A 57,671-nucleotide genomic window follows, 5' to 3' on the forward strand; every position below is an offset into this window, starting at 1 on the left:
CATCTTTTCAGGACGGTTCATTCGGTGTGCTTTGCGGCGTTTTTCTCGATTACTCACAGTATCGTGACGAGATTTGCGGCGTTGTTCACGACTAATACCTTCATTGATTACGATATAGCGCATTTTGTTTCCTCTTTATGATTCTCTTGAGCTAATAAAAAGGCCGCCTAAGCGACCTCAAATGTCAGTTAACTGGTAGTCGCAAATCATGTCGCAACAACTCTTATCTTCTTCATTTCTTAGTCTTAAATCTGTTTGCTGTGTTTCCTGTTTAATCTCACCCCAGCAAACCTGATTCACCTCATCAGGCCATCCATCCACGGCATCGCCACGGTAGTAGTCAATTGCTTCTTCAGCAGCAGATTTTGCTTCTTCAGCTGTTTTGTAAGTCTCGAATCCGTTGTCAGGATTGAACATAAAGAATTTGTATGTTTCCATTGCCTCACCTCTAAATAAGTGGAGTAGATTTACCGCGCTGTAATCTGCCCGGATTTACGATGACCTGCGGCGTACAAAGCCACATCTGGCAAGCACGCAGATCCGCTTGTATTGCTGTCACGCAGGCTACCGAGCGAAGTGGCGCGGTCTACTCGTGACATATCCTGCTTTCTTTCCTGTAACGCGTTCTGAGCAGCCTCAGCGCGTCGTTTAGCCATCAGCTCACCACGTTTCAGATAACGCCGTGTAACGCTGTTGCTTGCGATAAATTTGGTCATATGTCCTCCAGTGGTTGCTTTGGTGATTGAATGGCCGGTGCTGATAAAGCCTTATCAATGTTGAGGCCATCATGCGCGTATTGGTTTTCCTGCTGATCACACTTTTTCCCGGCTTAAGTCATGCGGCCGGGTCCGCACTGCTGCGCTGGCAGGACACCCGGAAGGCAGTCTCGGCGACGCAGACGGACCTTACTGCAAGCAAAGTCTGGAAACTGTGCGCGTTATATCCCAGCCTGAAGGATTCCTACTGGCTTTCCGTGAATTACGGCATGCTTGAGGCGGCAAAAAAATATGGAGTAAGCCTGAAGGTGTTCGAGGCGGGAGGGTACCGCCAGTTCGACACACAAAAAACACAAATCGCCCAGTGCCAGCAATGGGGCGCGGATGCCATTTTATTGGGCAGCAGCACAACGACTTTTCCGGATTTGCAGGTGCAGGTTGGTATGCTGCCGGTTATTGAGGTAGTGAATGCTCTCCATGATGCGGCGGTAAAAGCCCGGGTGGGGGTTCCATGGTTCCAGATGGGTTACCAGCCAGGCCGCTATCTGGTTAAGTGGAGCGCGGGCAAACCGTTAAAGGTCTTATTATTGCCTGGGCCTGATGATGCCGGAGGCAGTCGTGAGATGGTGGATGGATTCCGCCAGGCGATTGCTGGCAGTCAGGTGCAGATTGTGGATGTGGCGTTGGGAGACAATGATATTGAAGTTCAGCGCAACCTGTTGCAGGAGATGCTGGAGCGTCACCCGGATGTCGACGTGGTTGCGGGTACGGCTATTGCTGCGGAAGCGGCGATGGGGGAGAGGCGCAATCAGGGCGCGCCGTTAACCGTTGTCTCATTTTATCTTTCGCATCAGGTGTATCGCGGGCTTAAACGCGCAAGAATCATTATGGCTGCCAGCGATCAAATGGTCTGGCAAGGTGAACTGGCGATTCAACAGGCCATCAGGGTGTTACAAGGGCAGCCGGTGCCGGAAAATATCAGCCCACCGATCCTGATACTCACCCCGAAAAATGCCGACAGCCAGCATATTAAGCACTCGCTGTCACCCGGCGGATTCCGTCCTGTGTATCAGTACACGTCAGCTGCTAAAAAGTAGCCTTCCCCGTGCTGCGTTACCAGTAAATCAGCCCGCAGCTTGTGGCGTAAACGGCGGATCAGTACGTCCACGGTGCGTAAGTCAGGATTGTCTACCCGTCGTGCTGACAGCATGCGCAGTAAACGTTCGCGACTGAGAATTTCCCCTGGATTGGTAACAAAAGCGACCAGCATTTCATACTCGGCGCGGGTGAGTTTGATTGCCTCATCGCCCAGTTCCAGGGTATGGCGGGAAACGTTCAGACAATATCCGGCAAACTGATAGCAGTTGTCTTTGGTCTCCGGTTGCGCCTGGCGGGCAAGGTCGATACGCCAAAGCAAATTTTTCACCCGTACCACCAGTTCACGTAGCTCCAGCGGCTTAGTGACATAATCATCGGCCCCCATTTCCAGGCCAACGATACGGTCAATTTGGTCACAGCGACCCGTCACCAGAATGATCCCCACCGTCGAGCGTTCACGCAGAGCGCGGGTTAGCATTAAGCCATTTTCATCCGGGAGGTTGATATCTAACAGAATGAGATCGACTGCGTGCTGCGACATGATTTCACGTAGGCCAGCACCGCTGGCTGCGACCGAGACCTGATAACCTTCCTGTTCAAAATAGGCCTGTAACCGTGCCTGTGTAACGGGCTCATCCTCAACAATGACAATGTGATGCGACATCCTGTTTGCTGTCTCTTTCTGTTCATATCTGTTCACATTGTGCCGTAAGCCATTCATCATGACCAGTGTTGCCGTTCATATTTGCGAAATAAGATCCTCTGTAACTAAACCATAAAAATACAGGGGCTATTATGCGGAAACTATGGAGGGCGCTGCTCAGACCGAGCGCACGTTGGTCAGTGTTAGCGCTGGTGGTCATCGGGATTGTGGTCGGTATCGCGCTGATCGTCTTGCCGCACGTGGGTATTAAATTAACCAGTACAACCGAATTTTGCGTGAGTTGCCACAGCATGCAGCCGGTTTACGAAGAATATAAACAGTCAGCGCATTTTCAGAATGCCTCCGGGGTGCGCGCAGAGTGTCATGATTGCCACATTCCATCAGATATCCCAGGCATGGTGAAACGTAAGCTGGAAGCGAGTAACGATATTTACCAGACCTTTGTTGCCCACTCTATTGATACTCCTGAAAAATTCGAGGCCAAGCGCGCCGAGCTGGCGGAGCGTGAATGGGCGCGAATGAAGGAGAACAACTCCGCAACTTGTCGTTCCTGTCATAACTATGACGCGATGGATCATGCGAAACAGCATCCTGAAGCCGCGCGCCAGATGAAGATTGCGGCTAAGGATAATCAATCTTGTATCGACTGCCATAAAGGTATTGCGCATCAGCTTCCCGATATGAGCAGCGGTTTCCGCAAGCAGTTTGACCAGTTACGCGCCAACGCAAACGACGACGGCGATACGCTCTACTCTCTGGACATCAAACCTATCTATGCCGCCAAGGGTGATAAAGAACCTGCAGGTTCACTGCTGCCCGCTTCGGAAGTGAAAGTGTTAAAGCGTGACGGCGACTGGCTGCAAATTGAAATTGTGGGCTGGACTGAGAGTGACGGACGTCAGCGCGTGCTGGCGCAATTGCCGGGCAAGCGCATTTTTGTGGCCTCTATTCGCGGCGACATCCAACAGCACGTGAAAACGCTGGAGCAAACCACCGTTGCAGAAACGAACGCGCAATGGAGCAAGCTGCAGGCCACCGCCTGGATGCAGAAGGGCGATATGGTCAACGACATTAAGCCTATCTGGGCTTATGCCGATTCGCTCTATAACGGAACCTGTAATCAGTGCCACGGCGCGCCTGAGAAAGAGCACTTTGACGCCAACGGCTGGATTGGCACGTTGAACGGCATGATTGGCTTTACCAGTCTGGACAAACGTGAAGAACGTACCTTGCTGAAATACTTGCAGATGAATGCCTCTGACACCACGGAAAAGCCGCATGGCGATAAAGGAGAAAGCAATGAAAAATAACGATCTCTTTCAGGCTTCTCGCCGACGTTTTCTGCTGCAGTTGGGCGGTTTGACTGTAGCCGGTATGTTAGGACCTTCTCTGCTCACACCGCGTAGCGCCAACGCCGCAGAGGTGCAGGGCGCTGGCGTAAAAGAGGGGATCCTGACCGGATCTCACTGGGGGGCAATCCGCGCCACCGTAGTTGATGGTCGGTTTATTGAGGCCAAACCGTTTGAACGCGATAAGTATCCGTCAAAAATGATCGCTGGACTGCCGGATCACGTGCATGGTAACGCGCGTATTCGCTATCCAATGGTCCGCGTTGATTGGTTGCGTAAACGTCATCAGAGCGATACCACGCAGCGTGGAGATAATCGCTTTGTGCGCGTTTCGTGGGATGAAGCGCTGGATTTCTTCTACCAGGAGCTGGAACGCATTCAGAAGACCTATGGCCCAAGCGCGCTGCTGACAGCCAGCGGCTGGCAATCTACCGGCATGTTCCACAATGCTTCCGGGATGCTGGCACGTGCCATTGCGCTGCATGGTAACAGCGTGAGCACTGGGGGCGACTATTCTACCGGTGCGGCTCAGGTCATTCTGCCGCGCGTGGTAGGGTCAATGGAGGTATATGAGCAGCAGACTTCCTGGCCGCTGGTGCTGCAAAACAGCAAAACGATTGTGCTGTGGGGCTCCGATCTGATTAAAAACCAGCAGGCGAACTGGTGGTGTCCGGATCATGATGTCTATGAATACTACGAGCAACTGAAGGATAAGGTAGCGCGTGGTGAGATTTCGGTCATCAGCGTTGACCCGGTCGTCACCTCAACGCATGACTATCTGGGCCGCGACAAGGTTAAGCACATTGCCGTGAACCCGCAGGCCGATGTGCCGCTACAGCTGGCGCTCGCACACACGCTCTATACCGAGAAGCTCTACGACCAACATTTCCTTGATACCTACTGTGTTGGGTTTGAGCAGTTTCTGCCTTATCTGCTGGGTGACAGTGACGGACAGCCTAAAGATGCCCAGTGGGCGGAAAAACTATGTGGTATCGATGCCGACACAATCCGTGAACTGGCGCGGCAGATGGCGAGCGGAAGAACGCAGATTATCGCCGGCTGGTGCGTCCAGCGTATGCAGCATGGGGAACAGTGGGCGTGGATGATCGTGGTGCTGGCCTCGATGCTCGGACAAATCGGTTTACCCGGCGGCGGCTTTGGCTTTGGCTGGCACTATAACGGTGCGGGAACGCCGGGGCGTAAAGGGATTATCCTGAGCGGTTTTTCTGGCTCCACCACCGTGCCTCCTGTCCATGACAGCACCGATTATAAGGGCTATAGCATCACCATCCCGATCGCGCGTTTTATCGATGCGATTCTGGAGCCGGGCAAAAACATTAACTGGAACGGCAAAACCGTCAAGTTGCCGCCGTTGAAGATGTGCGTTTTTGCCGGGACCAACCCTTTCCATCGTCACCAGCAGATCAATCGTATTATTGAGGGCTGGCGTAAGCTGGAAACGGTTATCGCCATTGATAATCAATGGACCTCGACTTGTCGATTCGCTGACATCGTATTGCCCGCGACGACCCAGTTTGAGCGTAACGATCTCGACCAGTATGGCAACCACTCCAACCGTGGCATTATCGCCATGAAACAGCTGGTGCAGCCACAATTTGAAGCGCGTAATGATTTCGATATTTTCCGCGATCTCTGCCGCCGTTTTAATCGTGAAGAAGCGTTCACCGAAGGGCTGGATGAGATGGGCTGGTTGAAACGGATCTGGCAGGAAGGAAGCCAGCAGGGGAAAGGGCGTGGTGTTCATCTTCCGGCTTTTGATGTTTTCTGGAATCAGCAAGAGTACGTTGAATTCGAACATCCGCAGATGTTTGTACGTCATCAGGCCTTCCGCGAAGATCCCGACCTTGAGCCGCTCGGCACGCCGAGCGGTTTAATCGAGATTTTCTCCAAAACCATTGCCGATATGCAGTATGACGACTGCCAGGGGCATCCGATGTGGTTCGAGAAAATCGAACGCTCACACGGTGGACCCGGTTCGCAGCGTTGGCCGCTGCATTTGCAATCCGTGCACCCGGATTTCCGTCTGCACTCGCAGCTTTGTGAGTCTGAAGCGCTGCGTAAGCATTATGCGGTAAGTGGTAAAGAGCCGGTGTTTATCAACCCGCAGGATGCCAGCGTCAGAGGAATTCACAATGGCGATATTGTCCGTGTGTTTAACGCACGTGGACAAGTACTGGCCGGGGCGGTTGTCTCCGACCTCTACTCGCCGGGTGTGGCGCGTATTCATGAAGGTGCGTGGTACGATCCTGATAACGGCGGGGAAACCGGAGCGCTGTGTAAATACGGCAATCCGAACGTGTTAACGATCGATATTGGCACGTCTCAGCTGGCGCAGGCGACCAGCGCCCATACTACGCTGGTGGAAATTGAGAAATACACCGGCAAAGTGGATAACGTGACGGCGTTCAGCGGCCCGATCAAAATGGTGGCGCAGTGCGAATATGTTCCGGCAGAGAAGGTGACGTCATGACGAAACACTCTTCCCTGACAACAGAACAAATGGCCTGCGTGTACGCCTGGCTGGCGCAGCTGTTTTCCCGGGAGCGTGACGATGAAAGCCTGGCGCTTTTACAGTCCAGCGAAATGGCGGATTGGTTCGCGGTGTTAAAAGTTGAACCGTTGCTTGAGGCGCAGGTCCTTTTACTGGAGGAAAAAATTGCTGCGCTGAAGGCGCGTGAAGACGCCACTCTGGAACTGGCTGCTGATTTTTGCAGCCTGTTCCTGATGTCGGATAAACACGCGGTGCTACCCTATGCGTCGGCTCATCTTAAAGGCGGGCCGAACTACGGAGTCATTAAACAACTGTTATCCGATGCGGGCATGCAGGTAAGCGATGCGTTTAGTGAGTCAGCCGATCATGTGGCTATTTTTATTGAATTGCTGAGCCATTTGCACTTTTCTCTGGGAGAGTCGGAGCTAAACCCTCAGCGTGTTGATGCGTTGCGCAGAGAGACGCTGACGGGGTTGTTACGCTGGTTACCGGACTTCACCGCCAAATGCTGTCGGTATGATGCCTTTGGTTTTTACGGCGCGCTAAGTCAGCTGTTGCTGGCTTTGGTCAGGCTGGATAATCAGAGCTGAGAGCAGCATATCCGGAGGTAATGAATTTGTTGCCTCCGTCGTATTGCTACGTTCACCTTATGTTTTTCACTTCTCTGAAACGATACTGCCTGTGAACGTGTTAAGGGCACTATCGCCGTACCCTTAACAATCCCGGCCTTACGGAAACACGTCGGCAATTTTCAGCCGGACCAGTCCACACCTGACCTCCTACGCTTTTATTTGAAAATCGCTGAACAGCAAAACAAATTTAACTGGAAATCAGGGCGTTGAAGCGATGACCTCGTTACGGCTGTTCCACTCTCAGTTATTTCCAGGGGCATTCATCTTCGTGAACTGAATGGCATTAGCACATTCGCTCCCATTTTACTCATCTCACCGCACAACCAGCACCGGACATTTCGCATGGCGTACCACGGCTGCTGCCGTTGAACCCAGCAGATAAGTGCTAAAACCGGGTTTATGTGAGGCGATGATAATAAGCTCGGCGTCTACTGATTCCGCCAGTTTGAGGATCTGATCCTTTGGCGGGCCGTAAACGACATGAGTTTGACTCCTGCCTGCAGGAATATTGAACTGCTTAACAATCTCTTCAAGTTTTTCGCTGGCCTTGGCCTGCAGACCACTTCTATCCGGGAATTCAGTTGAATAGGCCAGCCCCAGCGAGGCATAAAACGGAACGGTAGGAATAACGGCTAAAAAGTGGACCTTCGCGGTTTTGGCATGCGCCTGGACCTGTGGAACAACATGGCGGGTTAAATCGGTTTCAGAGATATCAATGGGCACCAGAATTGAGCGATACATATTCACTACCTCCTGTTTGTTTACCTCTCCCCTGAGTGTAGCGAAAGTTGTTTCTGTATAATAAGTGACCAGATCAAGGTTAGGTGCATAAATGTGTTTCAATGAAAGATATGTGCCGCAAATCCTGGCGCGATGTATGTCTGATCAAAACCGCAAGAGGAATATTTTCTTTAACACTCACGATTGCTAAATAGTAAAGGGGGGCGTTTTTTACTTCCCTTCACTATATATTTAATTATATAACGAGTGTTGTTAAGGGGAGAATTTTATCGACGCTACACAGCCATCCATCTTTTATTCTGATTTTTTAATTATCAATAGATTAATAAACCTTAAGTGTAGATTAAAATTCTGATTTTAAACTAAATTTGGTATTTGCATTTCGTTCTCATTAAATATGCGAGTCCCTTCAAACTTAACCGCATGCTAATTCTCATTTCTCTCTTCAGTTGATGAATATCAATAAGCAGCTGCTTTTGGATAATTATTGTCTACCTATAAAAGGGTATTCGTCTTGTGGGAATAAAAGATGAGAAAAATAAATAAAACAATCCTCTGGACGATGCTGCTGTGCGTTGTTCTGGGGGGCATTATTGTATTGGCTGGGCAATGGACATTACACAAAACTTCGAGCACGGAATTCTGTTTGTCTTGCCATACGATGCAGGCCCCCTATGAGGAATATACCGGCTCGGTTCACTTCCAGAATCAGAAAGGCATTCGCGCAGAGTGCGCGGATTGTCATATCCCGCAAGGGGGACTGGACTACCTGGTGGCTAAGCTGCGGGCCTCAAAAGATGTTTACCATCAGTTCATAACCAAAAAGATCGATACTCCGGAAAAATATGAAGAACACCGTCTGGAGATGGCGCAAACCGTCTGGGCCCAGCTTAAGGCAAGTGATTCTGCGACCTGCCGGAGCTGTCACAGCATGGACGCGATGGACCTTGCCGCACAGAGTGCGGATGCCCAGAAAATGCACAAAATGGGCATCACAGAAAAGCAAACCTGTATTGATTGCCACAAAGGGGTCGCCCACTTCCCACCCGAAGTCAAAATGGATGACAGCGCGCTCAAAGGGCTTGAAGCGCAGTCAGCCTCCACTCCAGCTTCGGCAACTGAGCTTTATGCCGTAAGCAATACCGCGCTGGGCGATCTGGGAACCGTTTACCCGGCAACACAAATGCAGGTTCTGAAAACAACGGACAATACGCGACTGGTTAAGATTCGTGGTAGCCAGATGCAGGGAAGTGAACAGGTCATTTACTACGCGGCAGGACAGCGTTTGATTCTTGCCAGCCTGAGTGAAAAAGGTCAGCAGTCGCTGAAGATTCTCTCCGACTGGAAAAAAGATGATTACGGTAATGCCTGGCGAGATGTCGTGCTGCAGGGCGAATGGAGCGGTTCGGCCCTCGCCAGCCGCGAGCCTATGTGGGATTACGCACGCAAACTCGACAATGTGTACTGCGCGGGCTGTCATGCGCCAATTCCGGCGAATCATTTCACGCTCAACGCCTGGCCTTCAGTGGCAAAAGGGATGGGTGCTCGTACCAATATCAGTGAAAACGAACTGGATATCCTGAGCCGTTACTTCCAGTACAACGCTAAAGACATGAATAAATAAGCGATAAATCAGGAGAAATCATGAAACTCACAAGACGTGACTTTATCAAGACGGCTGGCGCGGCAACCGGAACCATGGCGATTTCTTCGGTGATCCCAATGCCAGCCTGGGCCGAAGGTCAAAATGGCGGAGCGATCCTGACGGCAGCCCGTTGGGGCGCGGTATACGTAGAAGTAAAAGACGGCAAAGTGGTTTCCTCAAAAGGTGCATTGCCTAAGACGGTGCCGAACTCGCTACAGCAAACCGCACCGGATCAGGTCCATACCAATATCCGCGTAAAATATCCGATGGTGCGCAAAAGCTATCTGGAAAACCCGGGTAAAGCGGATGGTAAACGTGGAAACGATCCCTTCGTGCGGGTTAGCTGGGAGCAGGCGCTGAAGCTCATTCATGAGCAGCATAGCCGGATCCGTAGCAGCTATGGCCCGTCCTCAATATTTGCCGGTTCTTATGGCTGGCGCTCCAGCGGGGTTCTGCATAAAGCGCAAACCTTACTGCAACGCTATATGAGCATGGCGGGTGGCTACGCCGGTCATACCGGAGATTATTCAACCGGGGCCGCGCAGGTGATCATGCCTTACGTTGTGGGATCGGTTGAAGTTTATGAACAGCAAACCACCTGGCCGATGGTGCTAGAGCACAGTCAGGTCGTGGTGCTGTGGGGGATGAACCCGCTAAACACCCTCAAGATTGCCTGGAGCAGCACGGATGAACAGGGGATTGAATACTTTAATCTGCTGAAGAAATCAGGCAAAAGTGTCATTGCCATCGACCCGATGCGTTCTGAAACCATCGAATTCTTTGGTGATAATGCCACCTGGATTGCGCCACATATGGGGACCGATGTGGCGATGATGCTGGGGATCGCCCATACACTGGTGAAGAAAAATCTCCACGACAAAGCCTTCCTGGAAAAATACACCACCGGATACCCGCAGTTTGAAGAGTATTTACTCGGCAAGAGCGACAAAATAGAGAAAACCGCCGAGTGGGCTTCCGGCGTGTGCGGCGTACCCGCTGAGCAACTGGAGAAGCTGGCGGAAATTTTCTCCAGCAATAAAACGATGCTCATGGCGGGTTGGGGGATTCAGCGCCAGCAATATGGTGAGCAAAAACACTGGATGCTGGTAACGCTGGCGGCGATGCTGGGGCAAATTGGTACCGAAGGCGGCGGCTTCGGGTTCTCGTATCACTATTCCAACGGCGGTAACCCAACACGCACCGGTGGGGTATTGCCAGCCATCTCCGCCAAAATTGAAGGCGGGTCATCAGCGGGCAACGACTGGGCGGTTTCCGATGCGGTGACCAGCCTGCCGGTAGCGCGAATTGTTGAAGCGCTGGAAAACCCTGGCGGCAAATATCAGCATAACGGTAAAGAGCAAACTTTCCCGGATATCAAAATGATCTGGTGGGCGGGCGGCGCTAACTTTACCCATCATCAAGATACCAACCGCTTAATCAAAGCCTGGCAGAAGCCTGAGCTGGTTGTCATCTCTGAGTGCTACTGGACCGCAGCGGCCAAACACGCCGATATTGTTCTGCCGATCACCACGTCGTTCGAGCGCAACGATCTGACCATGACCGGTGACTATAGTAACCAGCATCTGGTACCGATGAAGCAGGTCATCGCGCCGCAGTTTGAAGCACGTAGCGACTTTGACGTATTTGCCGATCTGTCTGAGATGCTCAAGCCGGGAGGAAAAGCAGTTTATACCGAGGGCAAAGACGAAATGGCGTGGCTGAAGCAGTTCTATGATGTCGCGCAAAAAGCCGCCCGTGCCCAGCGCGTCGCCATGCCTCAGTTCAATGCGTTCTGGGAGCAGAACAAACTGATTGAAATGCGTGAGAATGAAAAGAACAACAAATATGTGCGCTACGCAGAATTCCGCAGCGATCCGGTGATGAATGCACTCGGAACGCCGAGTGGTAAGATAGAAATCTACTCGAAAACGATTGAAGGCTATCAGTACAAAGACTGCCCGCCGCATGCGTCATGGATTGAACCGGATGAGTGGAAAGGAACGGCGGATAAGGATCAGCTGCAGCTACTGACGGCGCATCCGGCACATCGTCTGCACAGTCAGTTGAACTACGCGTCGTTGCGTAAAGAGTACGCGATTGCTGACCGGGAGCCGGTAACAATTCACCCGGATGATGCGAAAGCCAGGGGCATTGTTGAGGGCGATCTGGTACGCGTATGGAATGCGCGTGGCCAGGTGCTGGTTGGCGCCCACGTCAGTGATGGCATCAAACCGGGAATCATCTGTATCCATGAAGGCGCCTGGCCGGATATCGAAAACGGCATCTGCAAAAACGGCGGCGCGAACGTGCTGACGGCGGATATCCCGACGTCAAGGCTGGCGAATGGCTGTGCGGGGAATACCAGTCTGGTATACGCAGAAAAATTCACCGGTGAAGCACCAAAACTCACTGTTTTTGATGAACCCGCAATCGTCACTATGTAATGGTGGTTGATAAACGGGAACCGAAAGGTTCCCGTTTTTTATTGCTGCTTTGGCAATGTTTACTGTCGTTACTCTGCCAGCACAATGACATCTCCCGTTGCCGGGGCGTCAGATCCCGGTAGCCACAAGCGTCCCCACGAACCGGTGCAATGACAGCCGAGCAGCTTTTCCGGTTGCTGTTGCTTAATAAACTTTCGCGTCCGCCATAGTTTAGCGGGGGAGGCTGCGCGTAAATGGAATCCGCCGATGACGGCGTAAATTTTGTTAACGCCGGTGATGTTTTGGCAATGGCGTACGATATTCTCAATTCCCCGATGCCCGCAGCCGGTAATGATGACTAATCCGCGTTCAGATTTATAAATCAATACGCCTTCATCGCTGATGTAATCCGGTTGAGGCGTTTTCTTACTAATAACGCCATAGGCCTGCGGAGTGGGAACGCTAATTTCCCCGGACCATAAAAATCGATCGCTAATAGCCAATGGTTTGCGGGTGTATTCCATCACAAGTCGAGAGTAGTCGTTATCGCGGGAGAGTTTTTTTATTTTTCGCGGCGTTCCCGCAAGAGTGATTGAGGCGTAACGCTCACAGGCGATTTGAGGATGACAAATAACACGACTGTTATCCGCAAGCCACGGCACGCCGCCACAATGATCGTAATGGCCGTGCGAAAGCACCACGGCGTCAAGCTGCGATAAATCAACCCCCATTTGCGCGGCGTTAAGTATGAAGCTGTCGTCCGGCCCGGTATCAAACAGTATGGTGGTGGTTTTATCCTGAACCAACAGACTGAGTCCAGGCTTTGCCCGTAATGATTTATCTGCGCCAGTCGCGCGCCGGTTTTCAAGCAATACCGTGAGGGTTAAAGCCACATCTGACTCCAGTATTAAAATGGCATACTTTAGCTCAGGGTTATTGTGAGCGCTGTGATCGCAGCGCTCTTTAGCGTTATCTGTTACTGCACACAGTTTGCCTGTGCGCGGTGTTTTTCCGCCTGCTGCTCATGGGCATAGGAATGACCATTATTCATCGACTGATGTACTACCATCGCTTTTTCATGTTCATTCATTTGTGAGAATGATTGTGCGTGGGGTGACGTTTCTGCTGCATTAACGCCAGCAGAGATAAAAAACGCGATAGCGAAAAAAGAGGATATCTTGTTCATCATATTTCTCCTGTATGGGTTTACGGAAGAAATTATAAAGAGCGAGGACAGTCAGTGACGTGACAGGATTATGACGGTTGTGTCAGAGAATAAGGATGACGCCGAAACGTCATCACCAGGAATTATACTGCGTGCTTGGGTAGCGTCAGAATAAAGCGGGTGGAGCGGGCATCGGAGGTGACCGCCACTTTTCCTTGATGGGCGATGACAATTGATTTCACAATCGCCAGCCCAATACCGCTGCCTTCACCTTTACGCTGGCGTGAAGGGTCTACCCGGTAAAATCGGTCAAAGAGTCGGGGGAGATGCTGAGGGGGGATTGGGGGGCCGGGATTTTCCACGACTATCTGGACCTGGTCATCCGCGTCTTTCACTCGCACGGTGACCGACTCGCCTTTTGGCGTGTAGCGCAGGGCGTTTGAAAGTAGATTACTCACCGCCCGGCGTAGCATTAACGGGTCGCCTGAAACCCAGCATGCGCGTCCTTCAAAACGTAAGCCGACCTCGCGCTCTTCTGCCCAGGCTTCGAAAAAGTCGAACACTTTCCCCACCTCATCAGCCAGATTCAGCGCTGTCTTCTCCGGGATTAGCTGATTATTGTCCGCCTGCGCCAGAAACAGCATGTCACTGACCATTTTCGACATACGACCAAATTCTTCGAGATTGGAATACAGCACGTCTTCCAGCTCTTTTTGGCTGCGGGTCTGGCTGAGCGCAATTTCCGTTTGTGTGACCAGATTGGTGATGGGGGTGCGGATCTCATGGGCAATATCCGCCGAGAAATTCGACTGACGTTTAAATACGTCCTCGATACGCTCGATCATGTGATTAAACGAACTGACCAGTTGTTCCAGTTCAATAGGCACAGCCTGCGGATCGAGACGCACATCGAGATCTTTCGAGGTGATATTTTGGATGCGGCGACTGACGTTACGGATCGGTTCATGACCTTTGTACACGGCGAACAGCACGATAAAAACAATCATCATGCTAATTAGCGATGCCGTCATAATCAGTTTGTTTTTCAGGTCGTTAATATAGTGCAAATGAAAGTCTATCGATAACGCCAGATACAGCGTATACGCCGCTTTTCCATCAGCAAGCTGTCCTACCGGCAGGCGAATCATTCGCCAGTTCGACGACGTTTTCTGTCCATGAAGATGTTGGGACGTTTGTAGCGTTGGGCCAGAGATAATAAAAACATCACTGACATGGGCATTTTTATCCGGCTTTGCGCTGGCGATAAATTGCCGGAGATCCGGGGCATTGGGCGAATGAAAAATAGCCTTCTGATTGCTATCTTCCAGCGAAATAATGACGTTCGAGTAACCTGCTACCACGTTTTTTAGCGTTTCCAGACGACGTGATTCTGGCTCATTGGGTTGGTTAATAATTCGCTCCAGCGTGGCGCTGATCTGTTGTAAATCATTAATGTCCTGTTCGGCGAAATGGACCTTAACAGAGTGGATCATTATCCATGCAAAGGCGAAAAATGAAGCGATGGTCGCCAGGCTGATAAAAAAGGTCAGTCGTGTTGCCAGCGAAAAAGGGCGTCGCCATCGTTTACCGCGCATCGGGAACCTCAAGCATATAGCCCACACCGCGCACGGTCTGAATCAGTTTTGGCTCAAAGTCGTTATCAATTTTGGCGCGCAGACGCTTCACGGCGACGTCGATGGCATTGGTATCACTGTCAAAATTCATGTCCCAGACCTGGGAGGCGATCAGCGAGCGGGGTAACACTTCCCCCTGATGGCGCAGAAAAAACTCAAGCAGGGTAAACTCTTTGCTGGTCAGGGTGATGCGTGTACCGCTACGGATGACTTTTCTGCTCACCAGATCAACTATTAAATCTGCGACCTGAAACTGGCTTTCGACGATCACCGCCGCGCCCCGGCGCAGCAGCGTTCTGACCCGCGCCAGCAGCTCAGCGAAGGCGAACGGTTTAACCAGGTAATCATCCGCGCCGAGCTCCAGACCTTTAACCCGATGTTCAATGGTGCCCAGCGCGGTGAGAAGAAGAATGGGCATCCCTTTGTTGGCGGAACGCAGCATCCGCACGATATCCCAGCCGTTTACGTCCGGCAGCATGATGTCGAGTATGAGCAGGTCGTAATCGCCGGTCATCGCAAGATGGTACCCGTTCAGGCCGTTATCCGCTAAATCCACGACAAAACCCGCCTCCGTCAGGCCTTTCGTCAGGTATTCACCGGTTTTTTTCTCATCTTCGACTATCAAAACCTTCATCGTATTCTCCTTCACGCACAGGGTGTGCGGACTTTCAATTCTAGGGATGCGGGATCGGATAGCAAACGGTTATTGGGAAAATGACAGTTTTGTCATTTTCCTGTCACCGCTTAAACAGAGTCGTTTCGTTAAAGTACAACACTATAAATTCCCACTTATTTCAGGGTCATCAGTCCGGTCAGGACGAGAAGAACTATGAGCAAATTTAAGCTTCTTACCCTCAGCGCGATATTCATTCTCGCCGGTTGTTCATTGGCTCCAGAATATCAGCGCCCGGCGTTGCCGGTACCGCAACAATTCTCCTCGAGTCAGAATGCCCTGATTTCTGCACCGATGGGATATCAGGACACGGGGTGGCGGACTTTCTTCGTTGACTCACAGGTAAAGGCGCTGATTGGCGAGGCGCTGGTCAACAACCGCGATCTACGTATGGCTGTGCTGAAAGTTCAGGAGGCGAGAGCGCAATATGGGGTCACGGACGCCGATCGCTACCCGCAAATAACGGCAGGTTCCAGCAGTACTTACAGCGGTAAATTAAAAGGCGATACCAGCACAAAGAAAGAATTCGAGGCCGGGCTGAATCTCAGTTTCGATCTGGACTTCTTTGGTCGGCTGAAGAATATGAGTGAAGCCGAGCGACAGAACTTCTTTGCCAGCGAAGAGGCGCGTCGGGCAGTACACATCTCATTAATCTCCAATGTATCGCAAAGTTATTTCAATCAGCGTCTGGCGTATGCGCAGCTTAAAATTGCCGAGGAAACGCTGCAAAACTATCAGCGTTCTTACGCTTTTGTGGAGAAACAACTGCTAACCGGCAGCACCAACGTATTGGCGCTGGAACAGGCGCGGGGCGTGATTGAAAGCACACGCAGCGAAATCGCGAAGCGTAAAGGCGAACTGGCGCAGGCGAACAACGCGCTGCAACTGTTGCTGGGCACATACGGGAAATTACCCAACGACCAGATGCGCAGCCACGGGGATATTAAACCCGTAACGCTGCCACCATCGCTCTCGTCACAAATACTGTTGCAGCGCCCGGATATTTTGGAAGCAGAGCACGGATTAATGGCGGCGAATGCCAATATCGGCGCTGCACGGGCAGCGTTTTTCCCGTCAATAACCTTGACCAGTTCTGTGTCCAGTAGCAGCAGCGATCTCTCCAGCCTATTTAATGCCGCCAGCGGCATGTGGAATTTTGTCCCCAAAATAGATATTCCCATTTTTAACGCCGGACGTAATCAGTCCAATCTCGACCTCGCTGAAATTCGCCAACAGCAATCGGTGGTGAATTATGAACAAAAAATACAGAACGCATTTAAAGAGGTGGCGGATGCGCTGGCGTTGCGCCAAAGCATTGCCGATCAAATTAGCGGCCAGCAGCGTTATCTGCAGTCATTGCAAATCACGCTGCAACGCGCCAGAGCGCTTTATCAACATGGTGCGGTTAGTTATATCGAAGTCCTGGACGCCGAACGTTCTTTATTCGCCACGCAGCAATCGCTGCTCGATCTTAATTACGCCCAGCAGGTTAATGAAATTAAGCTGTTTGCTGCCTTAGGCGGCGGTTGGGTGGAGTAATCCTTAATATTAATTTTTCAGGAGCATTAATAATGAATACTACTGCCAAAGCCGTGTTGTTTAGCCTTTTCTCTGCGGTCATGTTTAACGCTCAGGCCAATGAGCATCAACATGGAGAGATGATGAGTATGCAGCCAGCAGCTCAACAGGAACAGGTCATTAGCGCCACTGGGGTGGTTGAATCTGTTGATATGGAAAGTAAAAAAATCACGATTAAACATGACCCTATTCCGGCAGTGAACTGGCCGGCCATGACCATGCGTTTCACGCTGGTTGCTGACACTAAAGCTGACGATATTCAGTCCGGCGATAAGGTGGCGTTTACGTTTATTCAGCAGGGTAATCTCTCTGTGCTACGCGATATTCATATCAGTAAATAACGTTCCCGTAGGTCTCTTTTATTCTTGCCCGGATTCTTCGTAATGCGGGTGAGACTATCGCGCAATGGAAATCACTATGGCGTCTTTAACGATTAAAAATACCGCGCTTATTCTCGCCAGCATGATTGCCGGTGGGGTTATTTCTGTCGGTATTTATACTTATTATTCATCAGCAAAAATAACGGCTGAAACTGGGCTGACTTCGCAAAAAGAAGACAGAAAAGTGTTGTTCTGGTACGACCCCATGTATCCGAATACGCGCTTTGATAAGCCGGGTAAATCGCCGTTTATGGATATGGACTTGATCCCGAAATATGCCGATGAAGAGACCGCGAGCGTGTCAGCGACTGGTGTGCGCATCGACCCCACTCAGACCCAGAATTTAGGGCTAAAAACTGAACCGGTGCGTCGTGGGCCATTGCACTATGCGCAAACTTTCCCGGCTAACGTAAGCTACAACGAATACCAGTTCGTTATTGTTCAGGCTCGCTCTGCAGGTTTTATCGAGAAGGTATACCCGCTAACCGTGGGTGACAAAGTTAAGCAAGGTGCGCCGCTTATCGACCTGACGATCCCTGACTGGGTTGAGGCACAGAGCGAATATTTATTGCTGCGAGAGACCGGCGGCAGTGCGACGCAGGTGGAAGGGATTCTGGAGAGATTACGTCTGGCCGGTATGCCTGAGGCGGATATCCAGCGCTTAATATCGACACGTAAAATTCAGACTCGCTTTACCCTGAAAGCCCCCATTGATGGGGTGATCACCGCATTCGATTTACGTACCGGAATGAACATTTCCAAAGACAATGTGGTTGCGAAAATTCAGGGGATGGATCCGGTTTGGGTCAGCGCGTCGGTTCCGGAATCCATCGCGTGGCTGATTAAAGACGCCTCGCAATTTACCATCACTGTGCCCGCCTGGCCGGATAAGCCTTTCACCATCAGCAAGTGGAGTATCTTACCCAGCGTTGATGCTACCACGCGTACGCTCCAGATCCGTTTACAGGTCGATAATCCTGACGAGGCGCTCAAACCGGGGATGAATGCTTACCTGCAACTGAAAACGCAAAGCGAACCGATGTTGCTAATTCCCTCTAAGGCATTGATAGATACTGGCACCGAGCAGCGGGTGATCACCGTCGATAACGACGGTCGATTTGTGCCGAAACAGGTTACAGTATTCCATGATTCTCAAGGACTTACTGCTATTCGATCAGGTCTGACTGAAGGTGAAAAAGTGGTCTCCAGCGGTCTGTTTCTGATTGATTCCGAGGCGAATATCTCCGGCGCACTGGACCGCATGCGTGCGCAGAACAGTGGTGCGCAAGACGCAGCCGCAATGCCAGCCCAGGCGACCCATTCACACTGAGGATATGATAAATGATTGAATGGATTATCCGCCGCTCGGTGGCAAACCGTTTTCTGGTGATGATGGGGGCGCTGTTTCTCAGTATTTGGGGAACCTGGACCATCATCAATACCCCGGTTGATGCGCTGCCCGATCTCTCTGATGTGCAGGTGATCGTCAAAACCAGCTATCCGGGACAGGCGCCGCAAATTGTCGAGAATCAAGTTACTTATCCGCTGACTACCACCATGCTGTCGGTACCGGGCGCGAAGACGGTGCGTGGGTTCTCGCAGTTTGGCGATTCCTACGTATATGTCATTTTCGAGGATGGCACCGATCCTTACTGGGCACGCTCGCGCGTCCTCGAGTACCTCAACCAGGTGCAGGGAAAATTACCGACAGGCGTTAGCGCGGAAATGGGACCGGATGCCACGGGTGTCGGTTGGATTTTTGAGTACGCGCTGGTGGATCGCAGCGGGAAACATGACCTGGCAGAATTACGTTCTCTGCAGGACTGGTTTTTAAAATATGAGTTAAAAACGATTCCTAACGTGGCTGAGGTGGCCTCGGTAGGCGGCGTGGTTAAACAGTACCAGGTCGTTATCGATCCCATGAAGTTGACGCAATATGGTATTAGCCTGGCGGAGGTGAAGTCTGCGCTGGACACGTCGAATCAGGAAGCGGGCGGCTCGTCTGTCGAGATGGCTGAGGCGGAATATATGGTCCGCGCGAGTGGATATCTACAAACGCTTGATGATTTCAATAATATCGTCCTGAAAACCGGGGCCGATGGTGTGCCTGTTTACCTGCGTGATGTGGCGCGTGTGCAGATTGGGCCGGAAATGCGCCGTGGGATTGCCGAACTGAACGGCGAAGGCGAAGTGGCGGGCGGGGTGGTTATTCTGCGGTCCGGTAAAAATGCGCGTGAGGTTATTTCCGCGGTTAAAGCCAAACTCGACACGTTGAAAAGCAGTCTGCCGGAAGGCGTAGAAATAGTTACAACATACGATCGCAGCCAGCTCATCGATCGCGCCATTGATAACCTGAGCTACAAGCTGCTGGAAGAGTTTATCGTTGTTGCGTTGGTGTGCGCGCTGTTCTTGTGGCATCTGCGTTCGGCATTAGTGGCGATTATTTCCCTGCCGCTGGGGCTGTGTATCGCGTTTATCGTGATGCATTTCCAGGGATTGAACGCCAATATCATGTCGCTGGGGGGCATTGCCATTGCCGTCGGGGCGATGGTTGATGCCGCCATCGTGATGATTGAAAACGCCCATAAGCGGTTGGAAGAATGGGGGCATCAGCATCCGGATGAAAAACTGGATAATGCAACGCGCTGGAAGGTGATTACCGACGCTTCAGTAGAGGTTGGTCCGGCACTGTTCATCAGCCTGTTGATTATTACCCTGTCATTTATCCCCATCTTTACGCTGGAGGGGCAGGAAGGGCGACTGTTCGGCCCGCTGGCGTTCACCAAAACGTATGCCATGGCAGGTGCGGCGTTTCTGGCCATCGTGGTTATTCCGATCCTGATGGGATTCTGGATCCGCGGAAAAATACCTGCAGAAAGCAGCAACCCGCTTAACCGTTTCCTGATCCGTATTTACCACCCGCTATTGCTGAAGGTATTGCACTGGCCCAAGACCACCATTCTGGTGGCGGTGCTTTCAATACTTACGGTTATCTACCCGCTGAATAAAGTCGGCGGTGAATTCCTGCCGCAAATTAATGAAGGCGATCTGCTGTATATGCCTTCAACCCTCCCGGGGATCTCGGCAGCGCAGGCGGCGGATATGCTGCAAAAAACCGATAAGCTGATCATGACCGTGCCGGAAGTGGCGCGCGTGTTTGGTAAAACCGGTAAGGCAGAAACCGCAACAGACTCCGCACCGCTGGAAATGGTTGAAACGACGATCCAACTGAAGCCGCAGGAGCAGTGGCGTCCGGGTATGACGATGGACAAAATTATCGCCGAACTCGACAAAACCGTGCGCTTGCCGGGGCTGGCGAATCTGTGGGTTCCGCCTATTCGTAATCGTATCGACATGCTTTCTACCGGCATCAAAAGCCCCATTGGGATAAAGGTGTCAGGTAACGTTCTGGCTGATATCGACGCCACGGCGGAACAAATTGAAGAGGTGGCCAGAACCGTGCCGGGCGTCTCTTCTGCGCTTGCTGAGCGCCTGGTCGGGGGGCGCTATATCAATGTGGATATTAATCGGGAGAAAGCGGCTCGCTACGGCATGACCGTCGGCGCAGTGCAACTGTTTGTCACCTCAGCGGTCGGAGGTGCAATGGTCGGCGAAACGGTAGAAGGGATTGCACGTTATCCGATTAACCTTCGCTATGCGCAGAGCTATCGCGATAATCCGCAAGCGCTGCGTACTCTGCCGATCCTGACGCCCATGAAGCAGCAAATCACGCTGGCTGATGTTGCAGATGTGACGGTGGTTTCAGGTCCATCGATGTTGAAAACCGAAGATGCGCGACCCACCAGTTGGATTTACATCGACGCACGCGATCGTGACATGGTTTCGGTGGTGAACGATCTGAAAAAGGCAATTGCTGAAAAGGTACAGTTAAAGCCGGGGACCAGCGTGGCGTTTTCCGGGCAGTTCGAGCTGCTTGAACGTGCCAGTCATAAGCTCAAATTGATGGTGCCGATGACGCTGATGATTATTTTTGTCCTGCTGTATCTGGCTTTCCGCCGCTTTGGCGAAGCGCTGTTGATTATCACCAGCGTGCCCTTTGCGCTGGTGGGGGGGATCTGGTTCCTCTACTGGATGGGGTTCCATATGTCGGTTGCGACCGGAACCGGATTTATCGCCCTGGCCGGCGTCGCTGCAGAGTTTGGCGTGGTGATGCTGATGTATTTGCGCCACGCCATTGAAGCCGAACCCGCGCTGGAGAATCCGCAAACCTTTACCGCAGATAAGCTGGATGAGGCGTTATATCACGGTGCGGTGCTTCGTGTGCGTCCGAAAGCGATGACCGTGGCGGTAATTATTGCGGGTCTGCTGCCTATTTTGTGGGGGACGGGAGCTGGCTCAGAAGTCATGAGCCGCATAGCCGCGCCGATGATTGGCGGCATGATCACCGCACCATTGCTCTCACTGTTCATTATTCCGGCCGCTTATAAGCTGATGTGGCTGCACAGGCATCGCGGCCAAAAGTAATGCCATGAAGTGCTCGCCTGCCTTAATACTTATCAGTTAATGAACCGGAGGTAATGAATCTGTTGCCTCCGTCGCATTGCTACGTTCACCTTATGTTTTTCACTTCTCTGAAACCATACTGCCAGTGAACGTGTTAAGGGTACTATCGCCGTACCCTTAACAATCCCGGCTCCCGGCGGGAAAATTGTTGCTACGCAATACCCTCCGCTTATTCCTCCAGGTTACCGGGCCGGGCGCGAGGTAGCGTCCCTGCAAAACGCGCCCTGAGCCAGCATCCATGCTGGCTCTCCCGGCCTTACGGAAACACGTCGGCAATTTTCAGCCGGACCAGCCCACACCTGACCACCTGTATTTTTATTTGAATATATCTGAACAGCAACGCAGATTTAACTGGAAGTCAGAGCGTTGCAGCGATGACCCCAACCCGACAGGCAGACGGCATAAGACGAATGACAAAATTGCCGGGAGCAATTTTGAACAGCGCTTGCGCTGGCCCCGTAAGAGGTGAGCCTCCCTTGCTCGTTCACGGGTATCAGTGCCTCAGAGAAATGACACACATAAGGTGAACGGAACCCTGAGCCGGAATCACATGTTCCCTGTAATGTTTAACTAACTGGCATTACTCGCCTGCCTCGGTTTTACTGCTGAAGCAGGCGTTGCGTTATGCCGCCAACGCTTTCACGCGTTTGCGGTACTCGCCCGGCGTGCAGCCAAATTCCCGTAAAAAGACTTTGTGAAACGACGATTCGCTGGCGTAACCCACCGACTCGGCAATCACGATCAACGGCTGTGTACCACGTGACAGCATCTGGGCGGCGAACTGAAGGCGTAGCGCGGTTAACACCGCCAGCGGCGTGGAATTTGATACTTCACGGAATAGCTGTGCGAAGCTGGCCCGCGACATGTGTGCACGTTTTGCCAGTTCTTCGACGGTCCAGGCAAAAGCTGGTGACTCCAGCATCATGAATACAACGGCTCCCAGCCTGGGGTGCAGCAGTAAATTCAGCACATTTTTCGCAGGGGTCGACTGGGCAAGCCACTCGCGGACAGTTAACGCGAACAGCGTCGCGCATTGCTGGCTGCAAACGATGCTGGAGCCAGGCAGGTTGTTGATGTATTCCTCCTGCAATAGCGCAATCATGGCCTTCAACCAATGGCTGACGGGGCTGTTCTCCTCAGGCGCCAGTAATAATACTTCCGGAAGCGCGGTTAAAAAATAGCGTGAAGATGTCTGTAATCGCAGGCTCCCACAGACAATATGCGTTTGCTCTTCCCCTGTCTGACACAGCCGATGTGCGGAGTTTTGCGGCAGAATGACTATTGTTCCAGGGCGTAACGTGGAAGATGTTCCGTCAGGCATATCCAGTTGAGCGAATCCCTGGGTTACCGTATGCCAGCGAATAACGGACAGTTCACCCGCTGCATGAGGTAGTTGCCAGTCCCTGCTCAGCAGGCAGTTTTGATCTATCGAGCCCTGCGGGTCGTTAAGCGTAAGTAATCGGCTAAGTGCATCCATAAAGACTCCTGGGCAGTTTTTGTTGGTGCTGATCAAGATGAAAAAAATATGCTATTCATAATTTTATTAATATATTTATGTGATTATCTTATTTTCTCGCAGAGTTGAGTGGAAGCGAAAAAATGGTGTTTTAGACGATCTGACAGTAATTGGCGCGTTATAGATACATTGTTCCTGCATCGCTAAACCTATAATTCAGTTCAACAAACGAACAGTGACATGGCGGAGAGACAGCATGAATCAGTATCAGGCGATCGTTATCGGATTTGGCAAAGCGGGTAAAACGCTGGCGGCTACCCTGGCGAAAACGGGCTGGCGAGTGGCGATTATTGAACAGTCAAACACCATGTATGGCGGAACATGTATCAATATCGGCTGTATTCCAACCAAAACCCTGGTACACGATGCTGAACTTCAGCATGACTTTGCCGCGGCGATGCAGCGCAAGGCCTCTGTTGTCAGCTTTCTGCGTGATAAAAACTTCCATAATCTTGCCGATCTGGAAAACGTGGATGTGATTGAAGGTCGTGCAGAATTCATTGATAACCATACAGTGCGGGTCATGCAGCCAACCGGCGAGCTTGAGCTAAGCGGCGAGAAGATCTTTATTAATACCGGTGCACAGGCAACGATGCCGAACGTGGCCGGGTTAACGACCACACCTGGCGTGTTTGACAGCACCGGGCTGTTAAATTTGACGCACCGTCCGGAACGTTTGGGGATTTTGGGCGGCGGGTATATTGGTGTCGAATTCGCTTCAATGTTTGCCAACTTCGGCAGCAAGGTCACCATTTATGAAGCTGCGCCACAGTTTTTAGCGCGCGAAGATCGGGATATTGCCGAAGCTATCGCTAACATTTTACGCGACAAAGGGGTTGAGATTATCCTCAATGCAAGGGTGCAGGCGGTTTCATCCCACGACGGCGAGGTGCAGGTGCAAATGCCGGAAGGGGCTCAGACTGTGGATGCGCTGCTGGTGGCATCTGGCCGCAAACCGGCGACTGAAAATCTACAGTTGCAAAACGCGGGTGTGGATGTCAACGAACACGGCGCTATTGTGGTGAATAAATATTTGCGTACCTCGGCAGACAATATCTGGGCCATGGGCGATGTGACGGGGGGATTACAATTTACTTATATCTCGCTGGATGACTTCCGTATTGTACGTGATAACTTGTTAGGCGAGGGGTTACGTCACACCGGCGATCGTCAAAATATACCGTATTCTGTCTTCATGACCCCGCCGCTTTCCCGCGTGGGGATGACCGAAGAGCAAGCTCGCGCCAGCGGCGCGGTGGTACAGGTAGTCACTCTGCCTGTCGCGGCTATCCCGCGAGCACGGGTGATGAATGACACGCGTGGCGTACTTAAAGCGGTGGTAGATAGCGAAACGAAACAGATATTAGGCGTATCCCTGCTGTGCGTGGATTCTCATGAGATGATTAATATTATTAAGACCGTTATGGATGCTGGTTTGCCTTTCACCACACTGCGCGATCAAATATTTACGCATCCGAGTATGAGTGAATCACTCAACGATCTCTTCTCTCTCGTAAAATAATAATAATGTAGCTGCATGATTGCTCCACCTGTGTGGGGCTTTTTTTTATCATAAATAAAGTAATACGCATGAACAGTTTTTCTGGCGTTATGCAGTAAATAAGATAAACAGCGATGTTTTATTCTATTGAGACTGAAATCACTTGTTAATGGAAATAGAAATGAACATGCTTAAAACTTCATTATTGTTGACTGCTTTACTCACTGCGCCGGTAACATTTTCTGCTCTGGCACAACAGCCGGTTGAAGTCGCTCGCGTCAGCGTGTCGGCAATTGCCGCGGCACCTTCTGTCGTTGAGGATGCCATCGCAAAACTAGCCCAGGAAAAGGATGCCACTTCGTGGAAAATTACTTCAATGCGTATAGACAGCAGTACTCACGCTACGGCAATTTTGTATAAGTGAGGAGCATCTGCATGGAAAAGTATCTGCGTTTACTCGGCAAGGGCGATAGAATTGGATTAACGTTGATTCGTCTCAGCATTGCCCTTGTATTTATGTGGATTGGTCTGTTGAAGTTTGTACCTTACGAAGCAGACAGTATTACGCCATTTGTCGCCAATAGTCCGGTAATGTCATTTTTCTACGAACATCCCACAGAATATAAGCAGCACTTAACCCACGAAGGTGAGTTTAAACCGCAGGAGCGTGAATGGCAGAAGGCGAATAACACGTATACGTTCTCCAATGGCCTGGGCGTAGTCGAAGTGCTTATCGCATTGCTGGTGCTGGCTAATCCTGTTAGTCGTTGGTTGGGATTACTGGGTGGCATACTGGCATTTGCCACGCCGATTGTTACGTTATCATTTTTAATTACTACACCAGAAGCATGGGTGATGCCGTTGGGAGATTTGCACCACGGTTTTCCTTACTTGTCCGGAGCCGGGCGTCTGGTGTTGAAAGACACATTAATGTTGGCGGGAGCGGTGATGATCATCGCAGATTCATCCCGATCAATTCTTAAGCAAAAGTATTGAATTTTTAACGTTGTACCCTCTGTAAGATAGTAAGCCTCTATAGTTCGATTCGGTAATTACCGGGCCAGCAGGACGCTGGCCTTTTTTCTGCCCTAAGGGAAATTATTTTACATGCGAAATAAAATAATTCACTTTATCACAATAACCTGTGGAGGTTATATTGATGATTAATAATATGGTTTCGTAAGTATTTTATTTCTTCTTTCGATAGTGCGCCAGTTCGCAAACTGCATAGTTCCTTCATCAAAACTCACTCATTTCCCTCAATTTTTTTCTGTGCAATTCTTACTATTTGTTATCTCAAAATGACATCTCAAAATTGATTGTTATTCATTTTTGTTATAATTAATCAACACGTTCGCATGGTTTTAAGCATGGCTTCAGCTAAAATTAACGTTGATTAAATGTTTTTACGTATCAATAAATGGCTAAAGATAGCTAAAAACTTAATTTTTAACCAACTGTTCGACATGGAATCCACTATGGTAATTAAGCACCAAGGGTGGATGCTGATCTCGCGTTTTGTGAGTAACCAATAGCAAGACATGTCTTAAATATGGAAATAAGGGTTTTAGAATGAGCTTTGGATTAGCAAAGGACAACAAGTTTGAAATCATAGCTACCCTTCGTGAAGAGCTGCACAAGAAAACGAAACTGGAAGTGTTATGTGAAAACAGTAGCGTTATCACTCAGTTAGAGAAGGTTGATTTCGAGCGGTTTGTTATCTCCGGACACGAAGACATTGTACCTGAAAAGGTCCAATACTTTATCCTGCATAGTGAAAGCGGGATTGTAAAATTTAGTGCCAGATTCGAACAAACCCCATTAACAGGTGCGGAAGTGGGATTATCCTACCTCATCCCGGATTTGATTTTCTTTGCCCAGCAGAGACAAAACCAGCGTTTTTCCTTCATGAAGGGGTATGACTTTTTCTGTTTTGGTCGTTACAAGAACGGAGAAAACTACTCGCTGAAGATTAAAAACATCTCTCAGGGTGGTTGTGCGTTAATCGCTGAAGATGTTAACGCCCGTTTTCTTTACAAAGATGCGGTGATTAAAAGCGCTTCACTGGATTTTGACACGTTTGGCAGTTTGCAGTTGGATTTAAAAGTTATTGATGTCGTCGCGATCAACGAATTTGATGAAGATAATCAATTGTATTCCTGCCATCAGATTTCGTGTGGGTTCGATTTTAAAAACCGTCGTGAAGAGACTGAAGTCGAGAAGATTATTATTAAATTTTTAATGAGTAACAAGATTAAAAGCTTATAGGAGTGGTGAACAGGATGTTGATGTGTGGTAGTGATAATTTTGTGGGCAACGGTCTGTTCGCCTACCTGACAAGCAAACATGTACCGATACAAACATTCCAGTTTGAGGATATGTTGCATCAGTCATCATTATGCCAGCATCAAACTATGGTTTTTAATATCATTGATAATGAACAACCGTGCTCAGCTATTGTAGATTTTCTGAATAAAAACCGATTTAAGTTTTATAATAACGTCGTGGTAATTATTGCTGATAGTTTGGTGGCAAAATTATGTGTGGAGTTATTATATGTCGAGAAAACAATAGTTTTGACCGAGAAATCTTCACTGCGTGATTTCGGTCAATTGGCGTCGTTAACGGTCGGGAAATGGAATCCCCGACTATATCGTTCGCAGAAGAAACTAACTGAGAGAGAGCAGCAGATTCTGAATTTGTTGGTAAATGGTTATACCGCCAAAGAAATTTCTGAGTTGGTGAGCCTGAACTATAAAACTATTCAGGCTCATAAGATGCGGGTCGTCGCCAAGCTTGGGCTGACTAATACTTCTGATTTAAATAAATTAATTGTCAGATTTACTCATCGAACGTCTTTTTTACCGTAACCTGACTATTCTTATCTGATGTAACACACCTAATAGTAGATACAATTCGGGAGTGATGTTGACTGGTTTTAAATTTTCATGATTTGTCGAGGGGAAGGTGAATGTTTAATTCCAGTGAGGTGCTAACCGCGCTTGAAAAAGCATTGAATACCAGTCAGCTTTATATGGTTTATCAGCCCATTTTTAATTTGCGTACTCAGTGTATTAGCGGGTTTGAAGCGTTAATGCGTTGGAATAGTCCTCAGATGGGTATGATCTCTCCCGATGTTTTTATTACGTTACTGGAGGACAGCGGCAATATCCTTTCAATTGAAGATATGGTTAGCTGCACGCCATGGGATGTTGCAACCCGCTGGCCAGATTACCTGGTATTATCAATCAACATTTCCGCACTTGAATTTTGCGATCCTCTGTTACCTCAACGCGTCAGAAAAAATCTTATCACCTGTGGTTTGCCGGCCAACCGATGTCAGGTAGAGGTCACGGAAACGTCACCGCTGTGCGACAGTCTGGTCGCGGCTAAAAATATGAAGGAGCTGAAGGCGATAGGGGTCAAACTTGCTCTTGACGATTTTGGAACCGGGCACGCTAATCTTAATTACCTGTTGAAGTATCCTTTTGATACCTTAAAAATCGATAAAGAATTTGTCACCGGCATTGAACCCGACACCCGCTCAACAAAGATTGTGGAGGGTATCATTTCACTGGCGCACAATTTTGGGATTGAAGTTCTTGCCGAAGGGGTGGAAACCCAATCCGAACTGGACCGTTTGATGCAGATGGGTTGTGACAAAATCCAAGGATTTTTCATTTCTCCTCCGGTGTTAGCAGAAGAGATCCCGTTACTCTTAACGCACTATAATCGTTAATCCCTCCAGGTTTTAACCTCTTCAATCATCACTTCGTTGCTGCCAGTCCGTAGCCCTGAAAGGCAAAAAAAAGCCCCCTGCTTAACAGGGGGCTGGCGAGTTTATGTCAGCTTAGAACGATTTCTTGAAGCCGATAGATGCATTGACCGGTGCTTCGACCTGCGACTTACTGCCACCGTTGCTGAATTGTGTACCCAGTTCACCGTAGACCTGCAGATTTCTGTCGATAGACCATGACAGGCCGGCTGCAACTTCAGTGCTGGAGTATTGTTGTGAAGACTCAAGCGTGGTGGTAGCTACCGCATTGCTAAAGTGCGTTTTGTCTTTTGAACCCAGACCCTGCCAGACGTTGACTCTGCCGTATGGCTGGAATTTGCCATGAGTGGTGTCATAGTCAGCGACCAGACGCACGCCCAGACGCGCGGTAAAGGAATCCGCGGAATCCATTTTCACTTTCGTTTGGGTCACACCATCAAGCGTACCGTTATCAAAGTCGCTGTATTGATAGATCAACTGAGCCTGCGGTTCCAGACTCCATGCGCTGGCGCCTAAACGGAACGATTTACCCACCTCTGTCGATGCCGTCAACGTGTTGCCTTTGACGGTATACGAACCGTTATTACCGGTCGCCGCCAGGCGGGATTTATGGTTACCGTACTGCAGGACGTTATCAACATACATGCCGTCACCCGAGAACCAGGTAGCGTAACCGCCGACGTAAAACGCGTTGTCGTCGATATTGCCGCCTTTGCCGTCGCTGCCGGTTTTCGTGCCTTTCACGTTGCTGTCGATATCCAGGATGCTGGTATACATCCCGGCTTTCCAGCTTTCGTTCGCATACATATCGACGCCAACCTGAATACCCATGGTATGGGTGCTGGTTTGCGTCCCGGCCGCATCATCCAGTTTGGTTTTACCGGAGTAGCCAATCATTCTGGCCCAGGCGCGATTGTCTTCATCAAGTCCCGGTTTAACCTCGTCGCCCATACGCTGGTGCATGTTGCCTAACAGGCTGATGTCCCCCTGACGAACCACGCTGGCGAGACCAGAATACAGCATGGTTTCTGGACGGTATTCGCTTCTCAGATACCAGTTTTCGCCCTGACCCTGCGCATTCCCGGCATGCAGTTGGTACTCAAATGCGCCCGCAGCCATACGCTCTGCGGCAAGATGAAAGGCGTCCCGCGAGGTTTGCGCTGTGGTGGTTGCACCGTTGAGTGCGGTGACGACTTCGATACCATCACCGATGGTCGGTGCGCCAAGACCGGAACCATCGACATCCAGCAGCGTATTGCCGCTGGCTTTACCGCCATCAATAATCAGACGGTCGGCAATACCTGCGCCGCTATCGTTCTGGATAGCCGCCATATTGATGGTGCCTTTTTCGCCGGTATAATCCCCTTTGACGGTTAAGGTTGTGCCAGGTTGCTGACCGATGAGCGATACATCGCCGCCGTTGCTCAGTCCCGCTACCGTCTGGTTATAGCCCTGCGTGTTCAGCGTGCTGTCCGCGACAACGTAGTGGTGCGATGCCGCACTCAGAGTGTTGGTATTCCCCGCCTGCAGCACGCCGTTGGCAATCAGCGTTGCGCCGCTGTAGCTGTTTTCACCTTGCAGCTCCGTCACACCGCTACCGGTCTGATGCAGCTGGCCTTTGCCACTGATATTTCCGGTCAGTGCCAGGGTATCGCCACGATTAACGTTGAGTACGCCATTATCAACGATATCCCCCTGAATGCTGCCGATATCACCACCGTTACCCAGCTGTAAAACGCCTTGTTCGATGGTGGTGCCACCGGTGTAGGTGTTATCCAGCGTCAGGGTGAGGGAGCCTTTGCCCGTTTTGGTCAGTTGACCGTTACCTTCGACTTCCGTCAGTAGAGAAACGTCATGTCCGTTGGTGTCGAATGTCCCGCCGCCGGATTCCAGCGTTACCTGACGGGCGGTATCAAACGCTTCGCCATATTTCAGCGTACCACCGTTGAAGGTAATTCCCGTATCTGCCGCACCGAGGTTGGCATCGCCCGCCACCTGTAACGTACCTGAGGTGATGGTGGTGCCACCGCTGTAAGTATTGTCGCCGGTGAGAATCAGTGTACCGAGATCGCCTTTATTCAGGCCACCAGTACCGCGGATCACGCTGTCGATGGTGGCGGTGTAACTGGCGCCATCTACCGTGCCATCGCCGACGCGAATCAGCGTATTGGCGGTATCGGTAGTGATGGCCTCCCCGCCGACGCGATAACCATCGGTAGCGAACTGCGCGCCGCTGATGATGACATCGCCTTGGCTGTTATCGACGGTTACGTTACCCGCTTCGCCCTGGAAGACGGCGAATGCGGCATCGGTAAACGGTGCGTTCAATGCGCCTTCTGGCGTCGATTCATCCGTTGTCCAGTTGTCGTTACCCTGGCTGGATTGCCAGATACCGTCGCCGCCGTTGATGACGCCGTTGTTTTTCAGCTCGCCATTCTCACCGCCGGTACCGTCCCAGAAGCGCAACGTCAGTCCGGCATGGTTGACCAGGTTAACCTGGTTTTTGACCGAAGTTTGTACGTACAAACTGTCCGCGGCTTCCGGCGCGTTAGCAATATCCATCACGTTGTTGGTTAATGTGCCGGTGTAGTTGATGACGCGATAAACGCCAACGTCAAAGCTTCCGCCCGGAGAGGTCTCGATGTTGAGTTTACCGTCGAGCGTCAGATCGCCATTCACGTCGATCAGGTCGTTGAACGCGCCGCCGGGGGTATAAGCCTGACCAAACTGGTAATCCAGTTGGGCGTTATCGCTCAGCGTCAGTGAACCAGTAGTCAGTTTGCCCACGCTGTTGATGGCGGCCCCGGCGGTAATATGACCATCGTCCAGCACATCAACCGCGCCGCCGATAATACCGTTACCGCCGAGCGTGGCCCCGGATTTCACCGTCACCTGACCGGTCGCTGCAGACTGATTACCGTTGACCAGCAGCACGCCTTCGTTAACGTCCGTGGTGCCGGTCCAGGTGTTGTCGCCCGTCAGCGTTAACGTGCCGTCGCCGATTTTCACCAGGCTGCCATCGTTGCCACTGATAATACCGCTAATGGTGTCGGCCAGATGCAGATTCCCCAGCGACAATTCTCTATTGCCCAGTTCGACATTACCCGCGCCGGACAACGAACCGATAGACGTTGCGCTGTTGACTGCGCTCACATCAACCATACCACCCGCCAGGTTTTTAACGACGGTATTCTCTGCCATTGCCTGGTCAGCAAAGGTCATCAGTCCGCTGTTAGTTACATCGGCATTGCCGCCGCTGGCGTTTTCTTCCAGTGCCAGCGTGCTGTCTTTCGCTACGCTAACCGTCGCGTTGCCCGCAGTGGCGTTATTGGTTAACAGCGCTTTCGCTGTGCCCGTCAGGTGCAGTTTGGCGCTGGCGGCAGTCACGGTATCGGCCAACGTTAACAGGCTGTCGGCGATGTTTATCGTCAGAGATTGCAGACTGGTCTCCGCGCCACTGACGTTGAGGGTTGCACCGTTGTTGACGCTCACGGTGCTGCTCTCATTACTGCCGAACGCGCCGGTTTTGCTGACGTTGACCGCCACATTGTTGGCATTGCCGGTGCCGGCAATTTCGGTGTCGCCTTTGTAGCTGTTCGCGCGCTCAAGCGACAGAGTACTGCCCGCATCGCTTGAACTGCTGGTGACTTTCAGTTTACCGTCGCCGGTAATCTCACCGGTTGGCGTGAAGTGGTGCGAATTAAGGTCAAACACCGCCGCGTTTTCATTCGCGCCAAGCGTAATGGTGCGATTGCTGGTCAGGTCCGCGCCCATCTGCAGCGTGGAGCCGTTATTGATAGCCAGGTCGGTACCGCTCTGGCCGAGGTTGCTGTCGGCAGAGATTTGTAACGTACCACCGTCAATGCGCGTGCCGCCGCGATACTCGTTATCACCGCTGAGGATCAGACGACCCAGGTCGGTTTTCACCAGCGTCAGCTTGTCATTCGTGCTGGCTTCGCGGATGACGGACTCAATGGTTGCGGTATAGTTTTGCCCTGCGCCACCGGCACCAACGCGTAGCAACAGTTCACCGGTCCCCGGCGTCTGGCCTGCGTGGGTCGCTGTTTCCGTTGTGGCATGCGCGTTAAGTGTGTCACCTCTCACGACATAGCCATCGGCATCAAACTGCGCCCCGGAGAAGTGAACTTCGCCCGCAGCGTTATCCACGGTGACGGTCCCGCCTTTGGTAGTGAAGATCGCAAAGGATTTCTGCGCCCACGGCGCGTTACCGTCGCCCGTTGCGGTGGTCCAGTTGTTATCACCCTGGCTGCCAATCGCCATCCATTTGCCGTCGCCGCCGTCAATTTTGCTGTCGCCTTCAATGCCGGACGCGCCGTGGTTCTGATTGATGGTTGCGCCGTCCCAGAAGTGTAGGGTAACGCCGTTGGCATTCACCAGGTTGACCTGTTTGTCGATAGAGGTCTGGACAAAAATGTTGCTCTTATCCTGACTGTCCGGCACAACGCCCAGATCCAGCGTCTGGTTATTCAATGTCCCGCCGTAGTTATAAATACGGTATACGCCGGGTCCGAAGCTACCGCCCTGTGAAGTAGTAACATCCAGAGTTCCGTCCAGTTGCAAATCGCCTGCGACGTTAATCAGATCGTTTAGCGCACCGCCCGGCGTATAGGCCTGACCCAGTTCGAAAGCAGAGGTCGTTTTGCTGCCAAGCTGCAGATTGCCGTTAATGGATAACGTCCCCGCACCGCCATCACCAGCGCTGATAGTCGTGGCATCGTTCATCAGCACGTTGCCGCCGATAATGCCATTCCCACCCAGAGTGGAGGTGCCGCTGACGGTGGTCGCGCCGCGCGCGGCGCTCTGATCGCCATTTACCAGCAGCGTACCGTTGGTGACGGTGGTATCACCGGTATAGGTGTTGTTGCCGTTCAGTCGGGTAATGCCGTCACCAATTTGCTTCAGCGCGCCAATGCCCGAGAGCACGCCATTGAGCAGCACGGTGTTAGCGCGGTTAATCGCCAGCACGCCGTTATCGGTGATGTCAGACACGGCGCTTACTTCACCTTCATTCCCGCCGTCACCTAACTGCAGCGTGCCGGTTTGATCAATAGTGGTAGAGCCGGTGTAGCTGTTGTTGGCGGTAAAGACCGTGGTGCCGCCCGCCGCGCGTTCAAATTTCCCGTCACCGCTAATGATACCGCGATAGATCTGCGCTGCTGATGTATCCCCCTGGGTATCGAAGATAACCCTGCTGCCTGCGCCCTGGGTTGTGACATCGTAGTTGCCAATACTGGCGGCAGTACTGGTTGGCTCAACGTGGTCGCCGGTGCGCAGCGTGGCGCCATTGTTTACGGCAATAGTTTTACTTGCCAGATTCAGGTTTTCAACGATGCGGACATCCGCGTTTGACCCGCTGAGGGTTAGCGAATCCCAGCCGGTGCCAATATTCGTGCCGGTAGTCAGGTTGTCACTGACCAGCGTTCCAATCTTCGCATCTTTTGTATCGGTAAAGGTGAGGGCGTTGTCCGTACCCGCAGCGGTAATGATGTGGCGCGTTTTATCCAGCGTCACATTGCCGATGTTAGCTTTATTGTTGCCGCCAGTACCGGCGAAATTCACTTCGCCGGCATAGGTGCCGCTGCGCCAGTTGAAGGTGTCTGCACCTGCACCGGTATTGATTACGCCGCTGGTGACACCGCCGCTGATATCAATAGTGTCATTGCCTGTACCGGACTGAATGGCCACCGCCGTGTCGTTGATGGCCTCCAGAGTTCCGGTGTTGGTAATGGCTTTACTGCTGTCTCCGCTGGCGTCGATTACCGGGGAGGTGGTGCTTGCAGAGATAATCTTGCCACTGTTGGTCAATGCGCTGACGTTTTTTGCGATGATTGCCGAACCGCCTGCGCTGTCATGCACGTTAATATCGGCATTGGTGGTGATGCGCCCGTTAGTATTGGCGCGAATCCCGCTGCCTTCGCTGTTCAATACCTCAATGGTATAGCCTTTACCGATGGTCAGATTGCCCGTCACCGCGTCACCATTGCGCTGTTCAAAGGCGAAGCCGGTACCTTTACCACTAACGTTGAGAATATTGTTCAACCCATCTTTCATGTTCAGCGCGACGCTGGTACGGATCCCCGGACCATCGTTGGCGTTGATCGTGACGTCGTTGAGCGTGATGTCGTTATTGTTGGCATTGTTTTGAATGCCCGCGCCAGTCCCTTTCGCGCTAATCGTTACCCCTTTTGCAGCCAGCTTACCGGCCCCTGTATCGAGGCGAATACCATCAGCCGAACCATCGGTCGTGATGGCATCGCCGGCATTACCGGTAATACTCAAACTGGCACCATTGGTCAGCAGAACGCCTGCGGTTCCGTCATCGACTTGAATCTGACCCAGTTTTTTAATTTGTGCGTTCGAACCAGAAGCTTGTACGCCGATGCCGTTACTCACATGTAAGGCAGCAGTCGCGTTATTGGTTAAACTCCCGCCTTGTTGCACGTTAACCCCAATGCTGTCGGTGCTGGCAAGATCGATACTCGCCTGAGTATCGAGGATCAGGCTGCCCTGGTTCCTTGCCACATAGGCAATGACCTTGTTGCCGGTAGCTTCTGAAGTGATTTTTGCGTTTGAAGTGAGAGTAGTCGCAACGGCGCTACCCTCTGCACTGCCATTCAACTGATGTGCCTGACCATCCACAACCCCGGCAACGGTCCTTTCACCGGTTAAATTGATGGTTGTTTTATCGCTGATGTTACCTGTGGCACCGCCTTCTATCAGCAGTGCGGCGGAGTCGGTACCCTGCACGGTGAACGTGGCTTCGCCGGTATCAACTTTACTGTTTGCGCCCGTTGCAAATACGCCAACGGACTGTTCGCCGTTTAAGGTCAGTTCAAGGTTAGAGCTGGCCTGACCGTCAGGCGTGGTGGTGTTACCGGCCAGCATTGCGCCATTGGCAATACGGAAAATGGTGGTGCGATCCTGTCCGTTGTCATTCATTACTGCCTGACCAATATTGGCAGTCGCGCCTTTACCATACAGGTAGTAGCCAATCTGATCGGTGCTGTTGAATGCCGGGCTACTCAGGTTGTCGACGTTAGCGACGGCGTTATCACGTACGTGTACACCGATGTTCCCGGCTTTGTTTAGCGTGATGTTGGAATAGACGTTGACCACCGCCTTCCCATCTTTGCCACCCTCAGCCCAGACGGCATAGTTACGGTTCCCGACACTACCTTCACCGTCCACGATGATAGAGCCAGCATCGCTGGTGGTGGCTTCGGCATTTTTGTGCGTTGCGCTTACGTGGATCCCGACGTTGTTGGTGCCATTGACGTTTATCTTGCCGTCATTGCGGATTTCCTGATTATTTTCAGCGCCACTATCACGCACGGTGATGCCGTAATTCTTAATGTTGCCTGCGCTGGAATCGCCATTGAGCACGATATTTCCGGTATTGAATACATTGCCGGCCGCGTTACCAATCAGAATACCTGCAGCATTACGTACGCCGGTTCCCAGCGTGATAAGGCCGTTGTTAATCACCTCTTTGGCGCTCTTGGTCATGATCCCGGCACTCAGGCTGGAACCGCCAGCCATGGTGACATCTTTAGAGGGAGCGCTTGCGTTGCGACCAAGATAAATAGTGGCATCCGCGCTGTTGGTAAAGGTGGCATTGTCGGCGACTTCTACGCCATAGGCGGTACCTTTAGCATAGGATGCACCGTTTTTGCTCCCGTCCACGACGTTGATATCGCCGTTGTTGACCCCTTGCGCATTGTCAGACAGTTGCATACCAATGGCCAGCGTCAGCGAGCCTGCGGGGTCGTCTTTGCTCCAGGGATCGGCCGCAGAAGCGGTGCCGAAGTTATCGGTGGTTATCGCCTGGTTGATGGTACCTTCGTTGGTGACTTGACTGGTGCCTTGCCCTTGCATACCAAATGCGCCATAGCTGTTGACGTTTTGGTTACCGTCTTTATCAATAAACAGCCCGGAGTTGATGATCCCGCTGTTGGTTGCCGTCGCATCTTTAGCCAGCATACCAATCGCCAGGCTCTGCCCGGTCGAAGTACGCAATGCGTTCAGTTCGCCCAGGTTAGTGATAACCCCACCATCAATGGCTTTCATCACGCCATTAATACTGCCGTCAACGGCAATAATCGCGTCTTTATTCAGAGTGCCGGAGGTGCCCGCACCATTGGCGTAGATAGCATGCAGCTCACCACGACCGGCGGTGGCGTTGTTGGTATGCGACTCGCCGTCAGTCCAGACCTCGTAATCCCAACTGAGCACGTCAGCGGGTTTACTGGAATTGATCAGACTATCAATCAGCCCGGCGTACTTGGTTTGTGCGGCGGTGACGGTCGTCACCTCCTTTGCATCCAGCCACAGCTGGATTTGGCTGACTTTTTCGCCTTCAGGGTTTTCTGCCGCGTCGTCGCTATTGCCCAGCAGCCAGTCGTTGAAATCGGCCAGCTCCTGCGTGTTGGTAATGCTAAACGTGCGTTCACCGGTTTCGACTACCTGACCCTCCGCATCGTAGCCGTAGGTCATCAGCGTCACATCATCGCCAAACACGGATGTTTGCTTTGAACCGGAGAACATTTTTGGCGGCACAACCGGAGCTGCGTTAAATTTGATGTAGTTATCCGATTGCCAGTTTACCTGGCTACCCGCATCCTGAGCCTCCAGTAAGGAGGAGTCTTTGGCCAGTAACTCGATGGTATTGAGCTGGTCGCGAACATTGAGCGTGTCGTTGCCAATATTCAGGTTAGCAATGGATCTATTGGTCGCCAGCGCGATACCAAATTGCTTATAGATTTCTGACTTCTGTGCATCATAGGTGTTTAATACCGCATCGCCGATTTGCGCTTCGGTAAGAAAGCCACTTAACGCATTAGTATCAAAGACTTTGATGGTTGTTGTTTCGCCGGGAAACGCCGGGTCGTTGATAGCAAATTCTGTGCTCTGTGACGGCGTTGACGATTGGTTGTAAGTCAGGTATTCCGCCAGATCTTCAGCAGTGGTGATTGTTTTAACGCTTTGGTCAGGGCTGGTAGCCTGCAGCGTGATTTTGCCACTTTCCAGCAACTCCCGGATAGTGGTTGATTCAACAACGCCGCTTTGGCCTGGACTAAATGTTGGGATTGCGCCACTGATATTAAGTGCCTGACCGGTGGTGTTATCTTCATATAAGAAACCATAGTCGTGGACATCCTCATATATTCCAGCGGAAATACCTGTCTGGTAGTCGATAAAAATATTGTGCTCACCGATATCGACAATTGGAGTAGCCGAAGCCAGCATTGACGCACCGCTTAATGCGCCAGCTGCCAGTACGGCGACAGTTTTTCGCGAACTGCTTTTTTTCTTGCCTTTGGTTAATTCAGAAACGACTACCCAGATACCGAGCGCCGCGTTCCAAATAATGCTGTAAACTTTGTTCATATATAACCCTTGTCTACATTCCTGTTATGTATGTGTTAATACGTTGAGTTGTTGGCTATGGCTGGCACGCGGATGTGCTACCCGGTAATAAATTTTGGGAAATGGGATTTCCTTCCGTGCGGTGCGGAATTAAAAATGAGCCGAAAGGAAAATTTTTAAAAAATAACCGTGATAATTGTCCTTAAGTAAGTCAGTTACGGCTGGCTATAGTGGGAAATTGTGTACTTGAGCCGGGTATTATTTTTGCCGAGTTTTCTGGCAATGTTGCTTTTGTATGCCCCGATGGTTTTCTCACTTTTCTGTGACGCACCGGCGATTTGCGCCAGCGACCATCCCCGGGCAAGCATCATCATTACGTTGAATTCGTTGGCTGTGATTTTTGTGTGTAGTTCTTTGATACTTTGTTGTTTTTTGTTTTGCGTGATACGTGTGACGGTCTGTAATAGCTGATCAAGGCTGGTGTCTTGATCGAGAAATTGCATGTTCTTGCCGCAAACGGTTTGAAAAATGGTAAAGGTAGCTTCATCTGCCAGAACAATAATTCTGGTAGCAGGACGTAAAGCCATATTGCGGATAATCCTGGCATATTTTAAAAAATCAGATTTGTCAGGATTAATAATGATGCAATCCGTTTCATAAGGAAGCATTTTGACGGCAGAAAGCGTCTGAGAGGAGTAATACGTGATATCAATATATAATGATAAACCACGTAGGATTTCTCGCATGCCTAGCCAGGGGTAAATTGAGTCACCCAAAAAAATAGCCTTAGACATAACGATCTCCTTGAAATTTTGGTGCAAGCAGTCGCCTCTTTTTTTAGACTAAAAAAAGAGTTTTTGACGACGCATGAAATATTAATTAAAAATCGTATAACGTTCTTCGGCGTGAACGCATCCTTATTTATTTCAGACTCAACAGATATTCTCTGTATTTATTTGAAGCATTAACTATTCTTAAGGTAGATATTACACTTTGTTAAAATTTAAGATAAATCGTTTATTTCACCTCTGAGCACAACATTGATAGATTTCACTTATGGATCGAGATAATAATAAGAAGGAGGTTTGTATAAAGACAGGGTATTCCTGGGATTAAAGAAAGGTATTTATATGCAATGGCTTAAGTTTCAAGAAGATACTCATTTTTCTTCATGGTATTAATTGAGTGTAGGAGGATTCTTAATCCTGACCAGGACAGAGAAAGCGGAAGGTTAGGAGAAGAGGCAAATATTGCCGAATTTGCACCTATTGGCTAATAATAGGATAATTACAGATTATATTTCTGCAATAAATCCAATTATTGGAATTTTATCCTTTTTTGATCTTTTTGTGCCTAATTTTGAAATCTGGCTTGCAGGTATCATTTTGTCTTCATGCGCTAGCGATAGCGCTTAGCCCGCCAACAGCTCCTGTTCAACCTGGTGCACCTGTTGTTCCAGCGTATTGCGGATTTCTGTAAGCGCCCGTTGTTGATCGGAGAAATAGGCCTCTTTATCCGTCACGGAGGTGGCAAGCCGCCAGGCGTTCTCAGCTTCCAGTTCGGTAATCTCTTTCAGCAGCGCATTAATTTGTTCTCTGAGCTGCTGTATTTTGCTGCGTAAATGCTGCAGATCGTTCAATCGGTCACTCGCCATCATCGGTTCGAGGCCACTTTGCAATTGAGTCAGTAGCGCCCGAACGGCGGCAAGATCGGCATTTTGGCGCGCCTGGTTCAGTTGAACCATCATCTGATGCGCTTTCTCTTTTAGACAGTCCGCCACCACATCCGGATGGCAAAGACGGCTGGCCTGACGCCACAGGCGTTTTAACTCATTACGTTCATCAGCGGAAAGTCGTTGGTCACGGCTAAAACGGTGCAGTGCATCCTGCTGCTGCTCCTGATACTCATCATATTCATGGCTGGCCTCTTCCTGTGCCTGGCGGGTTGCGCTGTCGTCCTGGCGAGAAAAATCGTTTTCCAGTTCACGAATCTCTGCCAGCAGGGCAGTAATAAGCTCAGTTTGTTGCTGAATGCGTTGACGTGTTTCCACCGATTCACGCGAATCTGAATTCAGATTCATCCACTGCTGCTTGAGCCTGGCCAGTTGATCAACGGCCTGGGAAATATAGTGCTGGCAGGATTGGTAGTCTTTCTCCCGGCGTTTTCGCTCAGCTTCCTGTTTACGCTGGGCGCTGGCGGCGAGCTGTTTACGCAACTCGAGGATCCGGCTCATCAGCGGCCCAAGGCGAAGGTGATACAGATCGTTGAAATCATCGAGGATTTGAATGCGCGTGTTGCGTTTATCGATCAGGTCACGCAGCTGTGTTTCGAGCGCTTTGAGTTCCAGTTTACTGGCGGCAATAGCTGGATCTTGCCACGTAGAGACTGCCCGTTGAGATTGCAGCCAGGCTGAGATTTCACGCAAGGCATCACTAAAGCGTCGTTCTTCGATCGCCTGCACAATAGTATCTGGTACGACGGATAAGGGCTCATTTTTCAGATGTTCTACCTGCTGGAAAATAATCTCCTCATCTTCCAGTTCAATAGCACTTTTGACGATTTCCAGTCGTTTAATGATCTTATTCATGACAGTCGTTGCCTGGCCTGACTCAAAAACGAGTGCCTGAAACACAGCTGGTTCACCCGTTTGAAAATGTTAGAAAAACAGTAAAGCGCATTCTGTGGCCTGTCATGCCTTTTCGTCCAGAATAATTCACCGTAATTATGAACAAACGCAATGCTACAGGCACGGCAGGTCCTTATTGCGCCTTGCGACAACCAGGTTGAAATGTTAAAAGGAGCCCCTTCAATAAAAACGACACAGGGGAAGGGCGTGAAAAACGCGTCAACTGCATCTGACACCAGCGTGTCTGATGCCGCGTCGACGAATGAGCCGACGCTTCAGCGAGGGTTGCAAAACCGCCATATTCAGTTAATTGCGCTGGGCGGTGCAATTGGTACCGGCCTGTTTTTGGGCATTGGCCCGGCTATTCAGATGGCGGGACCTGCGGTGTTACTGGGTTACGGCGTTGCCGGGATAATCGCTTTTTTGATTATGCGTCAACTGGGCGAAATGGTGGTGGAAGAACCCGTTTCTGGATCGTTTGCCCATTTTGCTTATAAATACTGGGGACCGTTCGCGGGATTTCTGTCCGGCTGGAACTACTGGGTGATGTTTGTGCTGGTCGGCATGGCGGAACTGACTGCGGCTGGGATCTACATGCAGTACTGGTTGCCCGATGTCCCAACCTGGATTTGGGCTGCGGCATTCTTTGTGATTATCAATGCCGTCAACCTGGTCAACGTGCGTCTCTATGGTGAAACGGAATTCTGGTTTGCGCTGATCAAAGTGCTGGCCATTATCGGCATGATTGGTTTTGGCGTATGGATGCTGTTTTCCGGCAACGGCGGGGAACATGCAAGCATCGATAACCTGTGGCGTTACAACGGCTTTTTTGCCACCGGCTGGAACGGATTAATTCTGTCACTGGCGGTGATTATGTTTTCCTTTGGCGGACTGGAGCTTATCGGAATTACCGCCGCGGAAGCGCAGGATCCGCAGAAAAGTATTCCGAAGGCGGTCAACCAGGTGGTGTACCGTATTCTGCTGTTTTACATTGGTTCTCTGGTGGTGCTGCTGGCGCTGTACCCATGGGGGGAAGTGAAGTCCAACAGCAGCCCGTTCGTGATGATTTTTCATAACCTTGACAGCAATGTGGTGGCTTCTGCCCTGAACTTTGTCATTCTGGTGGCTTCGCTGTCGGTGTATAACAGCGGCGTCTACTCCAACAGTCGTATGCTGTTTGGTCTCTCCGTTCAGGGGAACGCGCCGAAGTTCTTAACCCGTGTCAGCCGTCGCGGCGTACCGGTGAATTCGCTGATGCTCTCCGGTGCTATTACGTCGCTGGTGGTACTGATCAACTATGTGCTGCCGCAAAAGGCGTTTAGCCTGCTGATGGCGCTGGTGGTGGCGACGTTGCTGCTGAACTGGATTATGATCTGTCTGGCGCATCTGCGATTCCGGGCGGCGATGCGTCGCAAGGGACGTGACACGCAGTTCAAAGCGCTGCTGTACCCGGCGGGGAACTACCTGTGTATTGCTTTCCTCGGCATGATTCTGGTGCTGATGTGTACGATGGATGATATGCGTTTGTCAGCTATCCTGCTGCCGGTGTGGATCCTGTTCCTGTTCGTTACCTTCAAACTGCTGCGTCGTAAGTCTCGCTAAGTTTATACCGATCTCATCCTGGTGATGAGATCGGTCATTTATCTATTCTACGGATTAACGCTGAAACGCGCCTGACAGCGCGCGAATATCATTTCCGGTAGGCGACTGATGAATGCGTAAACCAAACTCTTCGACCACCGCAAATATATGGTCGAAAATATCAGCCTGAATACTCTCATATTCCAGCCAGACCACCGTATTGGTAAAGGCATAAATTTCGATCGGTAAACCGTGATCGTCTGGCGCAAGCTGGCGTACCATTAACGTCATATCTTTGCGAATACGCGGGTGGTGACGCAAATACTCGTTCAGATAGGCGCGGAAAGTACCAATATTGGTCATCCGACGGTGATTCAATACCGATTCAGGCGCATCTAATTGCTGATTCCACGCGTCGATTTCCTGATGGCGCGTGGTCAAATACGGTTTCAGCAGGTGCGCTTTATGCAGCCTCTGACGTTCATCCTCATCAAGAAAATGAATGCTGGTGGCATCAATGCTAATGCTGCGTTTAATTCTCCGACCACCGGAAGCGGACATCCCACTCCAGTTTTTAAAGGAATCTGATACCAGTGACCAGGTAGGAATAGTGGTGATGGTATTATCCCAGTTACGCACTTTTACGGTAGTTAAGCCAATATCAATAACCGCGCCATCTGCACCGTATTTCGGCATTTCCAGCCAATCGCCAAGCTTAAGCATGTCGTTAGCGGAGAGCTGTATTCCGGCCACCAGACCGAGGATCGGGTCCTTAAACACCAGCATTAATACGGCCGCCATCGCACCCAGGCCGCTTATCAGTATTGCCGGCGATTGGCCAATCAGCAGGGAAATCATCAGGATCCCGACAAGAATCGCGGCAATCAGTTTGATGCCCTGAAATATACCTTTCAAGGGTAATTGGGATGCGGCAGGGAGTTTTTGCGACAGGTTGAGAATAACGTCCAGCAGAGAAAATAGGGACAGCAGGGCGTACATCATGATCCACAGCTGTGCGCAGGTCACTAATATATCTGCCGCTTCACTGCCTTTTTGTAGCCAGAGTGTAGCCTGTATATTGACGATGATACCTTGCAGCGTAAACGCCAGGCGGTGGAATAATTTGTTCTGTGTGATAATTTGCAACCACAGACGGGAACTGGTACTGGCGCGTTTTTCAAATGCGCGTAATACCACCCAGTGCAAAATAACGTGAACAATAATGGCGGTGAGAAAAATAATGCCAAAAATCATCACCAGCGAGGTGGTGTGATTTATTTCAATGCCGAGTTCTTCTACCTGAGATATCAATTCCTGCATAACGTCTCCTTAATAAACAGCGGTCTATGATGACCGCTGTGCGGAGCTTATGCAAATGCGGGGATTAGACTTCCGTCAGCGTTGTTTCCAGCGGCAGACGGGATTTCGGCAGCGCGGCGTTGAAATCTTCTACGCTGTGATGACCCACCGGGACCACCACTACGCTGGTGAAACCTTTTTCTTTCAGACCAAATTCTGCATCCATCACCGCCGCATCAAAGCCTTCGATCGGCACTGCATCCAGACCCATTGCTGCAACGCCCAGCAGGAAGTTACCGACGTTCAGGTACACCTGTTTTGCCATCCAGTGGTTGTCATCTTTCAGTTCTTTGCGATGCATATCAGCAAAGAAGGTACGACCTTTGTGGTTAGCGGCTTTAGCTTCAGGGGTGGCGAAGCGGCCATCGCTCTCTTCTTGATCCACCACGCGCTCCAACCACGCGTCGTCCATCGCCGTTTTGGCGCAGAACACCACTACGTGAGAAGCATCCAGCATTTTGCGTTCGTTGAACACAAAACCGCCGGCTGCGGATTTGGCTACTCGCGCTTTACCTTCGTCAGTGCTGGCAACGATAAAATGCCATGGCTGAGAGTTGGTGCTGGATGGGCTATATTGCAGCAGCGTTTTTAATTTTTCGGCTTGCTCAGTGGTCAGTTTTTTAGTCGGATCGAATGCCTTAGTGGAGTAACGTTTTAAGGCGACAGAAACAATATCCATAACTACTCCTGGTGGTTTTTTATACCCTGCGGGTACGTTTTGTTTCAGCAGGGTACAGGGTTAGCAGGAAAAAGATAAGACAGGAAAAAGCAAAAACACTTATTGGGGTTAACGATAAATCAGTCTGGACGCAGGCGTTTTTGATCCCGCTTCGCCAGGCCGTCTACGACACGGTGCCATGAGTCGTTTACCAGCTCTTCCAGCAATGACTCGGTAATGTCATCGCCGGGGTAGACGGAGATCCAGTGCTTTTTATTCATGTGATAGCCGGGTTCAATGCTGGGGTAAATCTGCTGGTTTAACAGAGATTTTTGCGGATCCGACTTCAGATTGACCAGTGGGCGTCCGCGTAGCTCTGAGACCAGCATAAAAATTTTCCCGCCAACTTTGAAGACGTCGTATTCCGGGCCGAATGGCCAGCAGTGCTCGGTAAAAGGCAGTTCGAGCGCAAGGCGCTTCGCACAGGTATGCAGTGTCTGGCCGTCCATTATTTTTCCTCGCGGGTTAGTGCGCGCCACATCGCTTCAAATCCCATCGATATGTATTCCTTGGCCCGGGCAGAGTCGCGGGCTGCGAACTCCATGGTGGTTTCCGCCAAAGAGAGAAAAAGGCCATCGCCGAAGGCGCGATATTCGTCAGACATAAACTCAGGTCGCACGGAGCGATGGCAAAGATCGCGCAGCTCCGGGAACATATCATCAGCCTGCTGTTCGGTTTCTTTGCTGATCTTTTCGCTGACGGCGAGCTGTCGAATAGTGCGATGCCCACAGGTATGGTTCAGACCCCAGTTAATGTAGCTGTTCCAGATATAGTGAGTCATGGTTTTGGCATCGGTCACTGAACGATCCAGATCGGCCATCATCGACTGACAGAGATCGTGCTTTAAAAAGAGGTAAAGCTCGTTGATCAAATCATCTTTGGTCGCGAAATAGCGAAACAACGTTCCCTCCGCAACACCTGCATTGCGGGCAATTACGGCGGTAGATGCCGCAATGCCTGATTGTGCAAATGCTGTGGTTGCAGCTTCCAGTAATGCTAATTTTTTGTCTTCACTCTTCGGACGAGCCACTACACTTTACCCTTAAGTTGTAAAAAGCATGATTGAATCACGGCCTTTGCAGCACCGCAACGGTGAATGTCAAAGATTGAAAATCATCTTGACGGCGAACTTTCGATTTCTATAATGAGTGCTTACTCACTCATAATCAAGAGTCGGTCACGCAAACCAGCGGAAAGGGGGCGTGTTTAAGGTCAGGATATGAAGCGTCTCACAGTTTGTGTGGTTGTTATTATGCTCATTGGCGCAGCTGCAAGTTTACCGTTTTTACTCAATGCCGGGTTTGGTCAGCCACCGAAAGGGGCACAGCTGAGTCAGGTTGAACAATCACCGCACTATCGTGATGGACAGTTTCATAACCAGGTGCCGACACCAAGCTATACCGGTAACAAAAGTATGCTGGCTGCCTGGTGGGAGTTTTTGGTCGCTAAGCGCGAAAATGCGCGGCCGGCACATCCATTGCCATTGGTGGCGACCGATCTCGCCGGGTTATCTCCAGAGCAGGACACGCTTGTCTGGCTGGGCCATTCTTCATGGTATTTACAGCTGGTGGGTCAACGTATCCTGATTGATCCCGTGTTTAGCAACTATGCCGCACCGCTTTCATTCCTGAACAAAGCCTTTGCCGGTGATTATCCGTGGTCCGCACAGACGATGCCGGAGATCGATCTGCTCATTATCTCGCACGATCACTATGACCACCTGGATCTCGCCACGATCAAGGCGTTAATGCCGAAAATTAAGCGGGTGATTACACCGCTTGGCGTAGGGTCGCATCTGCGTTATTGGGGGATGCGCGGCGAGATAATCGACGAGATGGACTGGAATCAATCCATCAGAGTAACGGATTCGCTGATCGTTCATGCGTTGCCAGCCCGTCATTTTTCGGGGAGAGGCATTAAGCGCAACCAAACGCTATGGGCGAGTTTCATGTTTGAAACGCCGGAGCAGAACGTTTACTACAGTGGCGATTCCGGCTATGGACCACATTTTAAAGCCATCGGTGAGCAGTTTGGCTCGGTTGATTTGGCGATTATGGAGAACGGCCAGTATGACCATGACTGGAAGTTTATTCACATGATGCCGGAAGAGACGGCACAGGCTGCGGCCGATCTGCATGCGAAAGCCGTGTTGCCAGGGCATGCTGGTCGTTTCGTTCTGGCGAAACATTCCTGGGATGATCCCTACAAACGACTGGCGCTTGCCAGCCGCCGTCACGATTACCGACTGCTGACGCCAATGTTGGGTGAACCGGTAATACTGTCCGAACCGGACCAACCGTTTACGGCCTGGTGGCAACAGGCGACTCAATGAATACAGGGGAGAGCATGATGACGATTTCTGCTCAGGTGATTGATACGATTGTTGAATGGATTGATGATAATTTAAATCAGCCATTGCGCATTGATGATATTGCACGCCATGCGGGCTATTCCAAATGGCACCTGCAGCGTCTTTTTATGCAGTATAAAGGTGAAAGCCTCGGGCGTTACATCCGTGAGCGTAAGCTGTTGCTGGCGGCGCGCGATCTGCGTGATACCGATCAGAAAGTGTATGACATTTGTCTAAAGTACGGATTCGATTCGCAGCAGACCTTTACGCGTATTTTCACCCGGACGTTCAGCCAGCCGCCAGGCGCTTATCGCAAAGAAAACCATAGCCGGGCGCATTAACGACGCAGGGTTCTCGCGGGCCTAATCTGCCAGCGAGAACCAGCGTCGCCAGATGAAGCGCAAAATAAAATACTCAATTACCCCCAGCAGTAAAAACCACAGGCAAAACAGCAAAGTATAAAACTGGTTGAGATCCATCAAATGAAAGGTGGCCACGAGCTTTTGCGCCAGCACCAGGCCAAGTGAGGGGGCGGGCAGGAGCAGACAGGATAAAAATGCCAGCAGCAGGATCCCGGCTGCGGTCATCAGTGATTCAAGCGGGTGTTTCATCGTATTGTTAAACTTGAGTTAAAAAGCTATTGTCCGGGATCTCCGTGGGCAACGCAAACCCCACGCTTACAGCCCGGACCAAATCTCACAATGTTTTTTCACCAGACCACTCAGTGATCCACCATCGGCGACGAAATCACGCATATTTTGCGCCTCGTCATGACTATGCTTAACCTGCAGATGCAAGGCTTCAATCGCGCTGGCTGCCCCCACTTTATCCGCAGAGGCGGCGACATTGTCCAATAGCCGTAGCGTGTCATCTGACAGGCGGTGCCCATCGCCGGTATTGACGTCGGTTACGATTCCCGCCATACCAAAGCGGCAGGCTTGAAAACGATTAAATTTATACAGCAGGTAATCATGCAGCTGGTGTTTGAACGGCCGTTTGGTGAGTAACCAGTGGGCGGTAGCCTGAATAAGCCCCGCCATATTGACCGCGTGTGCCAGGGTCAGCGGCGTGTCCATGACCCGAACCTCTACTGTGCCAAAGTGCGGGCTGGGACGGATATCCCAGTGTAAATCCTTAATGCTATCAATCATGCTGGTGTAAGCCAGTCGACGAAATAGCCCCTCGAATTCCTGCCAGCTATTCACCCATGGCATCGGGCCATTATCGGGAAATCCGGAGAAAATATTCAGTCGCGCGCAGGCAAACCGCGTGTCGGACGTTTGCATATAAGGTGAGGCGGCTGAGAGCGCAATAAAATGGGGAACAAATCGCGACAGGCCGTGCAGGAGATAAATGGCATCATCGCCGTTTGCGCAGCCGATATGCACATGCTGGCCAAATACCGTCGCCTGCTGAATGAGATAGCCAAAATTTTCCAGGTTGCGCCGATAGCGTTCGTCATCGCAGACTTCCTGACGTTGCCATTTTTGAAATGGATGCGTCCCCCCGCCACAAATCGCGAGATGGTGCTGTGCAGCAACCCGCGTAATTATCTGCTGCATGGTAGACAATTCAGCACTTGCCTGATCGATATTGCGACAAACCCCGGTCGCCATCTCCAGCATACTTTCCGTGATATCGTGCTTCACTTCTCCGGCGGTAAGCAGCGGCTTTACAGCGTCAATCAGCCGGGAAGAATCCTGGCTCAGGTCGTAGCCCGGGGGGTTGACCACCTGCATTTCCAGTTCAATGCCTAACGTAAAAGGGTCGGATACATGAAAATCGGGAAGTGGCATAGGGTTCTATTCCGCGTTGATCGATATCCTTAGAGTATAGAAGGGCGGCTGATTTTCTGTTCGTTGTCAGATATTCCCTGGCGATGCTTTGAAGGCAAAATGGCCGGTGTTATAACTATTTTTTACTTCGCAACTGGGGGGGAATCGTGCCGGAAATAAATATTTATGGGCAGACCGTCGGCGATGTTGTGCCGGACTGGAATGGCGCTGCCGTACTGCCACGGGAAACGCTTGTCGGTCAATATTGTCGACTGGTTCCTCTGGATGCCGACAGCCATGCCGCCGAGCTGTTTGATGCCTACGCGCAGGCACCGGACGATCGCGACTGGACCTGGCTCGCAAGCTCTCGCCCCACAAGCGTTGAGGCCGCAGCGTGCTGGGTACAGGGGAAATCCACTGATACCTCTTTGGTTCCCTATGCCGTCATTGAACAGCATTCAGGACGTGCCGTCGGACTGGTGTGCTTTATGGCGATCGAACGGGAGCACGGTTCGGTCGAAATTGGTCATGTGACCTGGTCACCGCGCATGAAAAATACGGTACTTGGCACCGAAAGCATCTGGCTGCTGCTGCGCCAGGCGTTTGCGTTGGGTTATCGTCGCGTGGAGTGGAAATGCGACTCTCTGAACACCGCTTCTCGACGGGCGGCGGAACGCCTTGGGTTTATCTTCGAAGGACGTTTTCGCCAGAAGATTGTGCGCAAGGGGCGTAATCGCGACAGCGACTGGTTATCGATGATTGACAGCGAATGGCCCCAGTGTGACGCCGTGTTACAGCGCTGGCTGGCGCCGGAGAACTTTGATGAAAATGGGCGGCAACGAAAAACCCTGGCGGCGTGTAGCGGCGAATAAATTAATGCCCGCAGCTAACAATGGCTGCGGGCGTAATGCTGTTTACCAACAGATAAATCCACCATCTACAACCAGGTCTACACCGGTACAAAATGAAGCAGCATCGCTGGCCAGAAAGAGTGCCGGGCCTGCCATCTCTTCCACTTTTGCCATGCGTTGAATCGGGGTCTGGCTTTCAAACTCCCGCGTCTGATGAACCATTTCCGGTCGGGTGTTCATCGGCGTGGCGGTATATCCGGGGCTTATGGAATTCACGCGTATGCCTTTTCCAATCCACTCCATCGCCAGGCTTTTTGACAGATGAATTACCCCCGCTTTAGCGCTATTGTAATGGGCTTGCTCAAGGCCTCGGTTAACAATAATCCCTGACATGGATGCGATGTTAATAATCGAGCCACCGCCTGATTCCAGCATCAGTTCTGCTTCGGCTTTACAGGAGTTCCACACGCCAGTGAGGTTAATGTCGATAACGCGTTGCCACTGCTCGCTTTCCATTTCCAGCGCAGGGTTGGCGTTGGCAATGCCTGCGGCATTGACCGCAATATCCAGGCGACCAAAGCGTTCCTTCGCCAGGGCTACCGCGGCGCGAAGGTCGCTAAGCTTGCGGACATCACCCGTATAGAGCGCAGCCTGGGCGCCAATAGCGGTGATAGTATCAACAGTCGCATTTAGCCCGCCGTCTTCGCGCAAATCAAAACAGACCACGTGCGCGCCCGCGCTGGCGAGTGCGCAGGCGATAGTCTGACCGATGCCGCTACCTGCGCCAGTAACAAAAGCGACGCGCCCCTCAAGATTAAACAGTTGTTGAGCAAAATCTTTTGCAATCATAATGATGACTCTCTTAACAGATACCCTGATGGGTATTAAGACATAATCAGGCCACCATCGATGTTGATGGTTTGTCCAGTGAGATAACGCGCATCGTCAGAGGCGAGAAAAGCGACCAGTCCGGCGACATCTTCAGGTTTGCCCGCGCGTTTCATTGGGATGCCTTTAACCCATTCCGCCATCAGTTCACCTTTGCCATAGCGTTTTTCATCTGTACTGAGAATCTCGCCCCAGACACGATCGTTGTAATCCCACATTTCGCTTTCGATTATCCCCGGACAAAAGGCGTTAACGGTGATATTCCATGGCGCTAACTCATGCGCCAGACTTTGCGTAATACCAATTACGCCCATCTTGCTGGCGGCGTAGTGTGGGGTATAGATGAAACCCTGACGTCCCTGACCGGAAGAGGTATTAATCAGGCAGCCCTGGTTTTGCTTAACCATATATTTTGCTGCTTCCCGGCAGCAGAGCCATACGCCAGTGGTATTCACGGCGAGGACTTTTTCAAAATCGGCTTTCGGCATGCGGTCGAAATAGTCGATGGTGATGACACCCGCGTTTTGAATTGAGACATCAATGGTGCCGAAGCGCGCTGCGGCCTGCTCGTACAGAGATTGCACCTGCGCCTCATTGGTGACATCCACCTGCAAAGATAAAATATCTGCCTGATAGCGCTGACGAAGCTGTTCCGCTGTTTCGTGGACGCGCTCCGCATTCGATACCATCACCAGATTTGCGCCGTCGCGGGCAAAACGTTCGGCGATACCTGCGCCAATCCCCCGACAAGCACCAGTGATGACAATTGTCTTACCATTAAAATCACGTTGCATATTTTTATCCCCTGTATGGGCCGGGCAAAGGATGCCCGGCGGAATGTTGCTGCTTAACTGGATACGGTATTTCCTGAGGGTGCTGCCGCCAGCTTTTCTTCATGGCGACGCATCAGAATGACTTTGTTCTGCAGCTTTTGCTGGAACTGATCGACAACAACGGCGGTGACGATAACCACACCTTTAATGACCATCTGCCAGAAATCACTGACGCCCATCATCACCATGCCATCGGCAAGGAAGACAATTACGAAGGCACCGATAATGGAGCCGGAGACGCGTCCGCGTCCTCCAGCGAGCGCAGTTCCGCCCAGCACAGTTGCGCCAATGGCATCCATCTCAAACATGTTGCCGGTCATCGGATGTGCAGTTTGCAGTTGTGAAGCCACAATTAACCCAACAAAAGCAGCACACAGGCCGGAGAAGGCGTACACAAAGATCTTCGCTTTTACGATAGGGACACCCGCCAGACGTGCGGCGGATTCGTTCCCTCCAATCGCGTAGATGTAGCGGCCTAGAGGGGTTTTGGTGGTTACCCAGTAGCCCAGCAACAGGAAGGCAATCATCAGCCAGATAGGGAGATAAATCCCCAACAAAGTACCTGAACCCAGCGTGGCAAAACCGGTATTGCCCAGCGCGTCCATGCCGTTCAGATTTGGGTAGGTGCTGCCGTCGTTAAACAGAAGCGCAGATCCTCTGGCAACGTACATCATGCCGAGCGTACAGATAAACGGTGCAACGCCGAAACGGGTGATGACGGCACCGTTGACAAAACCAACGACAACGCCGAAGAGGGCAACACAGATTATGACCTCTGGTACGTTGAAGAAGATGATGTTGCCACCCCAGATGGGCAGACCGTTGGTAAGCAAGGCGCCTGCAACCATGCCGCAAATACCCGCTACCGCCCCGACGGACAGATCGATACCGCCAGTCAGTATCACCAGCGTCATACCAATTGCCAGTAATCCCGTGATGGCGACGTGTTGAGTCATGATTAACAGATTTGAGGTGGTCAGGAAATTAGGTACCATCACACTAAAGAATGCGATAACCAGCAGCAGTGCAATAAACGTTCTGGCCTTCAGCAGGTACATATAAATCATATATTTCTGGTTCATGATGGATTCCAGCTTGATTAATCTTGAGGTGTCGAAGCCGCGATTAAGGTCTCGCGGGTGACCGCATGACGGGGGACATCAGCGGTGATTCGGCCATCAGCCATCACCAGAATACGGTCCGCCAGCGCCATCACTTCGTCCAGCTCTGATGAAGAGAACATCACCGCCAGCCCTTGCTGCGCCATTTTGCCAATAAGGTGATAAACGTCGGTTTTCGCGCCCACATCAATGCCTCGGGTGGGCTCGTCAAGGAAAACCACCTGCGGTTGCGTCATTAATGCCTTACCCAGCACCACTTTTTGCTGATTACCGCCGCTTAATGAGGTGATAGGCAGTTCGGGATCGCTCACTTTGATAGCCAGTTGCTGGATCATTGCCTTCACACTGGTCTGCTCTTTGTGCGGATTCAACCATTTCCAGGCTCGGCGAAAGCCTTGCAGGCTGAAGTCAGACAGCGTCATGTTGGACTGAATCGACATCATCTGAACAACGCCTTCGCCCTGTCTGTCTTCAGGCACCAGTGCCAACCCCTTTTTAAGGCGTGACTGAAAATGGGCTTTATCAATGCATTCGCCGTTAAGCTGCACACTCCCACTCTGGCAGGGCATAAGTCCCACCAGGCCTTTGAACAGTTCCGTCCGTCCTGCGCCCAGCAGACCATAGATTCCGATGACTTCGCCTTTACTGAGGCTAAACGTCACGTCATTAAGCTTATAGCCGCCGCTCGGATGAAGGGCTGTGAGACCCTGTACGGATAGAACCGTTTCACCTTTTGGTGCGGGTTGATAATCAAAATGTTTTTTCTTGTCTCCCACCATTTGTTCAATGATCCACGGAATACTGGCATCATTGACTGGGCGTTCACTGATAAAACGGCCGTCGCGGAAAATCGTGATGTAATCACCAATTTCCATCAACTCTTCCAGACGGTGGGATATATAGATGATGGTGACGCCGCGCCGTTTGAGTTGCTCAATGACGTTAAACAACACTTTCACCTCAGACTGGCTGAGGGCGGAGGTCGGTTCATCCATGATTAAAACACGGGTATCTTTGGAGAGCGCACGAGCAATTTCGACCAGTTGCTGATGACCGATCCCTAGTTCTTCCAGAGGTGTATACGGATCAACATCCAGCTCGAGTCTTTCCAGTAATGATTTTGCCAGTGCGTATTGGTATTTTTCGTTGATTTTCCCTTTCTGAAAGAACTCGTTAGCCATGAAAATATTATCCATGACATTCATGTTTGGGAATAAATTCAACTCCTGAAAAATAATGCTGATACCCAGTTTTTCGGCCTGATGAGTAGAATTTAATGTGACAGGTATGCCATCCATAATAATTTGCCCGGAAGAGGGGCTTTCGACACCAGCAAGCATTTTCATCATGGTGGACTTACCCGCACCATTTTCTCCGATCAGCACGTTTACTTTATTTCGATATACCCGATAGTTGACGCTATCTAATGCCAGCACCCCAGGGTAAACACGCGATAAATCTTGTGTTTCGATAATAACTTCAGATTCGACGGAATGAGGAGTGACGATATCTTGCTGCTGCATGTTATTGTCCTCCTACGGATTCAATTTTCGCTGGTGTAATAACCGGGATGGATTCTGGAATCTCCCACTCAGAAAAAACACCATAAACGTGCACTGATTCTCCAGTTTTAAGTTGCGCAGATTGGACCATCTTTATTGCTTGTTCGTTAATTCCTCGACCATATTCACCAAATAATACCTGGTCATTGAAATCACTATAACTTGCGCCTTTAAAGGCATCGCGTAATTGTGTGCCGCGCAGCGTCGGACCAATCTGAACAATAATGTTGTTGCCGCTTTTATCGACGATGGTCATTTTTCCACTACGAGAGGCGGTATCAAGATTGCTAATTTTTCCCTCCACTTGTACGTAAAAGATGCAGGGATTCTCTTCCTGAGAGCGATAGCCGAGATTTTTACAGGCGCTGTCAAAATCTTTTTCAGCATGCAAGGCCATTAATAAATCGGCCACCGGACGAGCCTGCCCGACAATTTGCGGGACAATCTTGTTTTGCCACGTTTGGGCTATATTACCCATGTGTGGATTCGGTGGCGACTTGAGGTCCGCAAGTTCCTGCTGCGAGACGATGCGACATCCTCCCACGGTCAGCACGACCAGCGCAAGCCAGGCTTTCTTAGACATAATGTTCTCCTCTGCGCCTCCTGAGAGGCGCAACAACCCGGGATCAGGACTTGATATTGAAATCCTGCACTTTATCTGCGTTTTCTTTAGTGATAAGAATTCCGCGGAACATGACGCGTTGTTTTTCTGGTTTTATGCCTTTTTGCAGGTAGTTATCCAGATCGGTAACTCCTTGCGCTGCGATAGCCTGTGCCTGGAGCATGACGGTCGCCTGTAGAGTGCCAGCTTTCACTGCATCACGTTCGTCGTTGCTACCGTCGATACCGACCACGACCACGTCACTGCGGTTCGCCGCTTTTAATGCAGCAATAGCCCCCAGTGCTACTGGACCGTTACCGCAGATAATACCTTTTACGTCCGGGTGGGCCTGTAGGATGCTGTCCATAATACGTTTACCGTCGATAAGCGTGCCTTTGGCATCCTGTCTGGCGACACTAACCATATCCGGGAACTGATCAATAACCTGGTGAAAGGATTTGGAGCGCGTAACACAATTATTATCGGCAAGGTTACATGTCAGTTCAGCATATTTACCTTTTTCACCCATTTTCTCGACGAAAATATTTGCAACTTCTGAACCAGCCTGGAAGTTATTATGGGTAATTTGCACCAGTGCAACATCATCAACGGGAATTTCACGGTTGATCAATATGACGGGAATTCCAGCTTTTTTCGCTTTTTCAATTGCCGCAACGCTGGCCGTTGAATCTGCATTATCCAGAACAATACCCTGGACTTTTTTGCCGATTGCCGTATCAATCAATTCATTCTGTTTTTTTACATCTTCACTGTGCGACAAAATTGTGGTTTTGTAGCCTAGTTCCTGGGCTTTTTCACTGGCACCTTTTGCTTCTGAGGCGTAATACGGATTATCCAGTGAATTCACCATAATCATGATTGTCCCTTTTTCCGCTGCATGAGCAGTAAAAGACAAAGCAGTCAGGGTTGCAGCAGTTAACAGCGTTAAACGTAATTTCATGACAATGTTCTCTCTGTGTTGTTATTGTCGGGTACGGTGAAACAACGTAAAGCCTGAGTTTTTTATGATCCGGTGCCCTCCTGTATATGTGGTAAATAACGTCGCGTGTTTTCCCTGGCGAGGCATCAGGCGGACGGGGCCGGTTTCCATAATGTTCTGTTTACCGCATGGCGCCATTCCTGCCATCTTTTTTGCAACCGATGATGGCGATCCATGTCGGGTTTAAATGTGCTATGTACGGTTAAAAAAGCTTTTAAATCAGTCAGTGAGCCAGGATAAAGCGCTTTACGCGCCAGTAATGCCGCGCCAATGGCGGACAGTTCTGGCACATCGCTACGCATAACCGGATAACCAAGCAGATCTGCCTGATATTGCATTAGCCAGTCGTTTTTGGTGGGGCCACCGTCAACCATTAATGCCGTTAACTTGAAATCATCGTGCTGCTGCATGGCAACTACAACATCGGCGATTTGATAGGTAATCGACTCAAGTGCGGCACGGATCAGATGGGCACGTTTAACTCCCCGACTGAGTCCGCAGATAACTCCACGGGCACTGTCATCCCACCACGGCGCCCCAAGCCCGGTCAGTGCTGGCACAAAATAAACGCCGAGGGTTGAATCAACAGAGGCGGGAAGGGTGTTGAGTTCGTTTGCCAGTTCGGCATCCGAAAGTTCGCTCAAACCCGTACTGTCTGCCATCCATGCCACCGCATCACCCGTGTGCGGGATATTGCCCTCCAGACCGTATATGATGCTATTGCCATCGTGCCAGGCGATGGTGGTAGCCAGAGCGTCAATATCGCATTGGGCTGATTTGACCGGCGCCATCACTGATGACCCGGTACCATAAGTTGCTTTAACGCATCCCATTTCGCCAAGAGCATGACCAAACAGAGCGGCATGTGAGTCACCCACCATCGACATCACAGGAATGCCGTCTGGAATGCCATCCAGTCCACGAGTATGACCAAATAATCCACTGGAGGGTTTTATTTCCGGTAAGGCGACACGCGGAATGTGGAAGAGTGCCAGCATGGCTTCATCCCACTCTCCAGAGTGCAGGTTTAGCAACTGTGTGCGGGCGGCGTTGGAATAGTCACAGCAGAAGGTTTCACCAGCGGTTAAATTCCATAGCAACCAACTGTCGATCGTTCCCAGGCAAATTTGTCCCTGCGCAGCCAGCTGTGGGCCATCGGTCACGGATTCCAGTAGCCAGCGCATTTTTGATGCGGAGAAAAGTGGTGCGATTGGCAGACCAGTGGTTGATTTTATTAGTTGTTCTTTATTTTCATGCCGCAGTTCCTCGCAGTAAGCCGCACTGCGCGTACATTGCCAGGTGATTGCGGAATTTAGCGGTCTGCCAGTCTGGCGATACCAGCCTATGGCGGTTTCACGCTGATTACTAATAGCCAGTGCTGCGACGTTTTCAGCACCAACATGATTCATAGCTTTGGCAATGACGCTAATAGACGCATCAATCAACGCCTCCCCAGATTGTTCAACCCAGCCATCCCGGGGGGTCTGAATCGCCAGTGGCTGAGAAAACTTTGCGACCACATTGCCCTGTGCATCAAGCGCGATTGCTTTGGCGTTAGTTGTGCCTTCATCCAGCGCAATGATGAACTCTTTCTTCGCTGCACACATAGATTATCTCCTGAGTCACATTGCGTCCCGGTTTAGAGGATAAAACCCTCTCATTGTCGCGTCATTACTGCATCAGGCCTGGCTGTGACATCGCTTTTTTAATTATTGAATATATATTCGGTATTGATTATTTATTTAATACCTTAGCTACAATCTTTCCGTTGGGCTACAGAAAAAATCATCAATTGTGCTGAGAATCACACTTACACAGACGGGACAATAACAGAAAAAAGAATAAATTAAGGCGAGGTGAAACCTTTCAGTCTATTGAAATATATAGATTTTAGTCACTGCCTTTGCTTTTTATCTTTCGTGCAAAGGCTACCAGCGAATTAAGGGTCAGGAGGTGACCAGCATACGGGCCGTAGGATAGTCGGTAATGAGCACGTCGATATAACCTCCGTTCAACGCCCCTTTAATTGCCGCGACTTTGTCTGTACCGCCAGCAAGCGCCACGACATTCGGGCATTTTTTTACCTTGTCCAGTGCCATGCCAATCACTGGATCTTCGTCATCTTGTAATACCGGCTGTCCCTCGTTGTCGTAGTAATGCAGGCAAATGTCCCCGACCGCGCCGCGATCGGCCAGTACCTGCAACATATCTTCGTGGTAGTAGTTACCTGATGTTTTCAGCAATTGGGATGGTTCGAGGATCCCGACGCCAACAATGGCGATGTCGACATTATCAAAGCGTGAAATCACATCGGCGACATCTTTGCTGGCAACGAGACGGTTTTTCTCTTCAACCGAACCTTCGATACTCTGAGAAGGAAGTAGCCAGGCTTCACAATTCAGATGTTGCGCCAGCGTCTGCGTCAGAATTGTGGCTTGTACGTTGCCGTTGGGACCTACGCCGCCCAACAATTGAATTACGCCGCCGGCTTTC

General features: G+C 50.8%; 46 protein-coding genes (1 of these 46 running past the window's edge). 20 read left to right on the forward strand and 26 right to left on the reverse strand.

The genetic code is table 11. The annotated features are described in order from the left end of the window. Positions 1-177 precede the first annotated feature (177 nt). Positions 178-438: a hypothetical protein gene (locus On2M_RS10365; RefSeq protein ID WP_210904754.1), complete on the reverse strand. Its 261-nt coding sequence runs from the start codon at positions 436-438 to the stop codon at positions 178-180. 29 nt (positions 439-467) lie between these two features. Further along, entirely contained in the window at positions 468-716 is a 249-nt protein-coding gene (locus On2M_RS10370; protein ID WP_247604978.1) for a hypothetical protein, read from the reverse strand. Between the two features lie 71 nt (positions 717-787). Here On2M_RS10370 and torT point away from each other — a divergent pair, with 71 nt between their 5' ends. Continuing rightward, on the forward strand, positions 788-1,813 hold the full coding sequence (torT, locus tag On2M_RS10375; RefSeq protein WP_210904786.1) for a TMAO reductase system periplasmic protein TorT: 1,026 nt from the start codon (positions 788-790) through the stop codon (positions 1,811-1,813). On the opposite strand, the gene torR is transcribed toward torT, so the two are convergent. Beyond that, the gene (gene torR / locus On2M_RS10380) at positions 1,786-2,478 is read right to left on the reverse strand and encodes a two-component system response regulator TorR (protein ID WP_151218684.1); all 693 of its coding nucleotides are present in this window, start codon (positions 2,476-2,478) and stop codon (positions 1,786-1,788) included. The genes torT and torR overlap by 28 nt on opposite strands. Positions 2,479-2,609: 131 nt before the next feature. On the opposite strand from torR, the gene torC reads away from it, so the two are divergent. Genes torC through torD form a run of 3 tightly spaced genes read left to right on the forward strand, consistent with a single transcriptional unit; the run spans position 2,610 to position 6,929 of the window. After that, entirely contained in the window at positions 2,610-3,788 is a 1,179-nt protein-coding gene (gene torC, locus On2M_RS10385; RefSeq protein WP_210904787.1) for a pentaheme c-type cytochrome TorC, read from the forward strand. Continuing rightward, positions 3,778-6,318 (forward strand): trimethylamine-N-oxide reductase TorA, encoded by a 2,541-nt coding sequence (gene torA / locus On2M_RS10390; protein WP_210904788.1) that lies wholly within the window; start codon positions 3,778-3,780, stop codon positions 6,316-6,318. Before torC ends, torA begins: the two co-directional genes overlap by 11 nt. Continuing rightward, the gene (gene torD / locus On2M_RS10395) at positions 6,315-6,929 is read left to right on the forward strand and encodes a molecular chaperone TorD (protein ID WP_210904789.1); all 615 of its coding nucleotides are present in this window, start codon (positions 6,315-6,317) and stop codon (positions 6,927-6,929) included. Before torA ends, torD begins: the two co-directional genes overlap by 4 nt. Before the next feature lie 354 nt (positions 6,930-7,283). Here the strand turns inward: torD and uspF are convergent, their stop codons facing one another. Next, positions 7,284-7,712 carry a universal stress protein UspF gene (uspF, locus tag On2M_RS10400; RefSeq protein ID WP_187252863.1) on the reverse strand — a complete coding sequence of 143 codons (429 nt, stop codon included), beginning with the start codon at positions 7,710-7,712 and terminating at the stop codon, positions 7,284-7,286. Between the two features lie 529 nt (positions 7,713-8,241). On the opposite strand from uspF, the gene On2M_RS10405 reads away from it, so the two are divergent. Beyond that, positions 8,242-9,336: a NapC/NirT family cytochrome c gene (locus On2M_RS10405; RefSeq protein WP_210904790.1), complete on the forward strand. Its 1,095-nt coding sequence runs from the start codon at positions 8,242-8,244 to the stop codon at positions 9,334-9,336. Positions 9,337-9,356: 20 nt separating this feature from the next. Next, entirely contained in the window at positions 9,357-11,801 is a 2,445-nt protein-coding gene (locus tag On2M_RS10410) for a trimethylamine-N-oxide reductase 2 (protein WP_187252861.1), read from the forward strand. Positions 11,802-11,869: 68 nt separating this feature from the next. Here On2M_RS10410 and On2M_RS10415 read toward each other — a convergent pair whose 3' ends face one another. From On2M_RS10415 to cusR, 4 genes are all read right to left on the reverse strand, one after another. Further along, on the reverse strand, positions 11,870-12,673 hold the full coding sequence (locus On2M_RS10415; RefSeq protein WP_210904791.1) for an MBL fold metallo-hydrolase: 804 nt from the start codon (positions 12,671-12,673) through the stop codon (positions 11,870-11,872). 83 nt (positions 12,674-12,756) lie between these two features. Beyond that, a complete protein-coding gene (locus tag On2M_RS10420; protein WP_187253028.1) occupies positions 12,757-12,966 on the reverse strand; it encodes a hypothetical protein in 210 nt (69 codons plus the stop codon). Between the two features lie 122 nt (positions 12,967-13,088). Beyond that, positions 13,089-14,540, reverse strand: a complete 1,452-nt coding sequence (locus On2M_RS10425) for a Cu(+)/Ag(+) sensor histidine kinase (protein ID WP_210904792.1) — start codon at positions 14,538-14,540, stop codon at positions 13,089-13,091. Beyond that, the gene (gene cusR, locus On2M_RS10430) at positions 14,530-15,213 is read right to left on the reverse strand and encodes a copper response regulator transcription factor CusR (protein WP_151218692.1); all 684 of its coding nucleotides are present in this window, start codon (positions 15,211-15,213) and stop codon (positions 14,530-14,532) included. The genes On2M_RS10425 and cusR overlap by 11 nt, the downstream gene beginning before the upstream one ends. Before the next feature lie 195 nt (positions 15,214-15,408). Here cusR and On2M_RS10435 point away from each other — a divergent pair, with 195 nt between their 5' ends. The 4 genes from On2M_RS10435 to On2M_RS10450 all read left to right on the forward strand — a co-directional run bounded on the left by On2M_RS10435 (position 15,409) and on the right by On2M_RS10450 (position 21,695). Next, the gene (locus tag On2M_RS10435) at positions 15,409-16,791 is read left to right on the forward strand and encodes an efflux transporter outer membrane subunit (RefSeq protein WP_210904793.1); all 1,383 of its coding nucleotides are present in this window, start codon (positions 15,409-15,411) and stop codon (positions 16,789-16,791) included. A gap of 32 nt (positions 16,792-16,823) precedes the next feature. Next, the gene (cusF, locus tag On2M_RS10440) at positions 16,824-17,171 is read left to right on the forward strand and encodes a cation efflux system protein CusF (protein WP_151218694.1); all 348 of its coding nucleotides are present in this window, start codon (positions 16,824-16,826) and stop codon (positions 17,169-17,171) included. Positions 17,172-17,247: 76 nt separating this feature from the next. Continuing rightward, positions 17,248-18,540 carry an efflux RND transporter periplasmic adaptor subunit gene (locus On2M_RS10445; protein ID WP_210904794.1) on the forward strand — a complete coding sequence of 431 codons (1,293 nt, stop codon included), beginning with the start codon at positions 17,248-17,250 and terminating at the stop codon, positions 18,538-18,540. An 11-nt stretch (positions 18,541-18,551) separates the two neighbouring features. Continuing rightward, complete coding sequence (locus On2M_RS10450) at positions 18,552-21,695, forward strand: CusA/CzcA family heavy metal efflux RND transporter (protein WP_210904795.1); 3,144 nt, start codon at positions 18,552-18,554, stop codon at positions 21,693-21,695. Between the two features lie 661 nt (positions 21,696-22,356). Here On2M_RS10450 and rclR read toward each other — a convergent pair. Beyond that, complete coding sequence (gene rclR / locus On2M_RS10455) at positions 22,357-23,211, reverse strand: reactive chlorine-specific transcriptional regulator RclR (protein ID WP_151218697.1); 855 nt, start codon at positions 23,209-23,211, stop codon at positions 22,357-22,359. Positions 23,212-23,446: 235 nt separating this feature from the next. On the opposite strand from rclR, the gene rclA reads away from it, so the two are divergent. The 6 genes from rclA to On2M_RS10485 all read left to right on the forward strand — a co-directional run bounded on the left by rclA (position 23,447) and on the right by On2M_RS10485 (position 28,490). Next, the gene (gene rclA, locus On2M_RS10460; RefSeq protein ID WP_151218698.1) at positions 23,447-24,772 is read left to right on the forward strand and encodes a reactive chlorine resistance oxidoreductase RclA; all 1,326 of its coding nucleotides are present in this window, start codon (positions 23,447-23,449) and stop codon (positions 24,770-24,772) included. Between the two features lie 166 nt (positions 24,773-24,938). Continuing rightward, a complete protein-coding gene (gene rclB, locus On2M_RS10465; RefSeq protein ID WP_219608504.1) occupies positions 24,939-25,175 on the forward strand; it encodes a reactive chlorine resistance periplasmic protein RclB in 237 nt (78 codons plus the stop codon). 11 nt (positions 25,176-25,186) lie between these two features. Continuing rightward, positions 25,187-25,747, forward strand: a complete 561-nt coding sequence (rclC, locus tag On2M_RS10470; RefSeq protein WP_151218700.1) for a reactive chlorine resistance membrane protein RclC — start codon at positions 25,187-25,189, stop codon at positions 25,745-25,747. Between the two features lie 576 nt (positions 25,748-26,323). Next, entirely contained in the window at positions 26,324-27,019 is a 696-nt protein-coding gene (locus On2M_RS10475) for a pilus assembly protein PilZ (RefSeq protein ID WP_151224896.1), read from the forward strand. A 20-nt stretch (positions 27,020-27,039) separates the two neighbouring features. Further along, positions 27,040-27,621: a helix-turn-helix transcriptional regulator gene (locus On2M_RS10480; protein WP_187252857.1), complete on the forward strand. Its 582-nt coding sequence runs from the start codon at positions 27,040-27,042 to the stop codon at positions 27,619-27,621. A 101-nt stretch (positions 27,622-27,722) separates the two neighbouring features. After that, complete coding sequence (locus tag On2M_RS10485; RefSeq protein ID WP_151218703.1) at positions 27,723-28,490, forward strand: EAL domain-containing protein; 768 nt, start codon at positions 27,723-27,725, stop codon at positions 28,488-28,490. 111 nt (positions 28,491-28,601) lie between these two features. Here On2M_RS10485 and On2M_RS10490 read toward each other — a convergent pair whose 3' ends face one another. From On2M_RS10490 to On2M_RS10500, 3 genes are all read right to left on the reverse strand, one after another. Beyond that, complete coding sequence (locus On2M_RS10490; protein WP_210904796.1) at positions 28,602-37,934, reverse strand: autotransporter outer membrane beta-barrel domain-containing protein; 9,333 nt, start codon at positions 37,932-37,934, stop codon at positions 28,602-28,604. A gap of 194 nt (positions 37,935-38,128) precedes the next feature. Then, positions 38,129-38,707, reverse strand: coding sequence for a LuxR C-terminal-related transcriptional regulator (locus tag On2M_RS10495; protein WP_210904797.1), 579 nt, complete (start codon positions 38,705-38,707; stop codon positions 38,129-38,131). A gap of 617 nt (positions 38,708-39,324) precedes the next feature. Beyond that, positions 39,325-40,500: a DnaJ family molecular chaperone gene (locus On2M_RS10500; protein ID WP_187252854.1), complete on the reverse strand. Its 1,176-nt coding sequence runs from the start codon at positions 40,498-40,500 to the stop codon at positions 39,325-39,327. Positions 40,501-40,746: 246 nt separating this feature from the next. On the opposite strand from On2M_RS10500, the gene pheP reads away from it, so the two are divergent. Next, complete coding sequence (pheP, locus tag On2M_RS10505; RefSeq protein WP_210904798.1) at positions 40,747-42,141, forward strand: phenylalanine transporter; 1,395 nt, start codon at positions 40,747-40,749, stop codon at positions 42,139-42,141. Between the two features lie 54 nt (positions 42,142-42,195). On the opposite strand, the gene On2M_RS10510 is transcribed toward pheP, so the two are convergent. The 4 genes from On2M_RS10510 to On2M_RS10525 all read right to left on the reverse strand — a co-directional run bounded on the left by On2M_RS10510 (position 42,196) and on the right by On2M_RS10525 (position 45,227). After that, the gene (locus tag On2M_RS10510) at positions 42,196-43,440 is read right to left on the reverse strand and encodes a mechanosensitive ion channel family protein (RefSeq protein ID WP_187259404.1); all 1,245 of its coding nucleotides are present in this window, start codon (positions 43,438-43,440) and stop codon (positions 42,196-42,198) included. A gap of 64 nt (positions 43,441-43,504) precedes the next feature. Next, complete coding sequence (nfsB, locus tag On2M_RS10515; RefSeq protein ID WP_151224899.1) at positions 43,505-44,158, reverse strand: oxygen-insensitive NAD(P)H nitroreductase; 654 nt, start codon at positions 44,156-44,158, stop codon at positions 43,505-43,507. A 119-nt stretch (positions 44,159-44,277) separates the two neighbouring features. Beyond that, positions 44,278-44,646: an MmcQ/YjbR family DNA-binding protein gene (locus On2M_RS10520; RefSeq protein ID WP_151218706.1), complete on the reverse strand. Its 369-nt coding sequence runs from the start codon at positions 44,644-44,646 to the stop codon at positions 44,278-44,280. After that, positions 44,646-45,227 carry a TetR/AcrR family transcriptional regulator gene (locus On2M_RS10525; RefSeq protein WP_187252851.1) on the reverse strand — a complete coding sequence of 194 codons (582 nt, stop codon included), beginning with the start codon at positions 45,225-45,227 and terminating at the stop codon, positions 44,646-44,648. Before On2M_RS10525 ends, On2M_RS10520 begins: the two co-directional genes overlap by 1 nt. A 189-nt stretch (positions 45,228-45,416) precedes the next feature. Between On2M_RS10525 and On2M_RS10530 the strand changes: the two genes are divergently transcribed. After that, positions 45,417-46,529 carry an MBL fold metallo-hydrolase gene (locus On2M_RS10530; protein ID WP_151218707.1) on the forward strand — a complete coding sequence of 371 codons (1,113 nt, stop codon included), beginning with the start codon at positions 45,417-45,419 and terminating at the stop codon, positions 46,527-46,529. A gap of 17 nt (positions 46,530-46,546) precedes the next feature. Then, positions 46,547-46,888 (forward strand): RamA family antibiotic efflux transcriptional regulator, encoded by a 342-nt coding sequence (locus On2M_RS10535; protein ID WP_151218777.1) that lies wholly within the window; start codon positions 46,547-46,549, stop codon positions 46,886-46,888. A gap of 21 nt (positions 46,889-46,909) precedes the next feature. Here On2M_RS10535 and On2M_RS10540 read toward each other — a convergent pair whose 3' ends face one another. Further along, positions 46,910-47,158, reverse strand: a complete 249-nt coding sequence (locus tag On2M_RS10540) for a DUF1158 domain-containing protein (RefSeq protein ID WP_151218708.1) — start codon at positions 47,156-47,158, stop codon at positions 46,910-46,912. A gap of 66 nt (positions 47,159-47,224) precedes the next feature. After that, positions 47,225-48,343 (reverse strand): YbdK family carboxylate-amine ligase, encoded by a 1,119-nt coding sequence (locus tag On2M_RS10545; RefSeq protein WP_210904799.1) that lies wholly within the window; start codon positions 48,341-48,343, stop codon positions 47,225-47,227. A 146-nt stretch (positions 48,344-48,489) separates the two neighbouring features. Between On2M_RS10545 and On2M_RS10550 the strand changes: the two genes are divergently transcribed. After that, positions 48,490-49,194, forward strand: a complete 705-nt coding sequence (locus On2M_RS10550; RefSeq protein ID WP_210904800.1) for a GNAT family protein — start codon at positions 48,490-48,492, stop codon at positions 49,192-49,194. Between the two features lie 42 nt (positions 49,195-49,236). On the opposite strand, the gene On2M_RS10555 is transcribed toward On2M_RS10550, so the two are convergent. From On2M_RS10555 to On2M_RS10590, 8 genes are all read right to left on the reverse strand, one after another. Further along, entirely contained in the window at positions 49,237-50,022 is a 786-nt protein-coding gene (locus On2M_RS10555; RefSeq protein ID WP_210904801.1) for an SDR family oxidoreductase, read from the reverse strand. Between the two features lie 35 nt (positions 50,023-50,057). Then, positions 50,058-50,855 (reverse strand): SDR family oxidoreductase, encoded by a 798-nt coding sequence (locus tag On2M_RS10560; protein ID WP_151218711.1) that lies wholly within the window; start codon positions 50,853-50,855, stop codon positions 50,058-50,060. A gap of 53 nt (positions 50,856-50,908) precedes the next feature. After that, positions 50,909-51,976 carry an ABC transporter permease gene (locus tag On2M_RS10565; protein ID WP_151218712.1) on the reverse strand — a complete coding sequence of 356 codons (1,068 nt, stop codon included), beginning with the start codon at positions 51,974-51,976 and terminating at the stop codon, positions 50,909-50,911. 17 nt (positions 51,977-51,993) lie between these two features. Further along, complete coding sequence (locus On2M_RS10570) at positions 51,994-53,538, reverse strand: sugar ABC transporter ATP-binding protein (protein WP_151218713.1); 1,545 nt, start codon at positions 53,536-53,538, stop codon at positions 51,994-51,996. 1 nt (position 53,539) lies between these two features. Beyond that, positions 53,540-54,160 carry a DUF2291 domain-containing protein gene (locus On2M_RS10575; RefSeq protein ID WP_151218714.1) on the reverse strand — a complete coding sequence of 207 codons (621 nt, stop codon included), beginning with the start codon at positions 54,158-54,160 and terminating at the stop codon, positions 53,540-53,542. 43 nt (positions 54,161-54,203) lie between these two features. Beyond that, positions 54,204-55,139 (reverse strand): D-ribose ABC transporter substrate-binding protein, encoded by a 936-nt coding sequence (locus On2M_RS10580; protein WP_043015525.1) that lies wholly within the window; start codon positions 55,137-55,139, stop codon positions 54,204-54,206. A gap of 125 nt (positions 55,140-55,264) precedes the next feature. Beyond that, positions 55,265-56,785 carry an FGGY-family carbohydrate kinase gene (locus On2M_RS10585; protein WP_151218715.1) on the reverse strand — a complete coding sequence of 507 codons (1,521 nt, stop codon included), beginning with the start codon at positions 56,783-56,785 and terminating at the stop codon, positions 55,265-55,267. A 339-nt stretch (positions 56,786-57,124) separates the two neighbouring features. Continuing rightward, a protein-coding gene (locus On2M_RS10590; protein WP_187252848.1) for a sugar-binding transcriptional regulator crosses the window boundary here: on the reverse strand, positions 57,125-57,671 show its 3' portion. 404 nt of this gene lie beyond the right edge of the window; the window shows 547 of its 951 coding nt (coding positions 405-951); its start codon lies off the right edge, out of view; its stop codon occupies positions 57,125-57,127.

It is taken from the genome of Citrobacter sp. On2M (genome assembly GCF_018035235.1).
Classification (GTDB): Bacteria; Pseudomonadota; Gammaproteobacteria; order Enterobacterales; family Enterobacteriaceae; genus Citrobacter; species Citrobacter meridianamericanus.

Excerpts from the sequence above, each read along its gene's own strand:
- On2M_RS10365 (WP_210904754.1), bottom strand. The coding sequence starts at position 438 with ATGGAAACATACAAATTCTTTATGTTCAATCCTGACAACGGATTCGAG.
- On2M_RS10370 (WP_247604978.1), bottom strand. The coding sequence starts at position 716 with ATGACCAAATTTATCGCAAGCAACAGCGTTACACGGCGTTATCTGAAA.
- torT (WP_210904786.1), top strand. The coding sequence starts at position 788 with ATGCGCGTATTGGTTTTCCTGCTGATCACACTTTTTCCCGGCTTAAGT.
- torR (WP_151218684.1), bottom strand. The coding sequence starts at position 2,478 with ATGTCGCATCACATTGTCATTGTTGAGGATGAGCCCGTTACACAGGCA.
- torC (WP_210904787.1), top strand. The coding sequence starts at position 2,610 with ATGCGGAAACTATGGAGGGCGCTGCTCAGACCGAGCGCACGTTGGTCA.
- torA (WP_210904788.1), top strand. The coding sequence starts at position 3,778 with ATGAAAAATAACGATCTCTTTCAGGCTTCTCGCCGACGTTTTCTGCTG.
- torD (WP_210904789.1), top strand. The coding sequence starts at position 6,315 with ATGACGAAACACTCTTCCCTGACAACAGAACAAATGGCCTGCGTGTAC.
- uspF (WP_187252863.1), bottom strand. The coding sequence starts at position 7,712 with ATGTATCGCTCAATTCTGGTGCCCATTGATATCTCTGAAACCGATTTA.
- On2M_RS10405 (WP_210904790.1), top strand. The coding sequence starts at position 8,242 with ATGAGAAAAATAAATAAAACAATCCTCTGGACGATGCTGCTGTGCGTT.
- On2M_RS10410 (WP_187252861.1), top strand. The coding sequence starts at position 9,357 with ATGAAACTCACAAGACGTGACTTTATCAAGACGGCTGGCGCGGCAACC.
- On2M_RS10420 (WP_187253028.1), bottom strand. The coding sequence starts at position 12,966 with ATGAACAAGATATCCTCTTTTTTCGCTATCGCGTTTTTTATCTCTGCT.
- On2M_RS10425 (WP_210904792.1), bottom strand. The coding sequence starts at position 14,540 with ATGCGCGGTAAACGATGGCGACGCCCTTTTTCGCTGGCAACACGACTG.
- cusR (WP_151218692.1), bottom strand. The coding sequence starts at position 15,213 with ATGAAGGTTTTGATAGTCGAAGATGAGAAAAAAACCGGTGAATACCTG.
- On2M_RS10435 (WP_210904793.1), top strand. The coding sequence starts at position 15,409 with ATGAGCAAATTTAAGCTTCTTACCCTCAGCGCGATATTCATTCTCGCC.
- cusF (WP_151218694.1), top strand. The coding sequence starts at position 16,824 with ATGAATACTACTGCCAAAGCCGTGTTGTTTAGCCTTTTCTCTGCGGTC.
- On2M_RS10445 (WP_210904794.1), top strand. The coding sequence starts at position 17,248 with ATGGCGTCTTTAACGATTAAAAATACCGCGCTTATTCTCGCCAGCATG.
- On2M_RS10450 (WP_210904795.1), top strand. The coding sequence starts at position 18,552 with ATGATTGAATGGATTATCCGCCGCTCGGTGGCAAACCGTTTTCTGGTG.
- rclR (WP_151218697.1), bottom strand. The coding sequence starts at position 23,211 with ATGGATGCACTTAGCCGATTACTTACGCTTAACGACCCGCAGGGCTCG.
- rclA (WP_151218698.1), top strand. The coding sequence starts at position 23,447 with ATGAATCAGTATCAGGCGATCGTTATCGGATTTGGCAAAGCGGGTAAA.
- rclB (WP_219608504.1), top strand. The coding sequence starts at position 24,939 with ATGCTTAAAACTTCATTATTGTTGACTGCTTTACTCACTGCGCCGGTA.
- rclC (WP_151218700.1), top strand. The coding sequence starts at position 25,187 with ATGGAAAAGTATCTGCGTTTACTCGGCAAGGGCGATAGAATTGGATTA.
- On2M_RS10475 (WP_151224896.1), top strand. The coding sequence starts at position 26,324 with ATGAGCTTTGGATTAGCAAAGGACAACAAGTTTGAAATCATAGCTACC.
- On2M_RS10480 (WP_187252857.1), top strand. The coding sequence starts at position 27,040 with ATGTGTGGTAGTGATAATTTTGTGGGCAACGGTCTGTTCGCCTACCTG.
- On2M_RS10485 (WP_151218703.1), top strand. The coding sequence starts at position 27,723 with ATGTTTAATTCCAGTGAGGTGCTAACCGCGCTTGAAAAAGCATTGAAT.
- On2M_RS10490 (WP_210904796.1), bottom strand. The coding sequence starts at position 37,934 with ATGAACAAAGTTTACAGCATTATTTGGAACGCGGCGCTCGGTATCTGG.
- On2M_RS10495 (WP_210904797.1), bottom strand. The coding sequence starts at position 38,707 with ATGTCTAAGGCTATTTTTTTGGGTGACTCAATTTACCCCTGGCTAGGC.
- On2M_RS10500 (WP_187252854.1), bottom strand. The coding sequence starts at position 40,500 with ATGAATAAGATCATTAAACGACTGGAAATCGTCAAAAGTGCTATTGAA.
- On2M_RS10510 (WP_187259404.1), bottom strand. The coding sequence starts at position 43,440 with ATGCAGGAATTGATATCTCAGGTAGAAGAACTCGGCATTGAAATAAAT.
- nfsB (WP_151224899.1), bottom strand. The coding sequence starts at position 44,158 with ATGGATATTGTTTCTGTCGCCTTAAAACGTTACTCCACTAAGGCATTC.
- On2M_RS10520 (WP_151218706.1), bottom strand. The coding sequence starts at position 44,646 with ATGGACGGCCAGACACTGCATACCTGTGCGAAGCGCCTTGCGCTCGAA.
- On2M_RS10530 (WP_151218707.1), top strand. The coding sequence starts at position 45,417 with ATGAAGCGTCTCACAGTTTGTGTGGTTGTTATTATGCTCATTGGCGCA.
- On2M_RS10535 (WP_151218777.1), top strand. The coding sequence starts at position 46,547 with ATGACGATTTCTGCTCAGGTGATTGATACGATTGTTGAATGGATTGAT.
- On2M_RS10540 (WP_151218708.1), bottom strand. The coding sequence starts at position 47,158 with ATGAAACACCCGCTTGAATCACTGATGACCGCAGCCGGGATCCTGCTG.
- On2M_RS10545 (WP_210904799.1), bottom strand. The coding sequence starts at position 48,343 with ATGCCACTTCCCGATTTTCATGTATCCGACCCTTTTACGTTAGGCATT.
- On2M_RS10555 (WP_210904801.1), bottom strand. The coding sequence starts at position 50,022 with ATGATTGCAAAAGATTTTGCTCAACAACTGTTTAATCTTGAGGGGCGC.
- On2M_RS10560 (WP_151218711.1), bottom strand. The coding sequence starts at position 50,855 with ATGCAACGTGATTTTAATGGTAAGACAATTGTCATCACTGGTGCTTGT.
- On2M_RS10565 (WP_151218712.1), bottom strand. The coding sequence starts at position 51,976 with ATGAACCAGAAATATATGATTTATATGTACCTGCTGAAGGCCAGAACG.
- On2M_RS10570 (WP_151218713.1), bottom strand. The coding sequence starts at position 53,538 with ATGCAGCAGCAAGATATCGTCACTCCTCATTCCGTCGAATCTGAAGTT.
- On2M_RS10575 (WP_151218714.1), bottom strand. The coding sequence starts at position 54,160 with ATGTCTAAGAAAGCCTGGCTTGCGCTGGTCGTGCTGACCGTGGGAGGA.
- On2M_RS10580 (WP_043015525.1), bottom strand. The coding sequence starts at position 55,139 with ATGAAATTACGTTTAACGCTGTTAACTGCTGCAACCCTGACTGCTTTG.
- On2M_RS10585 (WP_151218715.1), bottom strand. The coding sequence starts at position 56,785 with ATGTGTGCAGCGAAGAAAGAGTTCATCATTGCGCTGGATGAAGGCACA.